Source organism: Phaeobacter sp. (assembly GCF_022825805.1).
Classification (GTDB): Bacteria; Pseudomonadota; Alphaproteobacteria; order Rhodobacterales; family Rhodobacteraceae; genus Phaeobacter.
The window spans coordinates 1-45,787 of sequence record NZ_JAJDWC010000043.1 but is presented as its reverse complement, the minus strand read 5'-3'; the positions used below and the strand labels follow the sequence as shown (position 1 = coordinate 45,787).

General features: G+C 59.9%; 43 protein-coding genes and 2 pseudogenes. 25 read left to right on the top strand and 20 right to left on the bottom strand.

What is annotated here, in order from left to right; genetic code table 11:
- Positions 1-128: pseudogene (locus tag Q0C28_RS17725) on the top strand (IS630 family transposase); the annotation flags it as partial.
- Between the two features lie 79 nt (positions 129-207).
- Complete coding sequence (locus Q0C28_RS04925; RefSeq protein ID WP_293573539.1) at positions 208-582, top strand: hypothetical protein; 375 nt, start codon at positions 208-210, stop codon at positions 580-582.
- Positions 583-743: 161 nt separating this feature from the next.
- On the opposite strand, the gene Q0C28_RS04920 is transcribed toward Q0C28_RS04925, so the two are convergent.
- The 6 genes from Q0C28_RS04920 to miaA form a co-directional block, all read right to left on the bottom strand.
- A complete protein-coding gene (locus tag Q0C28_RS04920; protein WP_293573538.1) occupies positions 744-2,831 on the bottom strand; it encodes an ABC transporter ATP-binding protein in 2,088 nt (695 codons plus the stop codon).
- A 163-nt stretch (positions 2,832-2,994) separates the two neighbouring features.
- A complete protein-coding gene (locus Q0C28_RS04915; RefSeq protein ID WP_293573537.1) occupies positions 2,995-4,437 on the bottom strand; it encodes an ABC transporter permease in 1,443 nt (480 codons plus the stop codon).
- 14 nt (positions 4,438-4,451) lie between these two features.
- Positions 4,452-5,504, bottom strand: a complete 1,053-nt coding sequence (locus tag Q0C28_RS04910) for an ABC transporter permease (protein ID WP_293573536.1) — start codon at positions 5,502-5,504, stop codon at positions 4,452-4,454.
- A gap of 136 nt (positions 5,505-5,640) precedes the next feature.
- On the bottom strand, positions 5,641-7,305 hold the full coding sequence (locus Q0C28_RS04905) for an ABC transporter substrate-binding protein (RefSeq protein ID WP_293573535.1): 1,665 nt from the start codon (positions 7,303-7,305) through the stop codon (positions 5,641-5,643).
- A 543-nt stretch (positions 7,306-7,848) separates the two neighbouring features.
- Positions 7,849-8,688: an AraC family transcriptional regulator gene (locus Q0C28_RS04900; RefSeq protein ID WP_293573534.1), complete on the bottom strand. Its 840-nt coding sequence runs from the start codon at positions 8,686-8,688 to the stop codon at positions 7,849-7,851.
- 288 nt (positions 8,689-8,976) lie between these two features.
- Complete coding sequence (gene miaA, locus Q0C28_RS04895; RefSeq protein WP_293573533.1) at positions 8,977-9,849, bottom strand: tRNA (adenosine(37)-N6)-dimethylallyltransferase MiaA; 873 nt, start codon at positions 9,847-9,849, stop codon at positions 8,977-8,979.
- Positions 9,850-10,008: 159 nt separating this feature from the next.
- Here miaA and pyrH point away from each other — a divergent pair, with 159 nt between their 5' ends.
- From pyrH to lpxB, 12 genes are all read left to right on the top strand, one after another.
- The gene (gene pyrH, locus Q0C28_RS04890) at positions 10,009-10,758 is read left to right on the top strand and encodes a UMP kinase (protein ID WP_293573532.1); all 750 of its coding nucleotides are present in this window, start codon (positions 10,009-10,011) and stop codon (positions 10,756-10,758) included.
- Positions 10,759-11,060: 302 nt separating this feature from the next.
- Positions 11,061-11,624, top strand: coding sequence for a ribosome recycling factor (gene frr, locus Q0C28_RS04885; protein WP_293573531.1), 564 nt, complete (start codon positions 11,061-11,063; stop codon positions 11,622-11,624).
- Positions 11,625-11,633: 9 nt separating this feature from the next.
- The gene (locus Q0C28_RS04880) at positions 11,634-12,392 is read left to right on the top strand and encodes an isoprenyl transferase (protein ID WP_293573530.1); all 759 of its coding nucleotides are present in this window, start codon (positions 11,634-11,636) and stop codon (positions 12,390-12,392) included.
- Positions 12,389-13,180, top strand: a complete 792-nt coding sequence (locus Q0C28_RS04875) for a phosphatidate cytidylyltransferase (RefSeq protein WP_293573529.1) — start codon at positions 12,389-12,391, stop codon at positions 13,178-13,180. The genes Q0C28_RS04880 and Q0C28_RS04875 overlap by 4 nt, the downstream gene beginning before the upstream one ends.
- Positions 13,180-14,337, top strand: coding sequence for a 1-deoxy-D-xylulose-5-phosphate reductoisomerase (gene dxr / locus Q0C28_RS04870; RefSeq protein WP_293573528.1), 1,158 nt, complete (start codon positions 13,180-13,182; stop codon positions 14,335-14,337). Before Q0C28_RS04875 ends, dxr begins: the two co-directional genes overlap by 1 nt.
- Before the next feature lie 19 nt (positions 14,338-14,356).
- Positions 14,357-15,712 (top strand): RIP metalloprotease RseP, encoded by a 1,356-nt coding sequence (rseP, locus tag Q0C28_RS04865; RefSeq protein ID WP_293573527.1) that lies wholly within the window; start codon positions 14,357-14,359, stop codon positions 15,710-15,712.
- A 648-nt stretch (positions 15,713-16,360) separates the two neighbouring features.
- A complete protein-coding gene (gene bamA, locus Q0C28_RS04860) occupies positions 16,361-18,700 on the top strand; it encodes an outer membrane protein assembly factor BamA (protein WP_293573526.1) in 2,340 nt (779 codons plus the stop codon).
- 239 nt (positions 18,701-18,939) lie between these two features.
- Positions 18,940-19,521: an OmpH family outer membrane protein gene (locus Q0C28_RS04855; RefSeq protein WP_293573540.1), complete on the top strand. Its 582-nt coding sequence runs from the start codon at positions 18,940-18,942 to the stop codon at positions 19,519-19,521.
- A gap of 86 nt (positions 19,522-19,607) precedes the next feature.
- Positions 19,608-20,072, top strand: coding sequence for a 3-hydroxyacyl-ACP dehydratase FabZ (gene fabZ, locus Q0C28_RS04850; RefSeq protein WP_293573525.1), 465 nt, complete (start codon positions 19,608-19,610; stop codon positions 20,070-20,072).
- A gap of 4 nt (positions 20,073-20,076) precedes the next feature.
- Entirely contained in the window at positions 20,077-20,862 is a 786-nt protein-coding gene (gene lpxA / locus Q0C28_RS04845) for an acyl-ACP--UDP-N-acetylglucosamine O-acyltransferase (protein ID WP_293573524.1), read from the top strand.
- Positions 20,863-20,866: 4 nt separating this feature from the next.
- Positions 20,867-21,658: a UDP-2,3-diacylglucosamine diphosphatase LpxI gene (gene lpxI, locus Q0C28_RS04840; RefSeq protein ID WP_293573523.1), complete on the top strand. Its 792-nt coding sequence runs from the start codon at positions 20,867-20,869 to the stop codon at positions 21,656-21,658.
- Entirely contained in the window at positions 21,655-22,821 is a 1,167-nt protein-coding gene (gene lpxB / locus Q0C28_RS04835) for a lipid-A-disaccharide synthase (RefSeq protein ID WP_293573522.1), read from the top strand. Before lpxI ends, lpxB begins: the two co-directional genes overlap by 4 nt.
- 224 nt (positions 22,822-23,045) lie before the next feature.
- Here lpxB and mnmA read toward each other — a convergent pair whose 3' ends face one another.
- A complete protein-coding gene (mnmA, locus tag Q0C28_RS04830; RefSeq protein ID WP_293573521.1) occupies positions 23,046-24,191 on the bottom strand; it encodes a tRNA 2-thiouridine(34) synthase MnmA in 1,146 nt (381 codons plus the stop codon).
- A 147-nt stretch (positions 24,192-24,338) separates the two neighbouring features.
- Here mnmA and Q0C28_RS04825 point away from each other — a divergent pair, with 147 nt between their 5' ends.
- The 5 genes from Q0C28_RS04825 to Q0C28_RS04805 all read left to right on the top strand — a co-directional run bounded on the left by Q0C28_RS04825 (position 24,339) and on the right by Q0C28_RS04805 (position 30,308).
- On the top strand, positions 24,339-24,617 hold the full coding sequence (locus Q0C28_RS04825; RefSeq protein ID WP_293573520.1) for a DUF1153 domain-containing protein: 279 nt from the start codon (positions 24,339-24,341) through the stop codon (positions 24,615-24,617).
- A 125-nt stretch (positions 24,618-24,742) separates the two neighbouring features.
- Positions 24,743-25,462, top strand: a complete 720-nt coding sequence (ctrA, locus tag Q0C28_RS04820) for a response regulator transcription factor CtrA (RefSeq protein WP_293573519.1) — start codon at positions 24,743-24,745, stop codon at positions 25,460-25,462.
- 172 nt (positions 25,463-25,634) lie between these two features.
- Positions 25,635-27,893, top strand: a complete 2,259-nt coding sequence (gene ligA, locus Q0C28_RS04815; RefSeq protein WP_293573518.1) for an NAD-dependent DNA ligase LigA — start codon at positions 25,635-25,637, stop codon at positions 27,891-27,893.
- Positions 27,890-29,980: an ATP-dependent DNA helicase RecG gene (gene recG / locus Q0C28_RS04810; protein WP_293573517.1), complete on the top strand. Its 2,091-nt coding sequence runs from the start codon at positions 27,890-27,892 to the stop codon at positions 29,978-29,980. Before ligA ends, recG begins: the two co-directional genes overlap by 4 nt.
- A gap of 205 nt (positions 29,981-30,185) precedes the next feature.
- Positions 30,186-30,308 (top strand): hypothetical protein, encoded by a 123-nt coding sequence (locus Q0C28_RS04805; RefSeq protein ID WP_293573516.1) that lies wholly within the window; start codon positions 30,186-30,188, stop codon positions 30,306-30,308.
- A gap of 445 nt (positions 30,309-30,753) precedes the next feature.
- Here Q0C28_RS04805 and Q0C28_RS04800 read toward each other — a convergent pair whose 3' ends face one another.
- Positions 30,754-31,206, bottom strand: coding sequence for an iron-sulfur cluster assembly scaffold protein (locus Q0C28_RS04800; RefSeq protein ID WP_293573515.1), 453 nt, complete (start codon positions 31,204-31,206; stop codon positions 30,754-30,756).
- 60 nt (positions 31,207-31,266) lie between these two features.
- Here Q0C28_RS04800 and hisI point away from each other — a divergent pair, with 60 nt between their 5' ends.
- Positions 31,267-31,644 (top strand): phosphoribosyl-AMP cyclohydrolase, encoded by a 378-nt coding sequence (hisI, locus tag Q0C28_RS04795; protein ID WP_293573514.1) that lies wholly within the window; start codon positions 31,267-31,269, stop codon positions 31,642-31,644.
- Between the two features lie 56 nt (positions 31,645-31,700).
- On the opposite strand, the gene gluQRS is transcribed toward hisI, so the two are convergent.
- From gluQRS to Q0C28_RS04775, 4 genes are all read right to left on the bottom strand, one after another.
- Positions 31,701-32,561: a tRNA glutamyl-Q(34) synthetase GluQRS gene (gluQRS, locus tag Q0C28_RS04790; RefSeq protein WP_293573513.1), complete on the bottom strand. Its 861-nt coding sequence runs from the start codon at positions 32,559-32,561 to the stop codon at positions 31,701-31,703.
- Entirely contained in the window at positions 32,558-33,172 is a 615-nt protein-coding gene (locus Q0C28_RS04785; protein ID WP_293573512.1) for a methyltransferase domain-containing protein, read from the bottom strand. Before Q0C28_RS04785 ends, gluQRS begins: the two co-directional genes overlap by 4 nt.
- Positions 33,173-33,205: 33 nt before the next feature.
- Complete coding sequence (gene trmFO / locus Q0C28_RS04780; RefSeq protein ID WP_293573511.1) at positions 33,206-34,549, bottom strand: methylenetetrahydrofolate--tRNA-(uracil(54)-C(5))-methyltransferase (FADH(2)-oxidizing) TrmFO; 1,344 nt, start codon at positions 34,547-34,549, stop codon at positions 33,206-33,208.
- 721 nt (positions 34,550-35,270) lie between these two features.
- The gene (locus tag Q0C28_RS04775) at positions 35,271-36,059 is read right to left on the bottom strand and encodes an enoyl-CoA hydratase (protein WP_293573510.1); all 789 of its coding nucleotides are present in this window, start codon (positions 36,057-36,059) and stop codon (positions 35,271-35,273) included.
- 65 nt (positions 36,060-36,124) lie between these two features.
- Between Q0C28_RS04775 and Q0C28_RS04770 the strand changes: the two genes are divergently transcribed.
- Positions 36,125-36,559: a PaaI family thioesterase gene (locus Q0C28_RS04770; RefSeq protein WP_293573509.1), complete on the top strand. Its 435-nt coding sequence runs from the start codon at positions 36,125-36,127 to the stop codon at positions 36,557-36,559.
- On the opposite strand, the gene asd is transcribed toward Q0C28_RS04770, so the two are convergent.
- The 4 genes from asd to Q0C28_RS04750 form a co-directional block, all read right to left on the bottom strand.
- Positions 36,556-37,461: an archaetidylserine decarboxylase gene (gene asd, locus Q0C28_RS04765; protein ID WP_293573508.1), complete on the bottom strand. Its 906-nt coding sequence runs from the start codon at positions 37,459-37,461 to the stop codon at positions 36,556-36,558. The two genes, Q0C28_RS04770 and asd, sit on opposite strands and share 4 nt — an antisense overlap.
- 162 nt (positions 37,462-37,623) lie before the next feature.
- Positions 37,624-38,487: a polyamine aminopropyltransferase gene (speE, locus tag Q0C28_RS04760; RefSeq protein ID WP_293573507.1), complete on the bottom strand. Its 864-nt coding sequence runs from the start codon at positions 38,485-38,487 to the stop codon at positions 37,624-37,626.
- On the bottom strand, positions 38,484-38,999 hold the full coding sequence (speD, locus tag Q0C28_RS04755; protein WP_293573506.1) for an adenosylmethionine decarboxylase: 516 nt from the start codon (positions 38,997-38,999) through the stop codon (positions 38,484-38,486). The genes speE and speD overlap by 4 nt, the downstream gene beginning before the upstream one ends.
- Before the next feature lie 196 nt (positions 39,000-39,195).
- Positions 39,196-39,429 (bottom strand): DUF1127 domain-containing protein, encoded by a 234-nt coding sequence (locus Q0C28_RS04750; RefSeq protein WP_293573505.1) that lies wholly within the window; start codon positions 39,427-39,429, stop codon positions 39,196-39,198.
- A gap of 91 nt (positions 39,430-39,520) precedes the next feature.
- On the opposite strand from Q0C28_RS04750, the gene Q0C28_RS04745 reads away from it, so the two are divergent.
- The gene (locus Q0C28_RS04745) at positions 39,521-40,936 is read left to right on the top strand and encodes a PLP-dependent aminotransferase family protein (RefSeq protein ID WP_293573504.1); all 1,416 of its coding nucleotides are present in this window, start codon (positions 39,521-39,523) and stop codon (positions 40,934-40,936) included.
- Positions 40,937-41,034: 98 nt separating this feature from the next.
- Here Q0C28_RS04745 and Q0C28_RS04740 read toward each other — a convergent pair whose 3' ends face one another.
- Positions 41,035-41,475 (bottom strand): hypothetical protein, encoded by a 441-nt coding sequence (locus Q0C28_RS04740; RefSeq protein WP_293573503.1) that lies wholly within the window; start codon positions 41,473-41,475, stop codon positions 41,035-41,037.
- A 247-nt stretch (positions 41,476-41,722) separates the two neighbouring features.
- Here Q0C28_RS04740 and Q0C28_RS04735 point away from each other — a divergent pair, with 247 nt between their 5' ends.
- From Q0C28_RS04735 to rpsI, 3 genes are all read left to right on the top strand, one after another.
- Positions 41,723-42,139: a VOC family protein gene (locus tag Q0C28_RS04735; protein WP_293573502.1), complete on the top strand. Its 417-nt coding sequence runs from the start codon at positions 41,723-41,725 to the stop codon at positions 42,137-42,139.
- A 259-nt stretch (positions 42,140-42,398) separates the two neighbouring features.
- Positions 42,399-42,857 (top strand): 50S ribosomal protein L13, encoded by a 459-nt coding sequence (gene rplM, locus Q0C28_RS04730; protein WP_293573501.1) that lies wholly within the window; start codon positions 42,399-42,401, stop codon positions 42,855-42,857.
- A 5-nt stretch (positions 42,858-42,862) separates the two neighbouring features.
- On the top strand, positions 42,863-43,348 hold the full coding sequence (rpsI, locus tag Q0C28_RS04725; protein WP_293573500.1) for a 30S ribosomal protein S9: 486 nt from the start codon (positions 42,863-42,865) through the stop codon (positions 43,346-43,348).
- Positions 43,349-43,741: 393 nt separating this feature from the next.
- Here rpsI and Q0C28_RS04720 read toward each other — a convergent pair whose 3' ends face one another.
- The 3 genes and pseudogenes from Q0C28_RS04720 to Q0C28_RS04710 all read right to left on the bottom strand — a co-directional run.
- A complete protein-coding gene (locus tag Q0C28_RS04720) occupies positions 43,742-44,359 on the bottom strand; it encodes a TetR/AcrR family transcriptional regulator (RefSeq protein ID WP_293573499.1) in 618 nt (205 codons plus the stop codon).
- A complete protein-coding gene (gene ppk2, locus Q0C28_RS04715; RefSeq protein ID WP_293573498.1) occupies positions 44,352-45,233 on the bottom strand; it encodes a polyphosphate kinase 2 in 882 nt (293 codons plus the stop codon). The genes Q0C28_RS04720 and ppk2 overlap by 8 nt, the downstream gene beginning before the upstream one ends.
- A gap of 60 nt (positions 45,234-45,293) precedes the next feature.
- Positions 45,294-45,787, bottom strand: a pseudogene (locus Q0C28_RS04710) (hypothetical protein); the annotation flags it as partial.

Genomic DNA, 45,787 nt, shown 5'->3' with positions numbered 1-45,787 from the left:
AGCAATTCGCCGATGCGATCCTGAGATTCTTCCGCGAAACCATCCCCAAAGAGTGGAAAACATTCCGAGATCAGGTCTCAGACAACTTCAGGGTCATAACACACGAAAAATTTCGGGTTTTGGGGTGAGTGCGGTATAACTCCGTTAAGCCGCCAGAAAGTTGCCTTAATCATTTGTCAACTATTGCGCAGATCAGGAGGAAACCCAGTGCCGCTCAATCGCTTTGACCAACGTCTCACCCAGATGCAATGGCAGCCACAGGCTGGACCATCGCCACAGATCGTGGACAGCGTCATGGCGACACGCGGACCGATCGTCATCCGCGGTGTGGAAAGCACATTGGCGGGCGCGATCCTGGGCATTCTGATCGGGGTGGGTCTGAAAGGCATCATCACCCCAGGGGCGCCTTGGGGGCCAGAGACCGGGTTGACCGGCCTTTTGGTGGGGGGCGCTGCCCTGGGGGGGGCTGCAGGCTCGCTGATCCTTGCAGGTCTGGCCATCCTGCGGCACCGCGAAAAGCCACGCCTGATGCAGTTTGCATCAATGAACCTGCTGATGATCGTGATGCTCCTGCTCAGCTAAACGATTGATATCTGGTGGGATGGCGCGATACGGGCGCGGCAGAGGAGAGCTGCCGCGCCCGTTTGTGTATGGCGCACTCGCGTTGTGCGCAGGTGAGCCCTGACCCCGATCCGCCCAAGACAGCAAGGCCTTAATATGGGCGGCCTCAGTGCAAGAGCGGACTACTCCGCTGCGATCTTGATCACCGGTTCCATCTGCGCCAGATCCTCTTCGCTCAGGTGGCATTTGATCTGATGGTCATCTGCCAACTGGCGCAGCGGTGGCACCTGGGTTTCGCACAGGCCCCCCGGCACCTGCGATTTCCAGCGACAGCGCGTTTGGAACGGGCAGCCCGACGGCGGGTTCATCGCAGAGGGGATGTCGCCCTCCAGAACGATATGGCGCTTTTCCACCTTGGTGTCGGCAATGGGCACCGCGCTCAGCAGCGCTTCGGTGTAGGGATGATAGGGGGGTGCAAACACCTGATCCGTGGTGCCGAGTTCCACCACATGGCCCAGATACATCACCATCACCCGGTCCGACAGATAGCGCACAATGGACAAATCATGGGAGATGAACAGCAGCGTTGTTTTCTGTTCCCGCTGAATTTCCATCAACAAATCAGTCACCGCAGCCTGCACCGACACATCAAGCGCCGAGACAGGTTCGTCGGCCACCACAATCCGCGCGTCTCCGGCAAAGGCACGGGCAATCCCAACCCGCTGTTTCTGGCCACCTGACAATTGCCGCGGCATTCGGTCGGCAAAGGCACGCGGCAGTTTCACCAGATCCAACAGTTCCAGCATGCGCTGTTTGCGCTCTGCTTCGGAGGCCCCGATGCCAAAGATTTCCAGTGCGCGCTGGATCTGACGTCCGACCGTCATGGAGGGGTTGAGCGTGTCAAACGGGTTCTGGAACACCATCTGCACATCCGCCACGGTTTTGGCGTTCCGTTCCTCAATGGGCGTGGCTTCGATATTGGCGCCATCCAACAGGATCTGCCCACTTGTCGCGGTCTCCAGCCCCATCAGCACCTTGGCAAAGGTGGATTTGCCACAGCCGGATTCCCCGACGATGGCCAGGGTTTCGCTCTCCCGCGCCTCAAAGGACAGGGTTTCATTGGCTTTCACAACCTTGCGGGCGCCGTTGTCGAACAACGCATTGGCGGCCACTTCGTAGTATTTGCGCAATTCATCGATCTTCAGCACGACGTCGCCGGGTTCGGCCCGGTCTTTCTGCGAACCTGCCACCATCGGTGCGTCCCAATCGATCTCCTCGTGGCGCAGGCAACGGGTGTGGTGGCGGTCGTTGCCCGCAATCGCCGACATCTGGATGTCACCTGCATCACAGCGACCGGCTTCGAAGTAATCGCAGCGGGGGCCGAAGTTGCAGCCATTTGGTCGCTCGTGGGGCAGCGGGAAGTTGCCCGGGATCGCCACCAGTGGGCGGGCGTTTTTATCGGCCCCCGGCAGCGGAATCGAGCGGAACAATGCCTGCGTGTAAGGGTGGCGCATCTCATCGAAGACATCATGGATGGAGCCGCGCTCCACCGCTTCGCCCGAATACATCACACAAAGCCTGTCGCAAGTTTCCAGCACCAGACCGAGGTTGTGGGAAATGAACAGCATCGACGTGCCGTATTTCTTCCCGAGATCCTTGACCAGCTCCACCACGGCCGCCTCGACCGTGACGTCCAATGCGGTTGTCGGCTCATCCAGGATTAGCAGCGATGGTTTCGACATCAGCGCCATGGCAATCACGATCCGCTGCTGCTGACCGCCGGACAATTGATGGGGAAAGGAATTCAACATCCGCTCCGGATCCGGCAGGCGCACATCTGTCACCACCTCCAGCGCACGGCGGTAGGCCTCGTCTTTGCCGACACCTTCGTGGATCATCGGCACTTCCATCAGTTGTTTGCCGATCTTCATCGCCGGATTGAGCGAGGCCATCGGCTCCTGATAGATCATCGCGATTTCATTGCCGCGCACATCGCGCAGCTCTTCAGCGGTCATTTCCGCCAGATCGCGGCCCTTGAACTTGATGGATCCGCCCACGATGCGGCCGTTTTTGCCGAGATCCTGCATAACGCCAAGCGCAACAGTGGATTTGCCGCAGCCAGATTCGCCCACGAGACCGACGGCTTCGCCCGGTTGCACCGCAACGGAGAAATCCATCACCGCAGGGATCTCGCGCAAGCGGGTGAAGAAGGAAATTGAGAGCTTGTCGATCTCCAGGATCGGGCCGTCATAATCTGCCAGTTTGTTCATTTTGTAGTCTCCCTGTTGGAGCGGGACAATTCGGAGCGGGACAGGCTGGAGCAGGACGGTGATTTTGCCGCTTGCTCCGACTGTCCCGGGGGCTGCCACCTGTGGCGCCATTGGATCATGCCCAGATGGCGGCGGGGCTGACCCCCGGTCACGTTGGTTCGGATCAGTCGCGCAGGCTTTCCTCGCGCAGCCCATCGGCGAGCAGGTTGAGGCCCAGAACCAGGCTCAACAATGCCAGCGCAGGCGGCAGCGGTGGATGCAGATAGATCGCCAACAGCTTGCGCCCATCGTTGATGGTGGAGCCCCAGTCCGGGCTTTCCGGTGGCAGGCCGAGACCAAAGAACCCAAGCGTGCCCAGAAGGATGGTGGTGTAGCCAATGCGCAGACAGAAATCCACGATCAGCGGGCCACGGGCGTTGGGCAGGATCTCCCACAACATGATGTACCAGGGCCGCTCGCCGCGGGTTTGGGCTGCCGCAACATAATCGCGTGTCTTGATGTCCAGCGTCAGGCCCCGGACGATGCGGAACACCGTCGGGGAGTTCACAAAGACCACGGATACGAACACCACCAGGATGCCGCCCGGCACGTCAAACAGATCAATGGGCCAGAAATCTATTTTGGAGCCGGCTTCATTGATCATCGACATATAGCCCAGGACACCGGGGATCAGCACCACGGCCAGCCAGATGACATTGGCCTGTGGTCGGGTGCGAAAGCGCGAATGCAGCAGAACCCCTGCAAAGATCAACGGGAAGGCAAAGAGCACCACGCCGATATATTGCGGCAGACCCGTGGCCACGATTTCCGGTGTGACCAGCAGGTAGAAGAGCAAGATCACGGGGAACGCCAGCACGAGATTGGCGAGGAAGGACAACACGGTGTCCAGCCTGCCGCCATAATATCCTGCCGGCAGCCCCAGGGTGATCCCAACCATAAAGGCAAACAGCGTCGCCAGTGGTGCGATCTGTACGACCACCCAGGCGCCATCGATCAACCGGCTGAACACATCGCGCGCCAGATTGTCGCCGCCCAGGAGATACCAGGCAGCAATGCCTGCATCTTCGCCAGCGCCGGGCACCGGCGTGCCGGGGACTTTGTTCTTCATGCCGGACACCTGCGCCAGAGAGTCATGCGGCGCGATCAGGTCCAGTGCGCCCAATATGCCGGTGAACACCCAGAACATCACCAGGCCAAAGCCGATCATGCCGATGGGGCTGTCAAACAGTTTGCCATAGAGCCCCAACCGCCGTTTGAAGGTGATGGAGACATAAAACAACAGCGCCAGCGCCACCCAGACCGGCAGCATCAGTCGCGCCATGCCGCCAATGATACCGCCAGAGGTGCTGAACAGGATGCCATAGGCAATGTGGATCACGACCAGCGCGACCACAGCAAGCAGCGACAGCCGCACCCCAAGTGCCGCCAACCCATCAGGGGTCGCGGTCAGGGCAGGGGCGCCATAGGGGCCTTGGGCGCTGGCGCGCAGACCGCCAAAGACGCTCAGCACCATCCAGGCCACAATGGAGAGGCCAAGCGCGCTCAGGCTCAGAAACAGGATCGGGGTGAGAAAGGACAGATTGCCGGTCCAGGTCAACGGTTCCATGAATGCATCCTCCCTCAGTTGATCCGAATACGCGGGTTCAGATAGACATAGCCAATGTCAGAGATCAGCTGGGTCAGCAGCACGATAACCACGGATATAACCGAGATGCCGAGCAGCAGTTCGATATCGTTGTTCCCGGCCGCTTCGACCAGAGACCAGCCGAACCCTTTGTAATTGAACAGGGTTTCGACAATGACGACGCCGCTCAGCAGCCAGGGGAATTGCAGCATAATCACGGTGAATGGCGCGATCAGCGCATTACGCAAGGCATGGCGCAGGACGATGTTGGGAAATGAAACACCCTTCAGTCGCGCGGTGCGGATGTATTGCGCGGTCATCACCTCGGTCATCGAGGCGCGGGTCATCCGGGCGATATAGCCGATGCCATAAAGAGCAATGGTGATCACCGGCAGGAAGAAATTTTCAAATGTGGGTTCTGTCATCGCCGATGTGGCGGTACCCTTGAACCATTTCAGCCCCACCGTTGCGGAGGTAAAGACCGCGATGAAAATCACCCCCGAGACATATTCCGGTGTCGCAGTGGTCAAAATCGATGCGGTGGAAAGCGACCGGTCGGTGACCGATCCCTCGCGCATGCCAGCCAGAACACCAATCAGCAGCGCGGTTGGGACCATGACGATCAACACCCACATCATCAGATAGCCGGTGTTGGCCAGACGCACTTTGATGATGGACCAGACCCCATCTTTGAACCGCGTCGAATATCCCCAATCGCCCTGGATGACGCCACAGAACCGCGGCGCTTGTGCTGCGGCTTCGGCGCTGACCGGTCCGTCGATGCACCGCCCTGTGATGCCTTCTTCGGTTTCAGCTCGCCAGCCAGGCAAGACGCCAAGCCATTGGCCGTATTTCACCGCCACCGGCTGCAGATATCCGTTTTTGTCGAGCCAGCTTGCCACGGCCTCATCCGACATGCGGAAGTTGCCCTCGGTCTTGGCGAGCTTTTCGAGGTTGGGGTAGAGGTTTGTCAAAAAGAACACGATGAACGTCAGGCAAATTGCCGTCAGGATCATCACGCCTGTTCGACGCAAGATAAAGAGTCCCATGGAGTGTCCTGTCGGTCTGTCACGCAGGGTCGCTGCCGCGCAGACCCGCAAAGATCTGCGCAGCAGACGTCAACCGCGTCTGTGCTGGCAGCCTGCTCAATACGAGCAGGCCGGTTTCTGGCTCAACCTGGACCGATCAGGCAGCCCAACCCCACTTGTAGTGGTGGTGTTCGAAGGAGATATGCATATCCGCTCCGACGATGCCTTCGCGCAGGTGGCGATAGAGCGAGCGCCAGTAGGGCTGGATGGTGACACCTTCATCCTGAATGATGGCTTCCATCTTCGCCATGACTTCCCGGCGCTTGTCTGCGTCCGCGATGGACAGAGCCTCGGCCAGCAGGCCGTCGAACTCTTCGTTGGACCAGCCAAATTCATTCCAGGCTTCGCCGGACCGATAGGCCAGCGCATGGATTTGCACACCCAAGGGGCGGTGGTTCCAGTTGGTGGAGCTGAAGGGGTATTTCACCCAGTCGTTCCAGAACGTGGTGCCTGGCAGAACGGTCCGCTTCACCTTGAAGCCCGCATCGCGCAGCTGGGCGGCCACAGCGTCGGTGGTGTTTTTGCGCCAGTCATCGTCGATGGACACCAGCTCATGCTCGAAATCCATCATCCCGGCTTCTTCCATCAGCGCGCGCGCGGCGGCTGCGTCGACCTTGCGGGCAGGCAGTTCGGCATATTCGGGATGGATCGGTCCGACGTGGTGGTTTTCCGCGGCCTGACCCCGGCCACCATAGCCCAGTTCGAGGCAGACATTGTTGTCCACCGCCATGGCAATCGCCTGACGCACACGTTTGTCCGCATAGGGCTGTTTGCCATCCACTTCGGCCAGCTGGTTCGGGCGCACCACGATGGTCGACATGGTGACCACTTCGGATTTCACGTAGCCGAGGCTGTCCATGACATCGATAAACTCACCGACGGATTCATAGAGCATGTCGACTTCTTCGGATTCCAGTGCGGCCAACCAGGAGGCCGAGTCGGTGCCGAAGTCGATATATTCGATCCGGTCCAGCGCCGGGCGGCCAAAGACCTCTTCGCCCCACCATGTGTGATCGCTGTTGCGGTCCAGCGCGGCTTTGACGCCCACTTCCAATTCGCTTAGCACGTAGGGGCCGGTGCCCACGTTCGCGGTGAAATCATCGGTCTGGAAGCTGCTGTGAACGATGGCAGCCGGGTAGTCGGCCATGCCAGGCACCAGCGAGATATCCGACGACGGCAGGGTCAGACGCACCGTGTGGCTGTCGACCACTTCGATTGCGTTTTCAATGGCTTTGCCGGTATTAGCGTCGACGAGCGAGCCGAAGCGGCCAGCCATGGAGTTGCCTTCAACCGACTTGTCGCACCAGCCTGCGATGTTGCGGGCGACGTCTTCGGCGGTGAAATCATCGCCGTTGTTCCATTTCACGCCCTTGCGCACATTCAGCGTGTAGACGGTGGCGTCTTCATTGATTTCCCAGCTGTCGAGTAGCATGCCGCGCATCGAGCCGTCGTTGTTGTATTCCACCAGATATTCCATGGTGCCGCGGGTCAGGTTGCCCATCTGCGACCAGTCATAGGTGCGCGGGTCCTTCAGCGGGCGCACTTCCATCTGGCAGCGCAACGTGCCGCCGTCCTGCTTGTGACCGGCGGCTTCCACCGGGGCGGACAGACCGATCATGCCATAGGCCGCCGACGCGGTGACGCCCAGCGCCGTGGCGCGGGTCAGGAATTCACGTCGGTCCATCTTTCCCGCGAGTGTCTCAGAGGCATACATCTCTGCGGCCGGGTGGATTGCCGTCCCGGTGATGGTGTCTTTTGTCATGTAACTCTCCCTGTCGCGCCACGGGTTTGCTGGCTCTGGTCCTGTCGTTTTTGGGACAGTCCTATTTTGGTCTGGACCGTGCTCAGGTGACGCAGTTTTCAACGCTTGTTGCCCCGTAACCACATTCGGCCCCAGATCTGGGGGGACGTCAATGCATGTTTTCGGCACATCGGGTATTTTTTCCGACATTTTGGATGTCGTTTTTAGAATTTTGCGTCAAAGTCGGGATTGCCCGGTGGAGAACTGTGCACTGCTGCCTAGTTCCAGAAGCGACAGATTCTCTGATCCGCGGAACGGCGTCCGTGGCTGCATCGGGCGCTGCGTTTGACGTGTATCTGACATCCGCAATTGGTGAGGCCAGTTCCGCATCGGTTTATTCAGACAACTGAACGCTGTAGACCCCGTTGGTCCATACACCTGAGACGTTTCCCGGGTGTGCATCATGGGCAGAATACACCTGCTGTCTCTGCCCCGCAGATCGTGTAGCGGATGATTGGGTGGATGAATGGGCCCGATGACTGGGGCCGATAAATGGGCGGGTGATCAGGCGGCGCGTTTTTGTTTTTCGCGCGACTGCTTGCGCAGCTTGCTTGGCGTCTCGCCCGTGTGCTGGGTGATGAAACGCGTGAAATAGGCCGCGCTGCCAAAACCAAGCGTCGAAGCAATGTCCCGCATCGGCAAATCCGTCGTCACCAACAGCGTGCGGGCTGCGTGCAACTGGCGTTCAGTCAGCAGAGCGCCTGCGGTTTTGCCCGTCTCGGATTTGCAGACACGGGTCAAATGGGTGGGGGTGACATTCAACTCTGCGGCGTGGTCCGCCATGCTGGCATGCTGGGCGTAGCATTTGACGATCCGTGCGCAGTACCCCTGCGCCAGCCGCTGTGCCGCAGTCAGTTTCACCGGCAGTGCTGTGTGCGCGTCAAGCAGTCGGCGCAAGTGGATCGCAATCAATGTGCCATGGGCCTGCATGGCGCGATACCAAAGTGGCGGGCGGTTTTGCTGCTCTGTCTGCATGGACTGCAACATGCCGTTGATGATCGCCTGGTCCTGCGCCTCCGGGATCCGCAGGGCTTCGGGCGTTTCCGGGAAATCCATGCCGACAGCGGTGGGCACTTTCATCACCAGTCCCATGCATTGGCGACCCAGTTCAATTGACCACAGTGTGCCTGCCGGGACGAAAATCGCACTATGGGGGCCGAACCCGCGCTGCTGACCGTTCAGAAAAACCCGCCCTTGACCCCGCGTCACCCATACCAACAGATGCTCTTTCAGGTCATGTGCCAGCTCAAGCTGCCAGGCTCCCTCACGCGCAAGATGAGCCAGGGCAAGATGAGCCAGGGGAACAACAGAGATCTCGCCGGAAACGGAAGGGTCGAAGGGCATAAGTATACTGATTATAAGTGTGGCGCGTAATTCGAGGCGAAAAAGCCTCAAACAAATGATTCTGGCAAGTTTTTGCCAGCTAACCCCGCACACAATCAAGCGATTAGTCGGATAAGTCATATTTCGCCGAACACTTGTGCGTATTACGCACGCATACGTCTCAATAAGTGTTGCTGATCGCACCTCATGCGGGAAAACGACAATTTCGCTTTGATTTGAGACAGGTTAGCCCTGGTTCTTGGTCTCGCTCTTCGCCCGGGGTCTCGCGCGGTTTGTTAGGCCTGGTCGTTAGCCCGGATTGACCGGATGCCAGTCGGACATGCGTTTGCGAAACCAGGTGCGTTGGCGTTTGGCAAACTGCCGGGTGGAGACAGCGGCTGCTTCGCGGGCTTCGGCGTGCGACATCTCTCCGCGGTGATAGGCCATAAGTTCCGGCACGCCAATCGCTTTGCAGGAAGGCAACTGCGGGTCGTAATGCGGCGACATGGCCGCGACCTCCTCCAGCGCGCCTTGCTCCAGCATGAGATCAAAGCGCTTGCGGATCCGCGCCTCCAACCACGACTTTTCCGGGGTCATGACAATCGGCGTGCATCGCGACAGCGGCAAGGGTGGCGCAGGGGTGTCGGCCTGCCAGTCGGCCAGCCCGCGTCCCGTCGCGCGCAGCACCTCCCACGCCCGCTGCACCCGTGCCCGGTTCAGCAGGTCGATCTTCGCCGCGGTTCGTGTGTCCAGTTCTGCACGCAGCTGCTCCAGCGGCAGGCCGTCGGCGTGCAACCGCACCTCTGGGGGCGTGGCGGGGATATCCGCCAGCCCCTCGGTCAATGTGGAGAAATACAAACCAGTTCCGCCCACGATGATCGGGCGCTTGGGCCCTGACAGCAGGGGCAAGACCTCGCGCAGCCAATGGCCAGCGGAATAAGTGGCATCAAACGGGATATGCCCATAAAGCGCATGTTCTGCCTGGGCTTCTTCCTCGACCGAGGGGCGCGCGGTGATCACCCGCCAGCAGTCGTAGATCTGGCTGGCATCGGCATTCACAATAATGCCGCCCTGTTCGGCCGCGATGGCCAGCGCCAGGGCCGATTTGCCCGAGGCGGTTGGCCCAGCGATCAGCACAGGCGCCTCAGGATCAATCTGGGGCAACAAGGAGAGGAGTGTCATTAAGTGATCCTGTGGGTGATCCTGTTTTGCGGATGCTGCAGCCAGGCAGCTCCCGCACTGCGAGAAAGGGCCGAAAAACATCGTCGGCGCGCATTGATCCCGCCGCTGATTTGCTTCATTTTGCGCGTAATCTAACCCCGTCACAATCCGGAGCGCAACATGCCCGACAACAACGATCAGCCGGTGGCCACATCGGCGGCAACCTATAAACGCGTCATGCTGAAGATTTCTGGTGAGGCGCTGATGGGCGACCAGGGGTTCGGGCTGCACCCGCCGACCGTTCAGCGGATCGCGCAAGAGGTCAAATCGGTCCGCGATCTGGGCGTCGAAATCTGCATGGTCATTGGCGGTGGCAACATCTTCCGCGGCCTGTCCGGCTCCGCGCAGGGGATGGAGCGGACAACTGCGGATTACATGGGGATGCTGGCCACGGTGATGAACGCCCTTGCGATGCAATCCGCTCTTGAGGGGCTGGGCGTCTTCACCCGCGTGATTTCGGCGATCCGCATGGACGAGGTAGCTGAACCCTATATTCGCCGTCGTGCCGTCCGCCACCTGGAGAAAAAACGGGTCTGCATTTTTGCGGCGGGCACCGGCAACCCGTATTTCACCACGGATACCGCCGCGACGCTGCGCGCCAATGAAATGGCCTGCGAGGCGATTTTCATGGGCAAGAACGGCGTCGATGGCGTTTATGACAAAGACCCCAAGGAACATGCCGACGCGGTGCGGTTTGACGAGATCAGCTATGATGAGGTGCTGGCCAAACGCCTGAAGGTCATGGACGCCTCTGCCATTGCCTTGGCGCGGGACAACAACCTGCCATTGATCGTGTTCCCGCTGGATGAACCAGGCGGCTTCCGCGGCATTCTGGCCGGGCAGGGCACATATACCAAAGTGCAGGGCTGACCGGCTCAGAGGCCAACAACCACAGCTGAAAACGATAGAATGGGCGCAGAGCGGGATCCGCTTTGCGCCCGTTTTCTATTTCGGATCTGTGCGGCGCTCGTCATTGCTTCGCTTGGTGCTCGATCCTTCTGTGACCGGCTTTGGTGGAACTACCCACCTGCATGACAGAGGCAGTATGTGACCGCATCGGACGAGGGTTCGCACTGCCTAGCGGATGAATCTGCGGCATGATTGCTATACAACCTTGCACCAATGGCTTATGAGCATAAGAAACACCGCCTCAAGTCAGGGGAGAGAGCAGAATGTCTGACGATTTTATTCTTGATACCGATGATCTTCAGCGCCGCATGGATGGCGCCATGGCCAACCTGAAGACCGAATTTGCATCCTTGCGGACCGGCCGCGCCTCCGCCTCCATGTTGGAGCCGGTCATGGTCGACGCCTACGGTTCCATGACACCGATCAACCAGGTTGGTACCGTCAATGTGCCGGAACCCCGGATGGTGACCATCAATGTGTGGGACAAATCACTGGTCGGCAAAGTGGAAAAAGCGATCCGCGAATCCGGGCTTGGGATCAACCCGCAGCTCAATGGCACCATCATCATGCTGCCTATTCCTGAGCTGAACGAGGAACGCCGCCGCGAGTTGGGCAAGGTTGCGGGCCAATATGCCGAAAGCGCCCGGGTTGCGATCCGCAACGTGCGCCGTGACGGTATGGACCAGATCAAGAAAGCCAAGGCAGACGGCATGTCCGAGGACGACCAGAAGCTGTGGGAAGGTGAGGTTCAGGAATTGACGGACACCATGATCAAATCCGTTGATCAGGCGCTGGAAGTCAAACAAGCCGAAATCATGCAGGTCTGATCTTTTCGGATGTCACAGGGGTCAAACACCGCCTTAGCGCCGGATCCGGTTGTGCAGACAACCGATTTCGGTCCGAAACATGTTGCGATCATCATGGATGGCAACGGGCGTTGGGCGCAGGCGCGGGGACGACCGCGCCTGTTTGGCCATCACGCCGGCGCAAAACGCGTGCGAGAGGTGGTGGAATGCTGTCCTGATCTCGGCGTGAAATACCTGACCATATTTGCCTTCTCCACCGAGAACTGGAAACGCACCCAGGTTGAGGTCGCAGGCCTCATGAGCTTGTTCCGCCGGTATATCTCCAAAGAGATGAAAGCCTTGGCCCAACGCAATGTGCGTGTCCGTTTTATCGGGGACCGCGAGCGTCTGGATGCCAAGCTGGTCGGATTGATGGACCAGCTGGAGCAGGAAACCGCTTCAAACGATGGCACCCATCTGACCATCGCGCTGAATTACGGCGGGCGTGACGAAGTGGCCCGCGCCACCCGGCGTCTGGCCGAAGATGTGGCCGCAGGGCGGTTGGCGCCCGAGGATGTCGATCAGGAAACCCTGCCGAAGTATCTGGATACCCATGTGCTGCCCGATCCGGATCTGGTGATCCGCACCAGCGGCGAGGCGCGGATCTCGAATTTCCTGCTCTGGCAATCGGCCTATGCCGAATATGAATTCATCGACACGCTGTGGCCCGATTTTACCGCCGAGGAACTGCGGCGCCTGTGCGAGAGCTACGGGCAGCGCGATCGCCGGTTCGGAGCGGTGCGGACATGAGCCGGGCCGGGCGCTGGTCCGATTTACTGCCGCGGCTGATGTCGGCGGTGGTGATGATCCTGTTGGGCGGTTTTGCCGTTTGGGTCGGTGGCGTGGTCTTTGATGTGCTCATCGCCGCCTGCTGCGGTGGCATGATCTGGGAATTGATGCGCATGTTGGCGCCGGATCGCTCTGGCATCGCGCTGCCGCTTGGGGTCTTGTCCACGGGCGCGGTGCTGGCGGCTGCGCTGATGGGCGGGCTCAACGCTGTTGGGCTTTTGTTGATGCCGGTTGTGCTGGGACTGGCCGTAATCGGTATTCGCCGTGCGAGCTTTGCGGGATTTGCCATCTGGGTGATGTTTGCAGGGTTTGCTTTCATCTGGATGCGCAGCGTTCTGGGCCTCGATTGGATGATCTGGCTGGTCGCTGTGGTGGTCGCCACCGATGTGGCGGGTTATTTCGCGGGCAAGGCGATTGGTGGCCCCAAATTCTGGCCCGCCGTCAGCCCAAAGAAGACCTGGTCTGGCACATCGGCCGGTTGGCTCGCGGCCGCTGGCGTTGGTCTGGCTTTTGCCACGCAAGCGCCCGTTGGCTACGGCGTTGTGGTGTTGTCTGTGTTGGTGTCCATGGCCAGCCAGGCCGGTGATGTCGCGGAAAGCGCGCTGAAACGGCGCTGCGGCGTCAAGGATTCCAGCCAGTTGATCCCCGGACATGGCGGGCTGTTTGATCGGTTCGACGGTATGTTGGGGGCGGCCGTGATGGTGCTCTTGGTGCTGAGCCTTTGGGGGCTGCCGGGCGGAGCGATCTGATGCGCAAGACTTCCATTTTTGGGGCCACGGGTTCCGTCGGTCAAAGCACCATCGATCTCATTCGACGCGCGCCGGAGGCTTACGACGTTGTTGCGCTGACGGGTGCAGGCAATATCGCCCAACTGGCCCGCGATGCCATTGAATTGCGCGCCGATGTGGCCGTCACCGCACGCGAAGACCAGCTGCCTGCGCTGCGGGCTGCACTGGTCGGCCACCCGGTCGAGGCAGCGGCGGGTGATGCCGCCCTGAAGGAGGCGGCGCAACGCCCGGCTGATTGGGTGATGTCCGCGATTGTCGGTGCGGCCGGATTGGTGCCGGGGCTGGAGGCGCTGAAACAGGGAGCGACGCTTGCCCTGGCCAATAAGGAATCGCTGGTTTGTGCCGGACAGCTGCTGCTGAAAACTGCGCGTGATCATAATGCGCGCCTCTTGCCGGTGGACAGCGAGCATTCAGCCGTTTTCCAGGCCTTGGTCGGCGAAGATATGGCGGCGGTCGAGCGGGTGATTATCACCGCTTCGGGTGGTGCATTTCGGGACTGGCCGCTGGAGCGGTTGAAATCCGCGACCGTCGATGAGGCCTCAACACATCCCAATTGGGCAATGGGACAGCGCATCACAATCGACAGCGCGTCTATGTTCAACAAGGCATTGGAAGTCATTGAAACGCGAGAGTATTTTGGGGTCGACCCGGCGCAGATCGAGGTTCTGGTCCACCCGGAATCGATTGTGCACGCTATGGTCGGCTTTCGCGATGGCGCGGTGATGGCGCATCTTGGCGCGCCAGACATGCGCCACGCCATCGGCTACGCGCTGCATTGGCCGGAACGTCAGGACCTGCCGGTCGAGCGTCTGGATTTTGCCAAACTGGCACAGCTGAGTTTCCGCAGCCCCGATCTGCAGCGCTACCCGGCGCTGCAACTGGCCTATGATGTGATGGATCGTGGCGGATTGTCGGGTGCGGTGTTCAATGCCGCAAAAGAGCGCGCTTTGGACCATTTTATTGCCGGACGCATCGGGTTTCTGGATATGGCAGACCGGGTGGCCCGTGTCATGCAGCGCTTTGACAGGGACGATATGGGGCTAGATGATCTGATGACCCTTGATGCGGTGCGTCGCATGGACCATCTCGCACGGGTAGATATCGACTCTCTCCTCTAACGTAAGACAGGGTAAACCATTGGATTTTGTATCCCTCCTGCCGCAACTGGGCGGATTTTTCTACATTGTGGCCAGTTTTGTGCTCGCCCTGTCGGTGATTGTGGCGGTGCATGAATACGGCCATTACATCGTCGGTCGCTGGTGCGGCATCCATGCGGAGGTGTTCTCGCTCGGGTTTGGTCCGGTCTTGGCATCGCGGGTCGACAAACGCGGGACCCGCTGGCAGATCGCGCTGTTGCCTTTTGGTGGGTTCGTGAAATTTCTGGGCGATGCGGATGCGGCCTCTGGCAAGGATGCGGATGCGATGCAGGCCGCCGCCGCCGATCCCGCAGCGCTGCGCCGCACCATGCATGGCGCGCCCCTCTGGGCCAGAGCGGCCACTGTGGCGGCGGGCCCGGTGTTCAACTTCATCATGTCTGCGGTGATTTTCACCCTGGTGTTCTGGTCGCAGGGCACGCCACGCGATCCGATCACCATTGATCGACTGGTCAATCTGCCAGAGCTGAGCGAACCCGTTGGGCTGCAGGCCGGGGATGAGCTGCTGGATGTGGCAGGGCTGCCGGTTCCCTCGCTGAGCGACGGACCTGCCTGGGAAACCTTCCGCCGGACTGTGCCGAGCGAACAATCGCTGTCCTATCGTGTTCTGCGGGATGGCGCCGAGATTGAGGTCACTGGTCCTTATCCCTGGCCCCCCTATGTTCACGCCGTCGCCCCGCGCAGTGCGGCGTCTGACATCGGGTTGCGCCCAGGTGACGTGATCGCGGGTGTGGATGGAAATGCAATCTTCACCTTCGATCAGCTGAAAGAGGCTGTCGAAAGCGCAAATGGCGCAGAGTTGGATCTGACCGTGTGGCGCGATGGCACGGAATTTTCCGCGGCTCTGTCACCACGGCGGGTCGATGAACCACAGCCCGACGGCGGCTTTGCCACCCGCTGGCGCATGGGTATCGTCGGCGGTCTGGCGTTTGAGCAGGCCAGCGAAACCGTGCCCTTCACCGAGGCTCTGAGCGGCGGCGCGCTTCAGGTCTGGGCTGTGGTGGATATGTCGCTCAGCGGGTTGAGCCACATGATCACCGGCGCGATCAGCACCTGCAACCTGTCTGGTCCGATTGGCATTGCCGAAACCTCTGGTGCGATGGCCAGCCAGGGCGCAGAAAGCTTCATTCGTTTCATCGCGGTCCTGTCGACCGCTGTGGGGTTGCTGAACCTCTTCCCGATCCCAGCGCTCGATGGCGGACATCTGATGTTCTACGCCTATGAGGCCGTCACCGGCAAACCGCCAAGCGATCGCGTTATGCGCCTGCTGATGAGCTTTGGCATTGCCGCGATCCTGACGCTCATGGTGTTTGCTTTGGGCAATGATCTGTTCTGTTGATCCGCTGATCAACCGAGCCACGCAAGACTTGATGCCGATCAGCTCTGCTGGTCGGCATTTTGTTTTCGCCTGTTTGCGGCGCATTTGTCGCGGCCGTTTATCCACGCGCAGCTGACGCAATACGGCCCCTGCGTGGGGTGTAATCATTAAAATTTTATAAATATCCGCGCGATGCCACGGTCTGGTGCCCAACTGTCGCCACATTCGCCCGTTAACTCTTTTGTCATCTGCTGGTGGGCAGCGTGATCGCAGCGTCCGGAAACGGTATCGCGTGCAACCAAATATCACGCTGAGGCAGAGAGCCGGTTTGACAGAACTAAGGTGGGAGAGTGGAAGCGATGAATAGTCTACAATCAACCAAGACAGGATTGGGTCTGTTTGTGCGCCTCAACTGGGATCGTGCGCTGTCCGCAGTGACGATTTTGGGGGCGCTGATTGCAGGCGCTTGGATTGGCAGTCTCTGATATTGCAGGCTGTTGTGTGCTCTGGGCGCGTGGGGAAATCCCTACGCGCCTTTTTTGTTGCTTTTGACAATGACGGATAAACCCGATACGCACGAAACAAAGCTGTTAAAAAATCGGGTTTTGACTGATGGTTCGGGGGAATGACGCAGGTAAATCCTGTGGTGGCCGCAAATTTGGCGTCCAGATGTTGTATAAAAGTGCATCCGTATTGGCATTTGCCGTCGCGATGGGAGTTGTCGTGACACCACAGGAGGCCGCAGCGCAAAGCTATAGCTTCAGCAATGTGCGCGTCGAGGGCAACCAGAGGATCCAATCCTCCACCATTGTGGCCTATACCGGGCTGGAACGTGGGGAGACTGTCACTGCCGGACAGTTGAACGACGCCTATCAGCGGATCCTGGACAGCGGCGTGTTTGAGACCGTGGAGGTTGTGCCGCAGGGCAACACCCTCGTGATCAAGGTCACAGAGTTCCCGACGATCAACCGCATCAGCTTTGAGGGCAACCGCCGGATCAAGGATGACGCGCTGCTCGCGTTGATCGAATCGGCCCCGCGCCGCGTGTTCAACCCGACCGTGGCTGAACGCGATGCCTCCAATCTGGCCGAGGCCTATGGCGCGCAGGGGCGGCTTGCCTCGACCGTCACACCGCGCATCATCCGTCGCAGCGACAACCGCGTGGATCTGATCTTCGAAGTGTCCGAAGGCGACACCATCGAGGTCGAGCGCGTGTCGTTTGTCGGCAACCGTGTCTATTCGGACCGCCGTCTGCGCCGGGTTCTGGAAACCAAACAAGCAGGTCTGCTGCGGTCCTTCATCAACTCGGACACGCTGATCGAAGACCGTCTGGAATTCGACAAGCAAGTCCTGCGCGATTTCTACCTGTCTCGCGGCTACGTCGATGTGCGCGTGAACAGCACCAACGCCGAAGTCACCGAAGAGCGTGATGGCGTCTTCCTGGTGGTGGATATCACCGAAGGCCAGCAGTTCAAGTTCGGTGAGATCACAGTCACCAGCGAGATGTCAGAGGCCGATGCGGATGAGTTCCGGGCAGCGCTGCGGGTGAAGCCTGGTGTTGTCTATGCGCCCACCGTTCTGGAAAACGCAATTACGCGGCTGGAAACGCTTGGGATCCGCAAAGGGATCGATTTCCTGCGGGTTGAACCGCGGATCACCCGCAACGATCGGGATCTGACGCTGGATGTCGAATTCACGCTGACCCGCGGTCCGCGCGTCTTTGTGGAGCGGATCGATATCGAGGGGAATACCACCACGCTTGACCGCGTGATCCGTCAACAGTTCCGCACGGTCGAAGGCGATCCTTTCAATCCACGGGCAATCCGTGAAAGCGCAGAGCGCGTGCGCGCGCTTGGTTTCTTTGCCGCCGCAGATGTTGAGGTCCGCGAAGGCAGCAGCCCCAGCGAAGTGGTCGTCGACGTCGATGTCGAAGAACGCCCCACCGGATCGCTGAACCTGGGCGGTGCCTATTCCGTCAACGACGGGTTTGGCCTGACGCTCGGCCTCTCCGAGAACAACTTCTTGGGCCGCGGCCAGCGCCTATCGTTCAATATCTCCACCGCGCAGGATGCGGAGGAATACACGCTGGGCTTCACAGAACCTTATCTGCTGGGCCGTGATCTGCGGTTTGATCTGGATCTTGGCCTGTCGGAAACTGATTCCAGCTTTGCGCTCTATGACACCAAACGGGCGTTCTTCTCGCCTGCGCTGACCTTCGAGACCTCAGAGAACAGCCGCCTGCAGGTGCGCTATGGCTGGGACATGGACGAGATGATCAGCCGCGGCGATGACAGCAATGGCATTCCGCTTGCGGGGCCAGTGGTACGCAGTGAAATCGCTCAGGGCGCGCGCAATGCGTCCACGTTGGGCTTCACCTACACAGTGGACAGCCGGATCAACGGTTTGGACCCGAACCGCAGTTTCCTGGTGGAACTGGGCGCGGATTATGCCGGTCTTGGTGGCGACAGCGAATATCTGCGCAGCACCGCCAAAATCGTCGCTCAGCGGCGCATCTTCAACGAAGAAGTAACGCTGCGCGCCACCGTCGAAGCAGGTGCTTTCAGCTGGCAGGGTGATGGTTTCAGCCGGTCGATTGACCGTTTTGTTTTGTCGCCCAGCATTCTGCGTGGCTTTGAACCGGGCGGGATTGGCCCGCGGGATCAATCCTCCAATGGGGCTGGTGGCAACTACAACGACTTCTTGGGCGGCAACTACTACGCGGCGCTGCGTCTTGATGCCGAATTCCCACTTGGCCTGCCGGAGGAAATCGGTCTGCGTGGTGGCCTGTTCTACGATGTCGGCAACCTGTGGGGATTGGAAAACGCGGACACCGGCGCTGCTGGTGGGGCAATTGTCGGCCGCGGCGGATCCTATCGTCACGTGGTCGGGTTCTCGCTGCTCTGGACGACAGGGTTTGGCCCCTTGCGGTTCAACTTCTCCAAAGCGCTGAAGAAAGAGGACTTCGACCAGGAGCAGAACTTTGACCTCACGCTGCAGGCTCGGTTCTGACGCATATGATGCGGGCTGTGGATCCACGGCAGAGTGATCACGACAAGACGCTGGCCGCAGGGTTGGCGTCTTTCCTCCGTTGTGGGCTGTTGTCGGTTGCTTTGGTTGCGGCTGGGATTGCGGGACTAGCCACTGGAACCGCAGCACAGGCGCAGGGGCTGGCTCAGACGGGAGGCCAGACACAGGGTCAACCTGCGCAGATTCAGGCTGTACAAGGCCAGACTGTTCAGGCCCAGGCGGTGCAAGTCCAAAACACACAGGTTTCGAACACCCAGGTTCCGAATCCACAGGCCGCGCCGCTTGGTTTCGGCGTCGGAGAGAGCTTTCCGCTCGGCGCGCCGCAGACCGGATTGCTGACCATTCAATCCGACCGGCTTTATGCCGAAAGCGCGTTTGGCCGCCGTGTCGCCCGTGAACTGGAAGCCGAAGGCGCGGTTCTGACGGCTGAAAACCGCCGGATCGAGGCGCAGTTGCGCGCCGAAGAACTGGATCTGACGGAACGACGCGCCGATATGGACCCAGAGGCATTTCGCGCGCTGGCCAATGCGTTTGACGAAAAAGTGCAGGAAACCCGTCGCGATCAACAGCGCAAGCTGAACCAGATCAATCAGATGGGCGAAGCGGCACGGCGGGACTTCTTTGCCGCCTCGCTGCCCATTCTGCAGCAGATCATGCGCGAGTCGGGGGCTGGTGCCATTCTGGAGCACGCGACCGTATTCCTCAGCGCTGATGCCGCCGATGTCACGGATCTGGCAATCGCCCGCATCGACGAAGTACTGGGCGATGGGCTGCAAAACGACCCGTCCACCACGGACGAGTGATCGCGCGACCGCCTGCCGCTGCGCTTGCCCCAGACGCGGGCAGTTGCTAGGACAGGTTCAACAAACCACACTACGGGAAGCCCGCAATGACATCCGAGCTGAAGAGCGCCGACATTCATCTGATCCAGCGGATTTTGCCGCATCGCTATCCGTTTCTGCTGGTGGACAAGGTCGTGGAAATCGACGGCTACGCATCGGCCTGCGGGATCAAGAACGTCACCATGAACGAGCCGCATTTCCAGGGGCATTTCCCTGGCGCGCCGATTATGCCGGGCGTCACCATCGTCGAGGCGATGGCCCAGACCGCTGGCGTCATGCTGGGCGTTGGCATGGATATGATCGACTCTGATTTGTTGATCTATTTCATGAACATCGACAAATGTAAGTTCCGCCGCAAAGTGATCCCTGGCGATGTGCTGGAAATGCGCGTGGAAACCACCCGCGGCAAGCCGGGCGGCAAGATCTTCAAATTCAAAGGGGTGGCATCGGTCGACGGGGAGGTCGCGGCAGAAGCGGAGTTTTCTGCCATGGTTGATCTGCAAAAGGACTGACCAGATGACACAGATCCATCCCAGCGCGGTGATCGAAGACGGGGCCACCATCGGCGAGGGCTGCATCATCGGCCCGTTTTGCCTGGTCGGGCCGGATGTCGTGCTTGGCGCGCGGGTTGAGCTGAAATCCCATGTGGTGGTCACCGGTGACACCGAAATTGGCGCCGACACGGTGGTGTTTTCCTTCTCAGTCATCGGAGAAGTGCCGCAGGATCTGAAGTTCAACGGCGAGAAAAGCAAAACCATCATCGGCGAACGCAACCGGATCCGTGAACATGTGACCGTGAACGCGGGCACCGAAGGCGGCGGCGGCGTCACCCGTATTGGCAACGATGGTCTGTTTATGGCCGGCTGCCATGTGGCCCATGATGCGCAGATCGGCGACCGGGTGATTGTGGTCAACTCCGCAGCGGTGGCAGGCCACTGCGTGCTGGAGGATGATGTTATCATCGGCGGTCTGTCAGGCATCCATCAATGGGTGCGCATTGGCCGCGGCGCCATCATCGGTGCGGTGACCATGGTGACCAATGATGTCATTCCCTTTGGGCTGGTGCAGGCACCACGTGGTGAACTGGACGGGTTGAACCTCGTCGGGCTCAAACGGCGTGGGGTGCAACGGGCCGATATCACCGCTTTGCGCGCGGCCTTTCAGATGCTGGCGCAGGGAGAAGGCACCTTCCAGGAACGCGCGCGTCGTCTCGGTGTTGAATCTGACAGCGCCTATGTCCAGGAAATCGTGGACTTCATCACAGGCGAGAGCGATCGCTCTTTCCTGACGCCGGGGGGCTGATCTCATGTTGGCATTGATCGCAGGGCGCGGCGCTTTGCCCGCAGAAGTCGCCGCACGGCTGGCAGCCCGTCCCCTCGTCTGCGCGATGCAGGGCTCCGAGCCGGATCATATCGATCCTGAACTGACCTTTCGCTTGGAACATCTGGGCAGTTTCATCGCCCGGCTCACGGCCAGCGGTGTCACTGAAATCTGCCTCGCTGGTGCAGTTGGCCGTCCGCCCATCGATCCTCGCGAAATCGACGCCCAGACCATGCCGCTGGTGCCGGTGTTGCAGGCGGCGCTGACAGATGGCGATGACGGTGCGTTGCGTGCGATCATCGGATTGTTTGAACAGGCCGGTATGACGGTGCGCACCGCCCACGATGTGGCGCCCGATCTGTTGATGGGCGAAGGCGTCGTGAGCGACACCCAACCGGGCGAGATCGATCACGCGGATGCAGCACGTGGCAGTGCGGTTGTGGCCGCCATGAGCCAGGCCGACGTTGGCCAGTCCTGTGCCATCCGGCGGGGGCAGGCGATTGCGGTGGAGAACCTCTTTGGCACCGATTGGATGCTGCAGGCCCTGCAGGCCCGGCCAGATGGCACCGGCGGGCTGCTGTTCAAAGCGCCCAAAGCGGGTCAGGACCGCCGCGCAGATCTGCCCACAATCGGCCCACAGACGGTCGAACTCGCAGCCGCGGCTGGTCTGTCGGGGATCGTGCTGGAGGCCGGTGGCGTCATTGTGCTGGATCAGGACGAGGTGATCGCAGCCTGCAACCGGCACGGCCTGTTCCTCTGGCTGCGTCCAGCTGGATGAGTTTGCGGGTCTTTATCCTTGCCGGGGAGCCCTCGGGCGACCGGCTGGGTGGGGCCCTGATGGCAGGGCTGCGCCACTTGCGTCCAGACGTTGAATTCCAGGGCATTGGCGGCAGCGCGATGGCAGAGCAGGGGCTGCACTCCCGCTTTGATATGTCGGAACTGTCGGTGATGGGCCTCGCGGAGGTGCTGCCAAAGTATCGGCATCTGAAACAGCGGATCCGGGAAACCGCGGATGCGGTGCTGGCCTATCAACCCGATGTGCTGATCACCATCGACAGTCCCGATTTCTGCCTGCGCGTGGCCGCTTTGGTCAAAGAGGCGAGCGCTTTGCGCACTGTTCACTATGTCGCCCCGTCCGTGTGGGCCTGGCGGCCGAAACGGGCGCAGAAAATGGCGCGGGTGATTGATCATGTGCTGGCGCTGCTGCCGTTTGAGCCGCCCTATATGGAAGCGGCAGGCATGCAGTGTGACTTCGTCGGCCATCCCGTTGTGGCCGAACCCAAAGCCACAGAGGCCGAGATCGCTGCATTCCGCGAAGCCTATGATCTGGGGCAGGCGCCCTGTTTGCTGGCCCTGCCGGGGTCACGACGCTCCGAGGTCAACCGGTTGGCGCCGGTGTTTGGTGCCGCGTTGCGCCGGTTCCAGCAGACCCATGCAGAATACCGTGTTGTGGTGCCGGCGGCCGGGCCGGTGGCCGATCTGGTGCGCCATCACCTGTCCGATTGGACAGATACGGCCATTGTGATCGACCCGAATACGCTCGGTCCAGAGCAGGCCAAAGCCCACAAACGTGCGGCCTTTGCGACTGCGGATCTGGCTCTTGCGGCCTCTGGTACGGTCTCGCTCGAACTTGCGGCAAGCCGCACCCCGATGGTGATTGCTTATAAATTTCAGTGGCTCACATGGCAGATCATGCGCCGTATGGCGCTGATCGATACGGTGACACTGGTCAACCTTGTCAGCGATACCCGTGTTGTGCCCGAATGTCTGGGCCCAGACTGTACCCCGGATCGCATCGCTGCGGCGCTGATGCAGGTTCTGGCGGACCCAACCGCGCAGGCCGATGCGATGGCAACAACGATGGACCGATTGGGTGAGGGCGGGGACGCCCCAGGTTTGCGTGCCGCCCGCGCCGTTCTGGACCGCCTGCCGCAGCGTTGAGCGGATTCGGCCTGATCCCGACAATTCTATGGGGCTGCCTGATATCTGGTGGTGGACCTATTTCACCCCGCCATATTTGGTGGTTTCGGCGCAAATCTGGAAACAAATTGGTAAATTTTTGAGATGGCGCGGGGCAAAACCCTGATCAAAGTGTTAACGCCCCGAGCTGCGGTGACTCGGGGCGTTAACCTCATTTTAGGAAACGGCAGAGGCCAATCACCAGATCAGTGGCCTCTCCAGATCCAGCCACCACCAAAGATACGGCTGCCTTCGCCAGCGTAGAACACACAAGCCTGACCGGGAGAGATGCCTTCCTCCGGTGTCAGCAGCTCCACTTCTGCTTCGGTGTCGGAAATCGGGCGAATGATTGCCTCGCGCGGGGGACGGGTAGAGCGGACTTTTACCTTCAGATGCCATTCTGGCTGGCTGGTGAATGGCTGGTCGCCAAGCCAGTTGATCTCGCGCACCGGTATTGTCCGGGTTGCCAGCATTTCTTTTGGCCCGACAACAACTTGCTTGCTGTCCACATCCAGTTTCACAACATAAAGCGGCTCGCTCAGCCCACCGATCCCCAGACCACGGCGTTGACCGATGGTGTAGTGAATCACCCCGTTGTGCTGGCCCAGAACGCGACCATCTGCATGGACGATCTCGCCCGGTTCCGCCGCACCAGGGCGCAGTTTCTCGATGACGCTGGCATAATCGCCGTTGGGCACAAAACAGATGTCCTGGCTGTCGGGTTTATCGGCCACCGCCAGACCATATTGCGCCGCCATGTCGCGGGTTGCATCCTTGGACGGCAGATGGCCAAGCGGGAAACGCAGAAAATCCAGCTGCTCCGGAGTGGTTGAGAACAAGAAATAGCTCTGATCGCGGTTGGCATCCTCAGCCGAGTGCAATTCCGGTCCATGTTCGCCCATCATCCGCTGGATATAGTGACCAGTGGCCATGCAGTCGGCCTCCAGATCCTTGGCCGTTTCCAGCAGATCCTTGAATTTCACCCGCTCGTTGCAGCGAATGCAGGGCACTGGTGTTGCGCCAGCAAGATAGCTGTCGGCAAACTCATCAATGACCGCATCCTTAAAAATGTTCTCATAATCCAGAACATAATGGGGAAATCCGCGTTCCTCCGCGACTCGCCGTGCATCGTGGATATCGATCCCAGCACAGCAGGCGCCCTTTTTCGCAAGCGCTGCACCATGGTCATAAAGCTGCAGCGTCACACCCACCACATCATAGCCCTGATCGGCCAAATATGCTGCAACAACAGAGCTATCGACGCCGCCGGACATGGCAACAACCACCCGCGTTTCAGACGGGGGTTTGGCAAAACCGAGCGAATTGAGCTGGGACATAGCATCCTGCGCCATCAGGCACTCCTCGAGGTGGGGGGAACAGACCTGGCAGAATATAGGAAAATCCTAACGATCCTCAAGGGGTATGCTTCACGGCTCTTTAATTGGTTCGGGTGAGACTGGAGGCGGACCAATTCACGGCTCCAGACGAAGGAAACGGCGATGTTCTTGAAAAAAGTTGATGGGCCACGTGCGGTGACCTTGCCGGATGGCACGGTGATGACCCGCGCCGATCTGCCGCCAGAGACCACGCGCCGCTGGGTTGCCTCGCGCAAGGCTGCGGTGGTGCGCGGTGTGCTCTATGGGTTGATTCCCCAAACCGAGGCGATGCGCCGCTATGGGCTCAGCGAGGAAGAGTTCCGCAGCTGGGTTTCAGCGGTGGCCGACCATGGTGAAGACGCCTTGAAAGCGACCCGTTTGAAAGACTATCGCAAACAATAATACGAAAAATTGAATTTCACTTGAGCTAGATGCGCAAATTAACCATCATGGTAACGGGCCGTTAACTTTTATCCCGCATGGTTAATCCAACCTGAGGGAAACAGTGTACAGGCGGAGAAAATAATATGCGCATTCTTCTTGTTGAGGATGATCCGACAACAGCAAAGAGCATTGAGTTGATGCTGACTCATGCCAACCTCAACGTGTATTCAACCGACCTTGGTGAAGAGGGCATCGACCTCGCCAAGCTGTATGATTACGATCTGATCCTGCTGGATCTGGGTCTGCCAGACATGAACGGTCACGAGGTGCTGCGCCAGCTGCGTATGGCCCGGATCGAAACACCGATCCTGATCCTGTCTGGTGCAGATGACACCGACAACAAGATCAAAGGTTTTGGTTTCGGCGCGGATGATTACCTGACCAAACCGTTCCACCGCGAGGAGCTGGTGGCGCGTATCCACGCGATCATTCGCCGCTCCAAAGGGCACTCGCAGTCGATCATCAACACCGGCAAGATTTCGGTTAACCTTGATGCCAAAACCGTCGAAGTCGGCGGCAAGGCGGTCCATCTGACCGGCAAGGAATACCAGATGCTGGAACTGCTGAGCCTGCGTAAGGGCACCACCTTGACCAAGGAAATGTTCCTGAACCACCTCTATGGCGGCATGGATGAACCCGAACTGAAAATCATTGATGTGTTCATCTGCAAGCTGCGCAAGAAGCTCAGCACAGCCACAGGTGGTGATAACTATATCGAAACGGTCTGGGGCCGCGGCTACGTGCTGCGTGATCCGCAGGATGACCAGATGGGTGGCGATCACCGTATGGCGGTCGGGGCCTGATACGGCCCCACGCTGGTCCGCCCTTCCATCACCTCCCCAAGACATGACCTCTGATAAATCCCGCTTCGGCGGGATTTGTTGTTTTTACGGCCCATAAGAAATCCGAAAGCTTCTGGACCTGCTGCTGTCTGCGCCCTATCACCTAGTCAAAGACAAGAAGAAGGCGACGCCCATGACCCAGCCTGGTGATTTCGACCCGACATCCCTGACCCTCGACGACGCGCGCCGCCTGTTCGAACAGCTGCAGGAAGACCTGCGCCTGGCCGATCTGGCCTATCACCAAAATGATGCGCCAGAGATCAGCGATGCGGAATATGACGCAAAGAAGCGTCAGTATCGGGCGCTTGCGGACAATTTTGCGCCGCTGGCCGCCGAGGCAACGCAGCTAAACAGCGTGGGCGCGCCCGCTGCGGCGGGATTTGGCAAGATCACCCATGCCATCCGGATGATGTCGCTGGGCAATGCGTTTGACGACGGCGATGTGGTCGATTTTGACAAAGGGCTGCGCAAATATCTGGGGCTTGGTGCCACTGCGCCGCTGGCCTACACCGCCGAGCCGAAAATTGATGGCCTGTCGCTATCGCTGCGCTACGAAAACGGCATCCTGAAACATGCCGCCACCCGTGGTGACGGCGAAACCGGGGAGAATGTCACCGCAAACGCCCGCACGATTGCTGACATCCCGCAGGAAATTGCCAACGCCCCGGCGGTGCTGGAGGTGCGCGGCGAAGTCTATATGAGCCACAGCGATTTCGAGGCGCTCAACCAGCGTCACGCCGCGCAAGGGGGCAAGACATTTGCCAATCCGCGCAATGCGGCGGCGGGGTCCTTGCGGCAGTTGGATCCCGAAATCACCCGCGCGCGGCCTTTGCGCTTTTTCGCCTACAGCTGGGGTGAACTGAGCGAGGCCCTGGCGTCGACGCAATTTGCAGCACTGCAAAGACTGCGCGACATGGGTTTTCAGACCAACCCGCTGACACAGCATTGCGAAACACTGCCTGAGCTGATCGCGCATTACCGCAAGATCGAAGAGCAGCGCGCCACGCTGGGTTACGATATCGACGGCGTTGTCTACAAAGTGGACAGCTTGGATCTGCAGGCGCGGCTTGGCTTCCGCTCCACCACGCCACGCTGGGCCATTGCGCATAAATTTCCCGCGGAGCTGGCCTGGACCCGGCTGGAGGGCATCGACATCCAGGTGGGCCGCACCGGCGCGCTGAGCCCGGTTGCGCGGTTGCACCCGGTGACTGTGGGTGGCGTTGTTGTGTCCAATGCCACGCTGCACAACGAAGACTACATCGTCGGTCTGGACTCCAAAGGCGAGGAGATCCGCGGCGGCAAAGACATCCGCATCGGGGATTGGGTGCAGGTTTACCGCGCTGGGGATGTGATCCCAAAAATCGCCGATGTCGATCTGTCCAAACGGCCAGACGACAGCACGCTCTACACTTTTCCCACCCACTGTCCGGAATGCGACAGCCTGGCGGTCCGCGAAGAGGGCGACGCCGTGCGCCGGTGCACTGGCGGGTTGATTTGCCCGGCACAGGCTGTTGAAAAGCTGAAACATTTTGTCTCGCGCAAGGCCTTTGACATTGATGGTCTCGGCGCCAAACAGATCGAAATGTTCTACAACGATCCGACGCTGCCCATCAAAACGCCGGCTGATATCTTTACCCTGCAGACGCGCGATGGTGCGACTTTGGCACGCCTGAAAAACCGTGAAGGCTGGGGGGATACGTCGGCCAATAATCTCTTCGCGGCGATTGACGCCAAACGCACTATCCCGCTCGCACGACTGATTTTCGGGCTTGGCATCCGCCATGTCGGCGAAGTTGGAGCCCGTGATCTGGCGCTGCACTATCTCGATTGGGACGTGATAGCCCGCGCGGTTGATGCCGCGCGCCCCGCCGCGCTGGCCCATCGCGCTGCGGACGAGGCCGAAGACGCCGAGCGCATTGCCGCCGCGCAGGCCGGGCGTCGCGCACGTATCAAAGAAGTGCGGGACAAGGCGATTGCCACCTATGCGGTTGACGATCAGGCGCGATCAGCCTGGGAGGATTTGACCGGAATCGACGGCATTGGCGCGACACTGGGCCTGTCCTTGTCGGATGCTTTTGCCAACCCGGATGAACGTGGCGCCATTGATGCGCTGCGGGCCCATCTCACCACTCTGCCGCCCGAGGTGCCGACACAGAGCAGCCCCGTTGCGGGCAAAACCGTGGTCTTTACTGGCACGCTGGAGAAATTGACCCGCGCAGAGGCCAAGGCCCGAGCGGAATCGCTGGGGGCCAAAGTCGCAGGATCCGTGTCGAAGAAAACCGATATTCTGGTGGCGGGTCCGGGTGCAGGATCAAAGGAACAAAAGGCGCGCGATCTCGGCATTCAGATCGTGGACGAGGATGGTTGGCTGGCCATGATCGAGGGCGCATGAGCGGCAGACCAGAAGTTCTGTTCCCGCTGTTTGCGGGCATTGACACCCTGCAAGGCGTGGGGCCCAAGACGGCGCAGCACTTCGCTCAGCTCGCCATAGAGTCGCCCCGCGACCTGTTGTATTCATTACCTTATTCAGTGGTGGACCGCAGGCGTCGCAGCACCATCCAGGGCCTGAATTTTCCGGTTGTGGCCACGGTCGAAGTGACGGTTGGCAGCCACAAACCCGCGCGCAACAAAGGCGGCGCCTATCGCATCAACGTGGAGGATGCGGAGACGGCGTTTCAGCTGGTGTTTTTCCACGGGCGCAGCCGCTATCTGGAGGCGCAGCTGCCCGAGGGATCGCGCCGTGTTGTCTCCGGCAAGTTGGAGCTGTTTGATGGTCTGGCGCAGATGGTGCACCCTGATTACATGGTGGCGCTTGCAGATGCCGATGATATTCCGGATTTCGAGCCCGTATACCATCTGACCCACGGTGTGTCGCAGAAAACCATGTTCAAAGCGGCGCGGAGCGCGTTGGACCGGTTGCCACACTTGCCGGAATGGATTGATCCCTCGCAGGTGGCCAAAGACAGCTGGCCCAGTTGGCAGGACGCGCTGATGGCCGCGCATCAGCCGCAGGGGCTTGATGATATGATGGCGGAGGCCCCGCATCGTCAGCGGCTGGCCTATGACGAGTTGTTTGCCCATCAGCTGACCCTGGCTTTGGCGCGCCAGCAGGATCGGGCGCTGCCCGGGCGGGTGTCCACGGCGACCGGGGCGTTGCAATCGCGGGTGCTGGCGGCTTTGCCCTATCGGCCCACGGGTGCGCAGGGCCGCGCCATCGAAGAAATCAGCGCAGATATGGCCCGGCCGCTGCGGATGAACCGTCTGCTGCAGGGCGATGTGGGGGCAGGCAAAACGCTGGTCGCTTTTATGGCCTTGTTGATCGCGGTCGAAGCAGGCGGGCAGGGCGTGATGATGGCGCCCACGGAAATCCTGGCCCACCAGCACCTGGAGGCGCTGCAACCTTTGGCCGAAACCGCAGGTGTGGTGCTGGAAATTCTGACCGGTCGGGACAAGGGGCGCGAGCGCAAGGCAAAATGCGCCGCGCTTGCCCGGGGCGATATTCATATTCTGGTGGGCACCCATGCGGTGTTCCAGGCGGATGTGGAGTTTTCGGATCTGCGTCTGGCCATCGTCGATGAACAGCACCGCTTTGGCGTGCGCCAACGCATGGAGCTTGCAGAGAAGGGCAAGGGTGCCGATGTGCTGGTGATGACGGCCACGCCCATCCCGCGCTCTTTGGCGCTGACGCAATATGGCGACATGGATGTCTCGATCCTGGATGAAAAACCGCCGGGCCGCCAACCGGTAAAGACCGCGGTGATCAGCACAGAACGGATGGACGAGGTGGTCAGCCATCTCCGTCGTGCGATTGACGAGGGCCGCCAATGCTATTGGGTTTGCCCGTTGGTCGAAGAATCCGAGGTCATGGATCTGACCGCTGCAGAAGAGCGGTTCAAACGGCTGCGCGCCACCTTGGGCGACGATGTGGTGGGGCTGGTGCACGGCCAGATGCCCCCAAGCGAAAAAGATGCCGCCATGGCGGCGTTTCAGGCAGGCCAGACCAAAGTGCTGGTGGCCACAACGGTGATCGAAGTGGGCGTCAACGTGCCCAATGCTTCGATCATGGTGATTGAGCGGGCGGAGATTTTTGGTCTGGCGCAATTGCACCAGCTGCGCGGGCGTGTTGGCCGTGGCAGCGCGGCGTCGACCTGTTTGCTGCTCTACCAATCGCCGCTGAGCAAAGGCGGACAGAAACGGCTGGAAATTTTGCGCGAGACCGAAGATGGCTTTCGGATTGCCGAAACCGATCTGGAGATGCGCGGCGCGGGGGATGTGATCGGCACCGCGCAATCCGGCTTGCCGCGGTTTCGCATTGCCGATCTCGAACGCCAAGCAGGTCTGATGGCGATTGCACAAAGTGATGCGCGCGCCTTGTTGACCACCGATCCTGATCTGTCCAGCCCACGTGGGCAGGCCGCTCGGGTGCTGTTGTGGCTGATGAAGCAGGACCAGGCGATCCGTTTGATTTCCGTGGGTTGACCCGCTGTTTTGCCGCGCGATGAACGCGGCTGTTGCGCTGCTGTGATCGCCTTTGATCCCTGGGCGCAGGCCTTGGTTGTTCTCATGTTCTCACCTGTTCGCAAAATGTTCTCATAAAGTTCTTTACTTGATCACGGAATCATGAGAACAAAGGAGCAACACAAACGCCGGAGAGCGACAGCACGATAGACAGGAGGCCACCGCCATGATGACCCAGATCAAGACAACTGTTCAGAATGCCAATTCGACTTTGCTGCAGGACGCAATCGGTGTTGCAGCCTTGGGCGTGATGCTGTTTGCAGGGTTGCACCTGCCTGGGCTGTTCTGATCGCCCGCTCGCGGTTTTGATCTGCGGTATCCTCGTCAGATCGTCCCCTCGCCATATTCTCGCCGCCCCTCTGCTGAGGCGGCGACAGATGTTACAGATTTCCTGATTGCACTCTTTATGCCGATTGGCACCACTACATGTCCCAACTCACCGGATCTGATCGCCTGTCAGTGACGGTTGGCCTGCCTCAGGCCGCAATGGTGCCCATCGGGTCCCGCATAAGAGCGCTTGCCTGCCGCCGCTGACCATCGTGTTGGCGGCGGTTTTTTCATTTTGGCCACATCTGGCGGAAACAGTTGAAAACCGGAACGCGCAGGGCAGGGGCCAAAGATCCCAACCCCGTTGAACCCATGGCTGGCCCAATGCATCAGATGAACCCCAACGGGCAAACATCACGCGCCGCAGCATGGGGCCTGAAGCAAGACGGAAAAATGTCAGGGTACGTTTACGCGCAGGTCTGGCTTTGATGCTCGCGCAGCCCTTCCAGCGTGGCATCCATCGCCAACATGATCGAGGCATGGCGGTTCTTGAAATCGCGGGCCGGGATCAGAACCTCAAACCCGTCGAATGGCGCATCGGGCACGGGTGCTTCTTCGGTCAGCATGGCTTTCAACTGCTGGCGGCCAATCTCGACCTGCTCCAGCGTGCAGCCGATGATCACCTCACCCACCACAGCCGCTGCTGCCTGACCCAGAGCGCAGGCCTTCACATCCTGGCCATAGCCGGTGATCACACCAGCCTCGATGTTCAGATCAACAGTCACGGTTGAACCGCAGAGCGGAGAGCGCTTCTTCACCGTGATCGATGGCGCCTCCAGCCGGTCCAGATGGGGAATATCCGCGGCCAATGCGAGAATGCGCGCGGAATAGAGTTTGATCAGATCCGTTTCACCCGACATGCTGCGTCCTTGGTCTTTCCCTTGCTGGCCGTTCCTCATACATAGGGGCGGAGTTCGCAGATGCAAAAGGTTTTTCCCATGTCGTTTGATCCTCATAGCCTGAAATTTGATGCGGCCGGGCTGGTGCCCTGCATTGCGCAGGACGAAGACACTGGTGAAGTGTTGATGATGGCCTGGATGAATGCCGCAGCGGTGCAGAAAACGCTGGAAACCGGCAAGGTCACATATTGGTCGCGCTCGCGCCAATCCTTTTGGGTCAAAGGCGAAAGCTCGGGTCACGTACAGGCTTTGGTGGATTTGCGGGTCGATTGTGACCGCGATGCGCTTTTGGCCGTGGTGCGCCAGACTGGCCCGGCCTGCCACACCAATCGCCGCAGCTGTTTTTACACGGCGATCCGCGATGGCGAAGAGGTCGAGCTGATGGAGCCGATGGTCTGAGCCAGCGTTGCCGTAAAGCGCGCGGAAACGCAGCCTTTTGCGGCCTACACAGGGATCTACACAGGGGCCTGTTCTAGGCCGACCATGGCGCGGATGTCTTGCGGCTGCGCGCCATCCTCGCGGTATTTGGCAATGGCACGGGCGTCGTCGCGTTTGGCAAGGCGTTTGCCCTGTTCGTCGCGGATCAGCCCGTGGTGATGGTAAACAGGCGTCGGCAGGTCCAGCAGCGCCTGCAACAGCACGTGGATCTGCGTGGCCTCAAACAGATCGGCACCGCGCACCACATGGGTGATGTCCTGATCGGCGTCATCCACCACCACCGACAGGTGATAGGCGCTGCCCATGCCGCGGCGCACCAGAATGATGTCACCAACCGCTTGGATCAGATGATCGGGATACAGCGGATGTGTTCCGCCATGGCTCTCCCCGGTTTCATCGAAGTGGCGCAGGGAGGCGGCCCTGACGGCTTTTGCCATATTCAACCGGATCACATCCTGCGGTCCTGCGTCAGCCATTGATCGGCTGCGGCAGCTGCCCGGATAGATACGCCCGTCCGGGCCAAATTGTGGCACGCCTTCCTGCGGGGCCCCGGCGGCAGCCTCAATATCGCGGCGATTGCAGCAACAGGGGTAGGTCAGGCCCATGGCGGTCAGCTGCGCCAGCGCGCTGCGATACCGCGGCAGCCGATCAGACTGCCGCATCACAGGATCAGGCCAGCGGAGACCCAGCCAGGCAAGGTCGTCATAAATCTGTTGTTCCCATTGCAACCTGGCGCGCGAGCGGTCGATATCCTCGATCCGCAATAGAAAACGGCCCTGCGCCGCACGTGCCATATCCGCAGCCAACAGCGCAGAGTAAGCATGCCCAAGATGCAGTGGACCGGTCGGGGAAGGCGCGAAACGAGTGGTGAATGTCACGCTTTCTCAATCACATAGACAGTGGACTTCAAGCTCTTTCCAGGCAGGTGATCACCGTGTTCCTGAAACAGCAACCGCGCGGCCCCAACATCGATCCATTCGGTCAGTTTGCTGGTATAGGCAGGATCGGCCAGAGTGTGATCATTGTAGGAAAACACAAACAACCCATCTTTTGGCAAGGCGTGCAGGATCATGTCGAACACCGTAGGTGGCGCAGCCCCGGTGCCCAGCACGCCGCAGCCGCTGATCTGGTGATAGCGACCTTTGGGGATCGGGGCGGGATCGCTGACCTCAATTGGAATGATCGTGCGATAGGCGCCTTTGGCCTCGGCCTGGGCGCGCATGTCGGGCGAGGGTTCCATCCCATCGACCACATCAAACCCATGGTGTCGCAACGCCAGACCAGACAGGCCAGTGCCGCAGCCAAAATCGAGGATGGGATCCTGCTTGCTGCGGGCAAAGCGCTCCCAAGCGGCGGCGATGCGGCCAGGTGTGGCGTAGCCATTGCCGGAGACTTCGCTGTCATAGGATGCGGCCCAGTCATTATAGAGATCCAGGGTCGCTTCAGGCGTTTCAAGGGCATAGGCCTTGTCGAGAAAGGTTTTGCTCATGCCACCAGCTTAGGCGCTGGCAGCAGGGGGCGTCTAGGGAAACTTCGCGATCCAGTCCGTCCAGGCGGCCTTGGCCCGGTCGGTATAGGCTTTGTACCGGTCTTTACGGCCGCGACGCCCGCCTTTCAGACCATCAACAGGCTGGAACAGGCCAAAGTTCACATTCATCGGCTGGAAGGTCTTGGCCTCTGCGCCGCCGGTGATGTGGTGGATCAGCGCGCCCATGGCGCTGTCCTGCGGCACGACGGGTAGGGTTTTGCCCAGAATTTCCGCCGCTGCCAGACGCCCGGCGAGCAATCCCATGGCCGCGCTTTCCACATAACCTTCGACGCCGGTGATCTGCCCGGCAAACCGTATGTGCGGTTTGCTTTTCAGCCGCATCTCATGATCCAGCAATGTCGGCGAGTTCAGGAACGTGTTGCGGTGAATGCCGCCAAGGCGCGCAAAGCTGGCGTTTTCCAGCCCCGGGATCATCCGCAGCACCTCGGTCTGGGCGCCATATTTCATCTTGGTCTGGAAGCCGACGATATTGAACAGCGTGCCCAGAGCGTTGTCGCGTCGCAATTGCACCACCGCCCAGGCTTTTTCCTCCGGTTTATGGGGGGTTGTCAGCCCAACCGGTTTCATTGGCCCATGGCGCAGGGTCTCGCGGCCACGCTCTGCCATCACTTCGATCGGCAGGCAGCCATCAAAATAGCCAGCGGTTTCGCCTTCGTGGAATTCGGTCTTCTCTGCCGCCAGCAGCGCATCGATGAATGCTTCATATTGCGCTTTGGTCATCGGGCAGTTGAGGTAGGCGGTGCGTTCTTCCTCTGTTTCGCCCTTGTCATAGCGCGACTGCATCCAGGCCTGAGACATATCAATGCTGTCGGCGTAGATGATCGGCGCAATCGCGTCAAAAAACGCCAAGGCCTCCGCCCCGGTTTCGGCCTGGATGGCCTGTCCCAGCGCAGGCGATGTCAGGGGGCCCGTGGCAAAAATCCAATGGCCGTCCTGCGGCAGAGTGGTGATTTCTTCGTAAGACACGGTGACATTCGGCAGCGCCTTCAGCCGTGCTGTGACCGTTTCGGCAAAGGGCTCGCGGTCAACCGCCAGTGCGCCGCCAGCGGGCAGGCGGTGCTGATCGGCCGTTGTCATGATCAGCCCATTGGCCGCGCGCATCTCCCAATGCAGCAAGCCAACGGCGTTTTGTTCATCATCATCCGAGCGGAAGGAGTTGGAACACACCATCTCCCCAAGATTGCCGGTCTGATGCGCAAAGGTCTCCACCTGGGGCCGCATTTCATGCAGCACCACATCCACACCCATATGAGCCGCCTGCCAGGCAGCCTCCGAACCGGCCATGCCGCCGCCAACGATATGCAAAGTCTGTGTCATGCAGCGCCACATAGGGCAGTGACGGCCCCGGCGCAACATAGGCGGCGCGGCGGTAGGTCAGATTTCCTGCAAAAGCGGCTGTTGGCCGTGCCGGCCGGGACTGCAAATGGGGCGGGGCCGCAAAGGGGAAAGGGCCGCAAAGGGGACTGTGCCGCAAAGGGGACGGAGCACAGTTTCATTGTGTTCGTTGTGCGCGGCCTGCTTGTTCACTGGGTGAAGTCGGTATGGATGCAGTCGGCATGGGCGCAGTCAGATCGTGCGCAGAACAACTGTCAGATGGCACTCGCGCTCTTGGGCGCGAGGTTTCGGGTCTGTGTTGGATGGGGCGATTGGGGTCGCTGGGGAACTGTCGACCGGAGGAGAGATCCGGCTGGAGGGACGGTCCGCATCAGCGACCCTAATTGTGACAGGATTTTAGACAATTTGTCATAATTCCCGCCCAATCTTTGCCATGTTCTTGCCTTTATTGAAAGGCTCAACATGGAAACAATACGTGCCAATTGGTAAACAAAGATTAAAATTCTTTGCAAGTTTTCGACAAAACGCGAAAAATCTCGCACAGCCGACCCCTGCGGCTGTCGCAGGGCGCAGGATTTGCTGCCGGGCTGAGGGAAAAGTCGCGACACCTCTGTCTCAGAACGTGAACGAGGCTGAGCCGCAGGTTCAGATCAACGGCCCCAGGTCAACAGGTTCAGATCAACAGGTCGTTACCGATGTGGGATTACTGATCTGCCCAATCCGGTTTGCGTTTTTCCAAAAACGCATCAATGCCTTCGACGGTATCCCGCAGCATCAGGTTTTCGACCATCACAGATCCGGTGTGTGCGTAGGCCTCTGCCAGCGGTCGCTCCAGCTGTTCGTAAAATGCGCGTTTGCCGATCCGCACCGCAGCGCCTAGTTTGCTGGCCACCGTTTCTGCCAGTTCCCGCGTCCGCGATTCCAGCGCGTTGGCTGGGACAGCGTGGTTGATCAGCCCCAGCTCTTCGGCGCGTGGCGCCGTGATAAACTGGCCGGTGGTCAGCATCTCAAACGCCTGCTTGCGGCCGATATTGCGGCTGAGCGCGACCATGGGCGTGGAACAAAACAGTCCGATGTTGACGCCGTTCACGCCAAATCGGGTGTCTTCTGCGGCCACAGCCATATCGCAAGAGGCCACCAGCTGGCATCCCGCCGCTGTAGCAATGCCATGCACCTGGGCGATCACTGGCTGCGGGATCTGCTGCAGCCCCAGCATAACCTCGGTGCAGCGCGCAAACAGATCGGCGAAATAGGCCGCGCCGCCATCTTCGGCCTGCCGCCCGGCGGTCATCTCGCGCAGGTCATGGCCCGCACAAAACGCCTTGCCGCGCCCTGCAAGGATCACCACGCGGGTGTCAGGGTCGGATTTCAGGGCCTCAATCTCGCTGTGTAACGCCGCCAGCATGTCATCCGACAGGGCATTCAGCCGCTCGGGTGCATTCAGATGCAGGGTCGCGATGCCCGCACTGTCGTGACGTTCCAAAATTGCCATCTTGTGTCCTCCGCGCAATTGCGGCCAACGTTAGAGGAAGTCTGTATGAATTGGGAAGGAAAACCATGGGTCTGGCGTTTGATGCCGCAGGGTTGGGGGACTACCTGCATGAGGTGTTTGCCGAGGTGGCAAATGATTTTGTCATAGAGCGGCTGGATGAAGACGGCATCACCATGCGGCTTGTGGTGGATGATCGCCACCTGCGTCCCGGCGGCACCATTTCCGGCCCGTCGATGTTTGCGCTGGCTGATGTGGCCGTCTACGCGCTGGTCCTGTCCCGGGTCGGGCGCGAGGCGCTTGCGGTCACCACCAATGCGTCCTTTGATTTCATGCGCAAACCGGCTGGAGGCACGCCTTTAATTGCGGAAGGTAAATTGTTGAAATTAGGTCGACAATTGGCTGTGGGGGACGTGCTGATCTATTCGAAGGGGGATCCCAGACCAGTCGCCAGATCGACCATGACTTATGCGATCCCGCCCAAGAAAGCGTCGAGCCCCTAGCGCGCAGGTGCCTCGCAGGCCGTTGCCAGGGGTTGGCCGACCTTGACCAGTGTTTCGCGGCCCATGGCGCTGTTGCTCAAAAGATCCTCGGCAAATTGGATCTTGCCGGGTTCAAACACCACGACGACCGTGGAGCCGCCGAATTTGAAATAGCCCTTTTCCTGCATCTTCTCCACCGCGCCCTGCGTGGTGGTGTTGATGATGGAGCCCACGCCAAAAGCGCCAACCTCCACAAAGGCATAGCCGCCGATCATGTCGTTTTCGACCAGGGTCCAGCTGCGTTTGTTTTCGCCAAACACATCTGGTCCCGCGCCCAATGCGATGGGGTTGACCGAATGCAGCGCGCCGGGCAGGTCCTGCGCCGCGGTGATGCGGCCCGAGGCGGGAAAATGGTAGCGGTGGTAATCCGCCGGGCAGAGCCGAACAATCGCCAAGGCCCCACCGATGAACCGCTCTGCCAGGTTAGGCAGCATGGTGCGGATGGACATCGGGTGACCTTTGACCGGGACAAAGACATCTTCGCTGAGTTCTGGAAATACCAGAACCCGACCGTCCGCCGGGCTGACAATCTGCTGCGGATCCGCGTCAAAAGGTCGGGCCTCGGGGCGCAGGTTGCGGGCGAAGAAGTCGTTGAAACTGTTATATAAATCAGTGGGTTGTGTTGCCTCGCTCATGTCGATTGACAGCTGCTCAACCACCGCGCTGATCTTGCCCCGCGACAGGCGGGAGTCAAACCACGTGCCCATCAACCGGCTGACCAGCGAAGAGCGGAACAGCAGCTTTTCCACTGGTTTGGCACTGGCGTTCTGATAGGCCCAGCGGATCCACTTTTCACCCAGAACCACCTCTTCAAAGGTCTCTCCGGTCTCACGGTCAACAACAAGGATCGGATCGCGCTGCATTGTGGGTCTGCCAGGTTTGTTTCGCTCCCGTCGCGCCTAGCAAAGACTGGCAGTCAGGCCAAGGGGGATTGGCGCGCAACGTCAGGGCCGGGACCGTCCAAGGGGCAGGAGTGACCATCAAGCCAAAGAAAAAGGGGGCCGAAGCCCCCTGATGTCGGTTCCTTACGGGAACAGTTTTCTCACATAATTGGGCAGGGCGAATGCCGCCTTGTGGACCTCTGGGTTGTAGTATCCGGTCTCAATCCCGGCTGCGGCAAAGCGCGCTTGCAGATCGTCCAATGCGACGTTGCGGGCCTTATCCGAATGGCTGCCCCAGCCAAAGGCCATTGGCCCGCCCGCATAGGTCGGCACTGAGGCCAGATAGCAGGAGGCATCCGCAAACAACGCCTGGAACGCGCGCAACGTGCCGGTCAGCTCATCCCCCTGCATGAAGGGCACGCCATTTTGCGTCACGATGATACCATCCTCAGACAGCGCGCGCGCCGCATGGCCATAGAAGGTGTCGGTGAACAGCACTTCGCCCGGGCCAATCGGGTCGGTGGAATCAACGATGATCACGTCAAATGTGTCGGTGTTCTCTTTCATGAAGAGCGCACCATCGTTGATCACCAGGTTGAGGCGGGGATCATCAAAGGCGCCGTCGCTGAGCATCGGCAGATACTCTTTGGAGAAATCCACCACGCCTGCGTCGATCTCCACCATGGTGACATGGTCGACCGACGTGTGGCGCAGCGCCTCGCGGGCCATGCCGCCGTCGCCGCCACCGATGATCAACACACGTTTTGCGTTGCCATGGGCCAGGATCGGCACATGGGTCAGCATTTCGTGGTAGATAAAGTTGTCGCCTTCGGTGGTCTGCACCACGTCATCCAGCGTCAGGATGCGGCCGAACTGACCGTTCTGGAACACTTTGAGGCGCTGATGTTCGGTGTTGCTGTCATAGAGCATTTCATCCACGCGCAGCCGTTGGGCATAGTGCTGGTGCAGGCTCTCGGTGATCCAGTTGGTGGATTTGGTGTCGCTCATGCGGCCGCCTCCTTGGACATGCGGGCGATCATCTCTTCGCCGCGCAGCAATTCACGCACGTCAACGGTTGGCGTTTCAAACGCCTCTTTCAGCACATCAACCGCTTTCCAGGGTTCCGCATCGCCGCACATGAAGACATCAAATGCGCCATAGCCGATCTCTGGCCAAGTGTGCACAGAGATATGGCTCTCGGCGAGCACCGCAACGCCAGACACGCCTTGCGGGGAGAATTTATGGGTGTGGATGTGCAGCAACGTGGCGCCGCAGACCTCTACGATCCGGCGAAAGGCGGTTTGGATGCGGTCTTCGCAATCCAGGCCAGTGCATTTGATGACTTCGATGATCAGATGGGTGCCTGCGAACACTTTTCCATCGCGGCGGATGAAATGGTCTTCGCGATCCGATTCAAGAACGGAATCAAGATTGGCTGCGGTCAAACCGCGGGCGGTATCTTCCTCATGGGCGCCTGTCTCCAGACCGATCCCCAGTTGGAAGAGGTTGGCGTCTGTCATGACACTCCCCTTCGTTCCAGTAGATGACAATCCAGCCGGCCCTTAGCGCCCCCCCGGATAAGAGTCCGGGGTTGGGATCGGTACCGAAAGTGAGAGGCCAACTAGGGCCTGGCGTGGATTCGATCAAGGATTTTTTTACCAAAAGAAAAAAGGCCGGGGCGTACCCCGGCCGTCGAGTGGTTCCTTTGCCCGGGGATCATGGGCGCCAGAACGGAAGAGTGGCTTGATAATGGGCCTCTTGGCGGCTCACCCCGATGTCTTTCAATTGATCGGGTGTCAGCGAGGCTAGGGTTTGTCGGGTGCGGCGGCGGACCGACCATTTGGTGACCAGCACAGCAAATGCGACAGCGACTTCGGCCAGCACCGGCAGGGCGGGGCGGCTGGACAGGTAGATCATGTCGGGGGATGTCGTCTGTTTGAACTGTGTCATGGTATTTTCCTATTGTATTGATACAATCCTGTGCTAAGATAGTATGTAAGGCGTACAATGTGTCAGATGATCTGTCCAAATAAGGATTGTAATGGGTACAATTTGGTCAAATGAGTTCAAACCGGACCTGTCCTCAAAGGTGGGGCCGAAGTACCGGCGTGTGGCCGATACAATCCGGCAGGCGATCGAGGAGGGTGCTCTTTGTATTGGTACAAAGCTGCCCCCCGTGCGCGAACTGGCCTATCAGCTGAACATCACCCCCGGCACGGTGGCGCGGGCCTATACGATCCTGACCGATGCGGGCCTGTTGCAGGCGGAGGTCGGGCGCGGCACCTTCGTGGCAGAGCCACAGACCAATGTGCCGGATGATGTGTGGTCACGGCAGTTGCACCTGCTGGAGGCCCGCGATCCCGGCCATGTCAGCCTGTTCAGCCCACGTCTGGCCGATGTGGGGCAGGTCAGCGCGCTCCGCGATGCGATGCGCCGGGTGACCGAGGCTGATCCGCTGCAATTTCTGAGCTATCCCACGCGCGACGCCTATGAACCGGTGCGGGATGTGGTGGCCAATTGGCTGTCAGATGATTTGCTGGGCAAGGTGCATCCGGATGATGTGGTGCTGACCCACGGCGGCCAAAACGGCATTCTGACCGTGTTTCAAACAGTGTTGAAAGACGTGCCGCCCACCATTCTGGTCGAGGATCTGTCCTACGCCGGCTTTCGCCGCGCGGCAGAGCTGACCCGCGCCAAAGTGGTCGGTGTGGCCATGGACGATCAGGGCATCCTGCCGGACTCCTTTGAGCTGGCGATCCGCAAAACAGGCGCAGCGGTGCTCTGCACCAGTCCCGAGGTCCACAACCCCACCGGGCTCTTCACCCCGCTGGAACGGCGCCAGGCACTGGTGGAGATTGCCCGCCGTCACGATGTGCAGATCATCGAGGACGATTGCTACCGCATGGGGCGGCCGCGCGCGCCTGGCTATCGCCTGCTTGCGCCCGAATTGGCGTGGCATGTCACATCGTTCTCCAAAACCCTCACCCCCGCGCTGCGGGTCGGCTTTGCCCTGGCACCCAAGGGGCGTGGTGCAGACCTGCGGCGCACTGCGGAATACAGTTATTTCGGCATTGCCCAGCCGCTGGCGGAATTGACGCGTATTTTGCTGGCCGATCCGCGCACCCCGGCGCTGGTCGACAAGGTGCGCAATGAAATGGCGAAATACGTGCGGGTGGCCGTCAATGCCCTTGGCAGTTTCGAACTGGTGTGGAACGACAGCGTACCTTTTCTATGGCTGAAACTGCCTTCGGGGTGGCGCGCTGCAGCCTTCACCCGCGCAGCAGAGGCCCAGGGCGTGCAGATCCGGTCTGCCGATGAATTCGCTCTGCGCGATGGCCGCGCCCCCAACGCCGTGCGCATCGCCATAAACGGCCATGTGTCGATCGAGCGTTTCGAAGACGCCATGCTCCGCCTGCGCGCCCTTCTGGACACGCCGCCCGAGCAGATCAGCGTCTGATATCGGCTACATGTCACGGATGAAGGGCGTTTCGCTGCCAAGATTGGCCCTGAAACAGCTGTGCTGCGGGACAGGGAGAGCCCGTCCCGCAGGGCGGATTATTCAATCCGTGTCGAAACCCCGAACGGGTGGTTGTTGCCAAAAGACCAGGAATCTCGCCCGGCTGCGATGCCTGCGGTGATCGCTGCTGTCAGCAAGCCCGCTGCGGAGTTTCCTCCAATGACCGTTCCGTTTAGTGCGGGGGTCATGATCGTGGTGCCGGACTGCGCGCCACCGTTACACTGCACATATGCCTTTGTTGGGCGCCCTTTGAACACCGGCACATTTACGGTGGCTGGGGTTGTAAAGGCGGCTTTGAATTCAGCACTCTCGACGGTGCATCGCGCCCCGACAACTTCGCGTAAATTGTCGCTGCTGGGTTGGCCGCCGGTTGTTGCCAGCTTTTCTTTGTCCAGCACGACATGGGTGCGGAATGCCAGTTCTTTGTACCCCTTTACGCGCTGGCTGTTGATGTTGGGGTCTTTCAGGGCAACGGACACGGGCGGTGTCGTAATTTTGGCAGCGTCCAGTCATCCGCTTAGCGCCAGCGGCAGCGCGCAAGCCAGAGCAATACGTTTGATCATATTGGGGGTCCTATAAATTGAATCGTTCTGATCGGCCGCGCTTTTAGCCTGTGTGGTGCGATCTGAATAGGGTAGATCCAGTCCGGTCGGATATAATACTGTGAAAACCGCGGCATGGCGGCCGGTGCCATTCTGCGAACTCATATGAAAAGGAGGAGCTGTGATGATTGCATATGTCAGCGTCGGGGTGGACGATCTGGTCCGGGCGAAGCGGTTTTATCAGGCCTTCTTGCCCGCCCTTGGCTATGATCTGAGCGAAGGGCCCGAGGGGCTGAGTTATTCCTTGCCGCTGCGACCCGGTCAGACCACTGCGTTTCCGGATTTCTATGTCAAACCGCCCTTTGACGGGCAGCCCGCAACCGCGGGGAATGGCGCGATGGTGTCGTTTGAAACCAGCAGTCGGCAACAGGTGCAGGAGCTGCATACGGCTGGGCTGCGTGCCGGTGGCACCGACGAAGGTCAGCCGGGGTTTCGCGCCGCCTACAGCCCGAATTTCTACGTGGCTTATCTGCGCGACCCACAGGGCAATAAGATCGGTTTGTTCTTTGCGGATCCCACGATACCCACAAAGGACCACTGACCTGTGCCTTTTGCCACCAGCGCGTCCAGCGGGGCGATCCACATCGGACCCTGGTGTGATCTGGAATTGCCGACACAGGCTGTGATATTGTGGATTGCCCTTGGGGTAAAATAATACCTATTTTATAAGATGCTGTTTTTACATGATTAAAAACGGTTCCGCTGTGTTGACTGCCTGTCAAAGACCCCATAGAACCGGCCCATCGAATTCAGGTGCGCAGATTCATGCGGGCCGTCACGACAAACAGGATAGACCTGCTATGAAAACCTTCTCTGCTACACCGGCAGACATCGAGAAGAAGTGGATCATCATCGACGCCGAAGGCGTGGTGCTGGGCCGTCTCGCCTCGATCGTCGCCATGCGTCTGCGTGGCAAGCACAAAGCGTCCTTCACTCCGCACATGGATATGGGCGACAACGTCATCGTGGTCAACGCTGACAAGGTCCAGATGACCGGCAAGAAGCGCGAAGAGCACTTCTACTGGCACACTGGCCACCCCGGCGGCATCAAATCCCGCACCAAACAGCAGATCCTGGAAGGCGCGCACCCAGAGCGCGTTGTTTACCAGGCTGTGAAGCGCATGCTGCCAGGCAACCGCCTGTCCCGTCAGCAGATGACCAACCTGCGGATCTATGCCGGTGCTCAGCACCCGCATGAAGCCCAGGCACCAGAAGTTCTGGACGTTAAGTCCATGAACAAGAAAAACACCCGGAGCTGATATCGATGGCTGATCAGATTAACACTCTCGAAGAGCTCGCAGCTGCAACCGGCGTGGAAGCCGTTGTAGAAGAAACCATCGCACGCGAACCCGTCCGTGACGAACTGGGCCGCTCCTATGCGACCGGTAAGCGGAAAGACGCAATCGCACGCGTTTGGATCAAGCCAGGTTCCGGCAAGGTCTCCGTCAACGGCAAAGAGATGAACGCATATTTCGCGCGTCCGGTGCTGCAGATGATCCTGCGCCAGCCTTTCCAGGTTGCTGGTGTCGAAGACCAGTTTGACGTCTACGCGACCGTCAAAGGCGGTGGTCTGTCCGGTCAGGCTGGCGCGGTCAAGCACGGCATCTCCAAAGCTCTGCAGCTGTATGATCCGTCCCTGCGTGGCGCTCTGAAAGCTGCTGGCTTCCTGACCCGCGACAGCCGGGTTGTGGAACGGAAGAAATTTGGCCGCCGCAAAGCGCGTCGTTCCTTCCAGTTCTCCAAGCGTTAAGCTTTATCGCATTCTATTTCGAAAAGGGGCCTTTCGGGGCCCCTTTTTGCATTTTGGCGACCAGTGTCCGATGCGCCTTTCGTTGTGCGCCCTGTGCTATGGGCCTGATGTTATGGGCCTGATGTTTTGGGCCCGGCGTTGTGCATCATGTGGGATGTGTGTGGGGTGGGATGTGTGTGCTTGGCGATCGGTGCCATGGCAGACGACGGTTCTGTCGCCAGCATCACGCACTGGCCCAGCCGTCATCACCGGGTGTCAAAGCCAGGCGTCAAAACCGGGCTTTTGCACGAAAAGGGCAGGAAGATAAGAGCGGACGGGAAACAGCGGTAACGCCCGGTGTTCAATGCGCGCGCTCTCCCCAGAGTCTGACGCAGAATTGCTGGCCAGCGGTGTTCAGCTATCAGGCTCAATCAGCCCCAATCCCCGCAGATAGATGCCAATCCCGCTTTCCAACAGATCTTCGGCCGGAAACGGCGAGGTGGCCCCGGGGGAATTGCGCGCATAAAGCTCCACCACACCGTGGCTCATCGCCAGGACATGAGCTGAGAACATAGAGGCAGGTGGGCGTTTTTCGGCTGGGATATGCTGGCTCAAATCCGCGGCCGCGCGTTCCAGGATGGCGCGCGCCCGTGCAGCCGCTTCGGCCAGTTCCGGTGTGCGATTGACTGAAATGCCACTTTCGAACATGGCGATGTAATGACCCGGATGCTTGCGCGCAAAGGCCAGATAGGCCCGGCCTGTGGCCTCAAAAGCGGAGAGCGCAGAGGGCTGGTATTTGTCATACGCATGCTGCATGAGATCAGCAAACATGATGTATCCCTGCCGCCCGGCTTCAGCGATCAGGTCCTCGCGACCAGCAAAATGGCGATAGACCGCCGCAGGTGTCACACCCGCCTTTTTGGCCGCTTCGGACAGGGTAAATCCTGTCGGACCTTTGGCCTCGATCAGATGCAGCGCGGCTTCGACCAGCGCCTGGCGCAGGTTGCCGTGATGATAGCCCCGTTTAGGCATGCCAGAGATCCGCACCGCCGCAGATCGCAGCCTCGATGTCCGGTTCTGTGGCTGCCAGCGCGTCCTCGTTTTTGTCGGGGTAGTCGATGGCGCGCAGCACATGGCGGATCGCAGCCAGCCGCGCCCGGCGTTTGTCATCGGCGCGCACCACGGTCCAGGGGCTGACAGGCGCATCGCTGCGCCGCAGGGTTTCAGCAATCGCCGCCGAATAGCTGTCCCAGCGCGCCAGACCTTTGACATCAATACTGCTGAGCTTCCACTGCTTCAGCGGATCATCTTCCCGCGCCAAAAACCGGCGCAGTTGTTCCGCGCGGCCCACCGTCAGCCAGATCTTGAACAGCTGAATGCCGTCTTCGACCAAGGCGGCCTCGAACCCATTGACCTGGCTGAAAAACCGCTCGCGCTCGGGGGCGGAGCAGAAGCCGAAGACATGTTCGACCACGCCGCGATTGTACCAGCTGCGGTCAAAGAATGTCAGCTCACCCGCAGAGGGCAGATGCGCGATGTAACGCTGGAAATACCACTGGCTGCGCTCTTGCTCGGTTGGTTTGGACAGGGCCACCACACGGGCCCCCCGCGGGTTCAGGTTTTCGCGAAATCGTTTGATGGTGCCGCCTTTGCCTGCGGCGTCGCGCCCTTCGAACAGGATGGCAATGCGTGCGCCGCTGTCGCGCACCCAGGCCTGCATTTTGACCAGTTCGATCTGCAGCGCCGCCATATCCCGTTCGTATATCTTGCGCGACAACCGCTCCCGGCAAGGGTAGGAGGGATCCAGCATATCGCCCTTGTCTGCCGCCAAAATGGCAGAGCGCATCTCGGCGGGGGCCTCTTCCTTGAAAAAATGGCTGATGGCACCGTCAAAGGGCAGGGGCATCGGAAATTCCTTCTGTCTTCTAACCCTTATATGGGGCTTTGCCGCCAAATGTGAATCGTTTTAACGCAGATCTTTGGTCAAACCGGCGCGCGATGCCGCCCGGTCCACCGCTGCGGCAACCGCATCTGTGGCCACCTGATGTGGCATATGACCGATGCCCTCCAGCGCCGTCAGCCGCGCCGAGGCAACGTCGCGCACCATCTGCTCGGCATGCAGAGACAGGCTGACAGTGTCGTCAGCGGTGCCATGGACCAATTCGATTGGCAGGGTCAAACTAGGGTAGCGCGGGCTCATGGCGGTGATTTCCGCCAACAGGTTGCGCCGTTGCAGCGCATTGGCGCGCATGGCGGAGCGGCGCAGGGTCAAGCTGGGGCCAAAATGGTCGAAATACCCCTCCGGCACAGGCTGCGGTGCAAACTGTAAATGCCGTTTCAAAAATCCCCAAAAGTGGCGAAGTAAAATTCCCCACTTTCTGGTCTCGGTGATCAGCCGGTTGTTGCGATCAGTTTCTCCTTTTTTGGTGGTCGGCCGCGTCGCTTTGGTGCGGGCGGTGG

Coding starts and splice junctions, on each gene's coding strand:
- Q0C28_RS04920 (WP_293573538.1), bottom strand. CDS start 2,831: ATGAACAAACTGGCAGATTATGACGGCCCGATCCTGGAGATCGACAAG.
- Q0C28_RS04915 (WP_293573537.1), bottom strand. CDS start 4,437: ATGGAACCGTTGACCTGGACCGGCAATCTGTCCTTTCTCACCCCGATC.
- Q0C28_RS04910 (WP_293573536.1), bottom strand. CDS start 5,504: ATGGGACTCTTTATCTTGCGTCGAACAGGCGTGATGATCCTGACGGCA.
- Q0C28_RS04905 (WP_293573535.1), bottom strand. CDS start 7,305: ATGACAAAAGACACCATCACCGGGACGGCAATCCACCCGGCCGCAGAG.
- Q0C28_RS04900 (WP_293573534.1), bottom strand. CDS start 8,688: ATGCCCTTCGACCCTTCCGTTTCCGGCGAGATCTCTGTTGTTCCCCTG.
- miaA (WP_293573533.1), bottom strand. CDS start 9,849: ATGACACTCCTCTCCTTGTTGCCCCAGATTGATCCTGAGGCGCCTGTG.
- pyrH (WP_293573532.1), top strand. CDS start 10,009: ATGCCCGACAACAACGATCAGCCGGTGGCCACATCGGCGGCAACCTAT.
- frr (WP_293573531.1), top strand. CDS start 11,061: ATGTCTGACGATTTTATTCTTGATACCGATGATCTTCAGCGCCGCATG.
- Q0C28_RS04880 (WP_293573530.1), top strand. CDS start 11,634: ATGTCACAGGGGTCAAACACCGCCTTAGCGCCGGATCCGGTTGTGCAG.
- Q0C28_RS04875 (WP_293573529.1), top strand. CDS start 12,389: ATGAGCCGGGCCGGGCGCTGGTCCGATTTACTGCCGCGGCTGATGTCG.
- dxr (WP_293573528.1), top strand. CDS start 13,180: ATGCGCAAGACTTCCATTTTTGGGGCCACGGGTTCCGTCGGTCAAAGC.
- bamA (WP_293573526.1), top strand. CDS start 16,361: ATGTTGTATAAAAGTGCATCCGTATTGGCATTTGCCGTCGCGATGGGA.
- fabZ (WP_293573525.1), top strand. CDS start 19,608: ATGACATCCGAGCTGAAGAGCGCCGACATTCATCTGATCCAGCGGATT.
- lpxA (WP_293573524.1), top strand. CDS start 20,077: ATGACACAGATCCATCCCAGCGCGGTGATCGAAGACGGGGCCACCATC.
- lpxI (WP_293573523.1), top strand. CDS start 20,867: ATGTTGGCATTGATCGCAGGGCGCGGCGCTTTGCCCGCAGAAGTCGCC.
- lpxB (WP_293573522.1), top strand. CDS start 21,655: ATGAGTTTGCGGGTCTTTATCCTTGCCGGGGAGCCCTCGGGCGACCGG.
- mnmA (WP_293573521.1), bottom strand. CDS start 24,191: ATGGCGCAGGATGCTATGTCCCAGCTCAATTCGCTCGGTTTTGCCAAA.
- Q0C28_RS04825 (WP_293573520.1), top strand. CDS start 24,339: ATGTTCTTGAAAAAAGTTGATGGGCCACGTGCGGTGACCTTGCCGGAT.
- ctrA (WP_293573519.1), top strand. CDS start 24,743: ATGCGCATTCTTCTTGTTGAGGATGATCCGACAACAGCAAAGAGCATT.
- ligA (WP_293573518.1), top strand. CDS start 25,635: ATGACCCAGCCTGGTGATTTCGACCCGACATCCCTGACCCTCGACGAC.
- recG (WP_293573517.1), top strand. CDS start 27,890: ATGAGCGGCAGACCAGAAGTTCTGTTCCCGCTGTTTGCGGGCATTGAC.
- Q0C28_RS04805 (WP_293573516.1), top strand. CDS start 30,186: ATGATGACCCAGATCAAGACAACTGTTCAGAATGCCAATTCGACTTTG.
- Q0C28_RS04800 (WP_293573515.1), bottom strand. CDS start 31,206: ATGTCGGGTGAAACGGATCTGATCAAACTCTATTCCGCGCGCATTCTC.
- hisI (WP_293573514.1), top strand. CDS start 31,267: ATGCAAAAGGTTTTTCCCATGTCGTTTGATCCTCATAGCCTGAAATTT.
- Q0C28_RS04785 (WP_293573512.1), bottom strand. CDS start 33,172: ATGAGCAAAACCTTTCTCGACAAGGCCTATGCCCTTGAAACGCCTGAA.
- trmFO (WP_293573511.1), bottom strand. CDS start 34,549: ATGACACAGACTTTGCATATCGTTGGCGGCGGCATGGCCGGTTCGGAG.
- Q0C28_RS04775 (WP_293573510.1), bottom strand. CDS start 36,059: ATGGCAATTTTGGAACGTCACGACAGTGCGGGCATCGCGACCCTGCAT.
- Q0C28_RS04770 (WP_293573509.1), top strand. CDS start 36,125: ATGGGTCTGGCGTTTGATGCCGCAGGGTTGGGGGACTACCTGCATGAG.
- asd (WP_293573508.1), bottom strand. CDS start 37,461: ATGCAGCGCGATCCGATCCTTGTTGTTGACCGTGAGACCGGAGAGACC.
- speE (WP_293573507.1), bottom strand. CDS start 38,487: ATGAGCGACACCAAATCCACCAACTGGATCACCGAGAGCCTGCACCAG.
- speD (WP_293573506.1), bottom strand. CDS start 38,999: ATGACAGACGCCAACCTCTTCCAACTGGGGATCGGTCTGGAGACAGGC.
- Q0C28_RS04750 (WP_293573505.1), bottom strand. CDS start 39,429: ATGACACAGTTCAAACAGACGACATCCCCCGACATGATCTACCTGTCC.
- Q0C28_RS04745 (WP_293573504.1), top strand. CDS start 39,521: ATGGGTACAATTTGGTCAAATGAGTTCAAACCGGACCTGTCCTCAAAG.
- Q0C28_RS04735 (WP_293573502.1), top strand. CDS start 41,723: ATGATTGCATATGTCAGCGTCGGGGTGGACGATCTGGTCCGGGCGAAG.
- rplM (WP_293573501.1), top strand. CDS start 42,399: ATGAAAACCTTCTCTGCTACACCGGCAGACATCGAGAAGAAGTGGATC.
- rpsI (WP_293573500.1), top strand. CDS start 42,863: ATGGCTGATCAGATTAACACTCTCGAAGAGCTCGCAGCTGCAACCGGC.
- Q0C28_RS04720 (WP_293573499.1), bottom strand. CDS start 44,359: ATGCCTAAACGGGGCTATCATCACGGCAACCTGCGCCAGGCGCTGGTC.
- ppk2 (WP_293573498.1), bottom strand. CDS start 45,233: ATGCCCCTGCCCTTTGACGGTGCCATCAGCCATTTTTTCAAGGAAGAG.